The organism is Cryptosporangium sp. NPDC048952 (assembly GCF_043197895.1).
In the GTDB taxonomy this organism is placed as follows: Bacteria; Actinomycetota; Actinomycetes; order Mycobacteriales; family Cryptosporangiaceae; genus Cryptosporangium.
On sequence record NZ_JBICTY010000007.1, the window covers coordinates 332,131 to 386,335 of the forward strand.

Genomic DNA, 54,205 nt, shown 5'->3' on the forward strand with positions numbered 1-54,205 from the left:
CGTGGATGTGGTTGTCATCTCTCGCGCTCCTCCTCTAGGCGCGGAATCGCGCCCTGCGGACGAACCGTAGGCTGTTGTTGCGTCGTTCGGGACGCGCATCGAATGTCGTTCGATGGATTGGGGAAATGACAGTGCTTGATGCGATCGACCGCGCTCTCCTGCGGGAACTGGAGAACGATGCGCGGACCACGAACCGCGACCTCGCCGCCGCGGTAGGGGTGGTGCCGTCCACCTCGCTGCTGCGCGTCCGCGCGCTACGGGAAACCGGCGTCATCTCCGGCTACCGCGCCGAGATCGACCTCGCCGCAGTCGGGCGACCGATCCAGGCACTGATCTCGGTGCGCATCCGGCCACCGTCCCGGCCAGTGATCAGCGCGTTCCGCGAGTGGGCGGCGGCGCTGCCCGAGACGATCGGGCTCTTCGTGACCGCCGGCGGCTGGGACTTCCTGATCCACGTCGCGGTGCCCGACAACGACGGGCTCTACGCGTTCGTCATCGACCGCCTCACCGAACGCCGCGAGGTCGCCGACGTCAACACGAGCGTGATCTTCGAACACGTCCGCTCACCCCACGTGGTGTGAGCTACCAGGGCTGCGTGCCGACCCCAGGCAGTTCGTCGACCGCGGCACGACCCTCGGTCGCCAGCACGGCGAGCATTCGTTCGGCGTCGGCTCGTGAGGCGTGGGCGCCGGTCGTCGTCTGCTCGGCCGCGTTCGGCGACTCCACCCACAGCCGACCCCCGGGCCAGTTCAGCTGGACGATGGCCCGGCTGCGGGCCTGCGCGCAGAACCACGTGTTGCCCAGCGGCATACCGCGCAGCACGTCCAGCGCCTCGGCGAGTCGCATCGGGCGGTCGTGGTGGTAGGTGCCGTCGTCGTAGCGGGTCTCGAGGAGGTCCGGCTCGTCGACGGGTTCGGCCACCGGCTCGCGCCGGAGCAGGCGAAGACCGTCGAAGCGGCCGGCGACCCGTCCGTCGTCGGTCACGAGACGGTCGAACTCGCGGTGGACGAAGATCGGCGTCCGGTCGACGTCGAGCGAGAGCGGCTCGATCCGCAACCGGACCTCGGCCGGCAGCCAGGGCAGTTCGAGCAGCGCGAGTAGCTCGGCGGAGGTTGTGCCCTCGGCTGCAAAATACTGCCCGCCTTCGGCAACTTCCATGTCGACGTCCGGCAGCGGCTCGGGTGCGGCGGCGAACGCGGCCAACCGGCCGTGGCGGCGGATCGCCCAGTCGAGCGGGACGTGGATTCGTTGCCCCGTGGTGCCGTCCCAGTTGACCGGAAGGCCGGCGGCGGTCAGCGCGGTCGTGACCTCGGTGCCGATCTCGGTGGTCGGCGGGGCACCGAACAGCCCATAGGCGAGGTGCACGCCCTCCCCCGCGACTGCGCTGTCGGTGTCCTGCTGGTGGTAGAAGACGTAGCCGCGGGCGGCGGCCGGGTCGGGCACGGTGCCGCCGATCTCGGCGAGCCCGCAGTTCTGGCAGCAGGCGAAGTCCTGCCGGGCGACGATGCCGGCCGCGTCGAGGGCGCGGAACGCCTCGGTGAGGCGGTCGTTGTCGGTGCGCTCGGGCCAGGTCGCCTGGGCGGCCAGGGCGGCCGCGAACTCGTCGCTCGCGATCGACCAGGCCACTGGGCGCAGCTCGCCGGGCTCCGCCTCGTCACCGAGGTACTCGACGGTGTCGTCCACGACCTCGACGAACGTGCGGGAGCCGCGGCCGACCTGGGTGCGGATGTGGTCGATCGCCGACTCGCGCACGTCTTCGTCCATGCCGCGCACCGTATCCGGTGCCCGCAGCCCATCGACCGATGCCGAACATCGCCGGCACGTACGCAGGCCGCCCTGCAGGCGACAGGCGGCGTCAGGAGGAGGTGCGGCGGAGGCGGCGGATCGAGGCGTCGAGCAGGACCATCGGGTGGTAGACGGGGATCGGGGTGTCCAGGTGGGCCGCGATCTGGAGGGCGCAGCCCGGGTTGGCCGCGGCGATCACGTCTGCCTTGGTGGCCGCGAGGTTCGCGGCCTTGCGCACCCCCAGCTCCGTTGCCGCGGCGGGCTGGGTCAGGTTGTAGATGCCCGCCGAACCGCAGCAGATCTCCCACTCCGCCGGCTCGACCAGCGTCAACTCCGGAATGCCGCGGAGGAGCTCGCGCGGCTGCGACCGGACGCCCTGGGCGTGGGCGAGGTGACACGCGTCGTGATACGCCACGCGCATCGACAGCGGGTGCCGTTTCGCCTGCGGCTCCACCGCCGCGAGCACCTCGTGGACGTCCTTCACCTTCGCGGAGAACGCCTCTGCGCGTGACGCCCAGGCCGGGTCGTCGGAGAAGAGGTGGCCGTAGTCCTTCATCGCCGAACCGCAGCCGGCGACGTTGACCGCGATCGTGTCGAAGTCCTCGTACGCGGCGATCACCTTGCGGGCCTCGACCAGCGCGGACTCCTCCTCGCCGCCGTGCAGCTGGAGCGCGCCGCAGCAGCGCGGGGCGCGCGGGGCGTGGACCTCGAAGCCCTCGGCGGCCAGCACCCGGACGGTTGCGGCGTTGACGTCGCCGAAGAGAGCGCGCTGGATGCAGCCCTGCAGGAACGCGACCTTGCCCCGGGGCTCGGTGCCCGGAGCGGGCGGTGTCACGCGGTCCAGCTGCCGGACGGTGGCGCCGAGGGAGACCGGCGGCGCCAGGGACATCAGTGCGCGCAGGCGGGATCCGGCCGGGAGGAGGCGACCCAGGCGGGCGCCGAGCTTGCCCGGCACCGCCAGGGCCGGGATCAGGGCACGGACCCGGCCCGGGTGGGTGAAGACCCCGAAGATCAGGGCCCGGAACGCCCGGTCCGAGCGGGTGCGGGGCACGTTGCGCTCGAGTTGGGGGCGGACCTGTTCGATCAGGCGGTCGTACTGGACGCCGGACGGGCAGGCCGTGACGCAGGCCATGCAGCCGAGGCACCGGTCGAAGTGCGTCTGGAGGGTGGGGCCGATGGCGTCGTCGTGGCCCACTCGCATGAGGACGATGCGGCCGCGCGGGGAGTCGGCCTCGTCCTGGAACACCGAGTAGCTCGGGCAGGTGGGGAGGCAGAAGCCGCAGTGGACGCAGTCCTTGATGAGTTCGGGGTCGGGTGGGCGGTGCGCGTCCCAGCCGGTGGGCATGCCGATCATTTCGGGCTGATCCCCGCCCGAGGGGGTGGTGTTCGAGAGGTCAGCGGTCATCAGAGCCCTCCCACGAACGCGCCGGGGCGGAAGATCCGCGCCGGGTCGAAGCGAGCCTTGACCCGCTGTTGTACAGCGACGACACCCGCGTCCAGGTCCGGCCACGGCGCCGATACCCGGTCCCCACCGTCCAGCACGGTGACCGCCGCGGGCGCCAACGCCGCCCGCACCGCCGCCACCTTCGCCGTGAGCTCGGCGTCGTGCGGTGCGGTGGACGAGGAGGGAGGACCGTCCTCCGGCCCGCTGCCCGCGGACGGCCCGGCTGCCGCCGGCGCCACCGGCTGCCCGGCTGCCGCGGGAAAGGCTAGCCAGGAGAGGCCGAGGGCGGCTCGGGAGACTACCGAGGCGCCGACCGAGTCGGCGGCGCGGAGGACCGCGGCCAGGGCGGTGGGGCGGTGGGAGACTTTCAGGACCGCGCCATCCGGGGAGCGCTGGGCGGTTCGCTGGGCCTCCCAGAGGGGCTCGTCGTCGTCGACGACGGTAACGTCCGGCGCGTCCGCCAGCAACGACGCCACCCGCGACGCCTGGCTCGTCGCCGTCACGCCGCCGAACCGCACCAATAGCCGCCCCGCAGCATCGCGCCACCTGGCGTCGATCGAAAGTGCTTCGAGCGGACGGCGGGAAAGGTCGGACGCGGCCTGAGCCAGCGCGGACGGGTCCGAGTAGGAAGCGACGGCGGTCGCAGTGCCGGCCGGTAGGGGGTGCAGGCGGACGGCGACCTCTGCCACCAGACCCAACGTGCCGTACGAGCCGGTGAACAGCTTGCCCAGGTCGTAGCCTGCGACGTTCTTGATGACCTTGCCGCCGGAGCGGGCGACGGTGCCGTCGGAGAGGACGAGGGTCACGCCGATGACCAGGTCGCGGACGCCGCCGTAGCGGTGGCGCGCGGGGCCGGAGTCGGCGGTGGCGACGAGGCCGCCGATCGTGCCGCCGGGTGACGGGTCCCAGGCGAGCCATTGGCCGGCGGAGGCGAAGACTTTTTGCGCCTCAGCGAGTTGGACGCCGCACTCGAGGATGGCGGTGAAGTCGCCCGGGTTGTGCTCCAGGATCCTGTTCAGGCCCAGGGTGTTGAGCTCGGTACCGGCGGAACCACCGCCCCAGCCCGCGCGGCTTCCGGACCCGACCGGGTGCACGGGGGTGCCGGCGGCGCCGAGTTCCCGCAGCGTCTCGGCGGCCTCGGCCACGGAGGCGGGCCGAAGTGCACCGGGCGCGCCGTTCGCGACGGACGTGGCCATCAGAATCGCTCCGCCAGGCCGGCGGCCTCCATCGGGTGCTGCCGGTAGGGCCCGGGCACCTCGCCGCAGAGTCGGGGTGTCGGCATGACCTTGCCCGGGTTCGCGAGGCCGGCCGGGTCGAACGCGCAGCGCAGCCGCTGGAAAGCGTCCAGGTCGGCCTCGGCGAACATCTTCGACATGTGCTTGCGCTTGTCGACGCCGACCCCGTGCTCACCGGTGATCGAGCCGCCGGCGTCGAGGCACACCTGCAGAATCGCGCCGGCCAGCTCCTCGGCGCGCTCGGCCTCGCCGGTGACACGCCCGTCGTAGCAGACCAGCGGGTGCAGGTTCCCGTCCCCGGCGTGGAACACGTTCGCCACGGTGAGGCCGGCTTCGGTAGCGAGGTTCTCGATCCGCTCCAGCACCTCGGGCAGCTGCGTCCGTGGGATCACGCCGTCCTGGACGAAGTAGTTCGGCGAGATCCGCCCCATGGCGGGGAACGCGGCTTTGCGCGTCTTCCAGAAGAGCGCGCGCTCGGCGTCGTCCCTGCTGACCCGGACGTCGTCCGAGCCGCACCGCTCGCAGATCGCGACGACGTCGGAGAACAGCGCCTCGCACTCGTCTTCGGCCCCGTCGAGCTCCACGAGCAGCGCCGTACCGCGCCCCACCGGATACCCCGCGTGCGCCATGCGCTCGGCGGCGTCGATCGTCACCGCGTCCATCATCTCGATCGCGCCCGGCACCACCCCGGCACGCACGATCTCGGACACCGCCTCACCGGCCGCGTGCGTGGAGTCGAAGAACGCGACGAGCGTCCGGATCGCCTCGGGGGACGGCACGATCCGCAGCCAGATCTTCGTCGCGACGCCGAGGGTTCCCTCCGAGCCGACGAACGCTCCGAGGAGGTCGTAGCCGGGGGTGTCCAGGTCTGTTCCGCCCAGCGTGATTTTTTCCCCGTCCGTCAGGACAACTTCCAGCCCGGTGACGTAATTCGTCGTGAAGCCGTACTTGAAGCAATGCGCCCCACCGGAGTTCTCCGCCACGTTGCCGCCGATGGAGCACACGATCTGGCTGGACGGGTCCGGCGGGTAGAAGAAGCCGGGCCCGACCGCCGCGGACACCGCCGCGTTCGTCACCCCGGGTTCCACGCAGACCCGCGCGTTGTCCAGGTCCACGTCGAGAATGCGGTTGAGCCTCGTCAAAACGATGAGGACGCCGTCCGCGACGGGAAGTGCGCCGCCGGAGAGGCCCGAACCGGCGCCCCGGGCCACCCACGGGACCTCGGCTTCGGCGCAGAGCCCCACGACTTCCTGGACTTCCTCGGCAGACCCGGGATGCACCGCCACGCGGGGCATCGCGCGGTATTGGAGCAGGCCGTCGGACTCGTACGTGCGGAGCTCGTGCGGGTCGGTGTAGGTCCAGCCGGCACCGACCACCCGTTGCAACGCCGCGACGAGGTCCATCTTCCGACGTTAACCCCTTACGCCGACGGTTTGTGCGGTTCCGAGTGAGTCCAGTCGGCCAGCAGCGTGCGCAGCGCGGTGACGAGGGAGAGCGGCTGGTCGATCATCACGTGGTGCGCGGCCAGCGGAATCTCGACGACCGGCACGACCCGGCCGAGGCGTTCGGCGATGCGCTCGCCCATGTCGAGCGGGACCAGGCCGTGTTCGGCGCGGAACACGGCGACCCGGCACTGCGGGAGCTCGAGGGGCACGGGACGGCCGCGGCCGCGGAAGACGTTCGGGTCGAACTTCCAGGTCCAGCTTCCGTCCACTTCTTTGAGCGACGTCTCGGCGATGTGCGCGTAGACGGCGGCGACGTTCCCGTCCTGCTCCGGGATGAGCTTGAACCGCTTGAGCGCGGACTCGCGGCTGTCGTAGCGGCGCAGCGGGCCGAACGCCTGCTGGGCGCCGGCGGCCTGCTCCTCGGGCTGGTCCTCCCAGAACGGGGTGTCGACGGCGACCGCCCCCGCGAGCTCGGTGCCGCGCAGCCGGGCCGCGGTGATCGCCACCATGCCGCCCATGCTGTGGCCGATGACCAGCGGGTGCGGACCCGCTCCCCCGTGTGCGGCGACGGCCAGGACCTCGTCGGCCCAGCGCGCCATCAGGTACTCGTCGCGTCGGCCGCTGTCGCCGTGCCCGGAGAGGTCGATCGCCACGACCCGGCGGTCGGCGGAGAAGAACGGCGCGATGTGGTCCCACCAGCGGCTGTGCGCGGCGCCGCCGTGGACGAGCACGATGCCGGCCTCGTCGCCGGGCTCGCCCCAGGCGCGGTAGTGGATCGGGACGCCGTCGACGTCGACGGCACCGAGCTCGACGTCCGCTCTCAGCGCGTCGGTGACCCAGTCCTCGGTCATGTGCCCTCCTCGGTGGTGCATGGGTCCACTCAACCATCTGTCTGGGGAAACGTCTTTTCGCGGGGGTAGAACCTGTTACAGTTCCGCGCATGATTCTGGACCGGTTCCGGCTCGACGGGAAGGTCGCGGTGGTCACCGGGGCGGGGCGGGGAATCGGCGCGGCGACCGCGCTCGCCCTCGCCGAGGCCGGTGCCGACGTGCTGATCGCGTCCCGTACCGAGGACGACTTGCGCGCTGTTGCCGACCGCGTCGCCGCTACGGGGCACAAGGCGGCTGTGGTGGCGGGAGACCTGAGCGACACTCGTGCGGCCCCGGGCCTGGTCGAGCGCGCGGTCGACACGTTCGGGCGCCTCGACATCGTTGTCAACAACGTCGGCGGTGAGATGCCGCGGCCGCTGATGAAGACCAGCGTCCGGCGACTCGAGTCATCGTTCCATTTCAACGTCTCGACGGCCCACGCGTTGGTTACTGCCGCCGTCCCCGCGCTGCTGGAAACGGGCGGCGCGATCGTCAACATCTCGTCGGTGATGGGCCGGCTCCCGGCCCGCGGTTACGCCGCGTACGGCACGGCGAAGGCGGCGCTGGCCCACTACACCAAGCTCGCCGCCGCCGACCTGGCTCCCCGGGTGCGGGTCAACGCGATCGCTGTCGGCTCGGTGGCCACGTCCGCCCTAGAACTCGTTCTCGACAACGACGAACTCCGTACGACGATGGAGCAGAACACACCGCTGAAGCGGATCGGTGACCCCGAGGACATCGCCGCCGCGGTCGTGTTCCTCACCTCCCCCGCCGGCGGGTACGTGACCGGCGCGATCCTCGAGGTCGACGGCGGCCTCCGCACCCCGAACCTCGACCTCGGCCTGCCTGACCTGTAGAGGGGACTTCTCGTGGTGTATCGCGTGGTGCAGTGGAGCACCGGCAACGTCGGGCGACACACGATCGCCGGGATCGACGCCCACCCCGACCTGGAGCTGGCCGGTGTCTGGGTCTCCAACCCGGCCAAGGTGGGACGCGACGCCGGTGAGCTGGCCGGCCTCGGACGTTCGCTGGGGGTGGCGGCCACCGACGACGCCGACGCCCTGCTCGCGTCACGGCCGGACTGCGTCGTCTACACCGCGATGGCCGACGACCGGCTGCCCGACGCGATCGCCGACCTCACGCGGTTCCTGCGTGCGGGCGTGAGCGTCGTGTCGTCCGGACCGGTGTTCCTGCAGTACCCCGACGGCGTGGTGCCCGACAGCCTGACCGACCCGATCCGGGCGGCGGCGCTTTCTGGCGGAGCGTCGCTCTGGGTCAACGGCATCGACCCGGGATTCGCCAATGACTGGATGGCGCTGACGCTCACGAGCCTGTGCGAGCGCATCGACGAGGTCCGCTGCCTGGAGATCCTCGACTACTCGACCTACGACAACCCGACGGTGTTGTTCGACATCATGGGGTTCGGGAAGCCGATCGACGATGTTCCGATGCTTCTGCAGCCCGGAGTACTGGGGATCGCGTGGGGGTCGGTGGTGCGCCAGTTGGCGGCAGGGCTCGGTGTCTCGCTGGACGCGGTCGAATCGTCGTTCACGCGGTTGCCGGCGCCGGAGGACTTCGACATCCCCTCTGGGTCGATCGGTAAGGGCACTGCGGCCGCGCTGCGTTTCGAAGTTCGCGGGATGCGGGGTGGCCGCGCCGTGTGCGTGTTGGAGCACGTCACGCGGTTGCGTCCGGATCTGGGGCCGGACTGGCCGCAGCCGACCGGGCAGGGTGGGTACCGGGTGGTGGTCAGCGGCGAGCCGAACTACACGCTCGACATGACGATGCTGGCGTCCGACGGGGATCACAACACCGCAGGGCTCAAAGCCACCGCGATGCGGCTGGTCAACTCCGTGCCCGCGGTGGTTGCCGCAGCGCCTGGCCTGCTCACCGCCCTCGACCTGCCGCTGGTCACCGGCCGCGGCCTGGTGCGGCCCTGAACTCCGCCACGGTCTCGCGCGTGCCGCCGCGGGGGCCGCGCGAGTGTTGCGAATCGAACGTTCGCGGCGTCATCGCGGCGATCGAGGGTCCACATCAGCGGCTGCTACGACTACTCGTACGACGAGTGCAAGCCGCGGCGTCGCCGGCACCACAAGAAGCGCTACAACGACTGCTGGGACTACAACCCCTGCAACTGATCACCCAGCACCACCCGAAGCCCGAAGCCCAGCGCTCCGGGCTTTGTCGCGTCGGTAGCCCCTACGGGTTCTCGGGCCTACGACGAGTTCCAGGGCATAAACCCGCAGTTCGTAGGCCCGAGAACCCGTCGTAGGGCCGAGAACCGGTCGTAGGCCCGAGGACCCGTCGTGGGCCCGACGAGCTTCCGGCTGGGCGGCGCGGGCCCGCGTCGACCGGCGTCGGCGTCACACGGCGCACTCGTGGCTGGCCGCTCTGCCGACGCTGCTCAGCGCGACCGCCATCGTGTTCGCCACCGCCACCGCCACCGTCTTCGTGGCCAACATGTTCGCCGGCAGCACACAGGCCCGCGCCCTGGCGGTGTCCGTGGCCGCCATGGTTCTTCCGGTGCTGATCTCCGACACGATCGCCGGTCGGCTCCGCCCGAAAGAGAAACTGACGATCACCCACCAGGTGATCCTCGCCATGCAGACGCCGACTTTGGCATTCCTCGGCTGGACGCGCGCCGACTGGCTCGCGGGTGTCACGCACGGCTGCTACACATGGCCGACGTCGCCGACTTCGTTCAGCGGGTCAACGACGTCTGCGGGTGCACGCCTGCACGCTCGACGCCGCGGCCAAGCTGACCAGCCAACCCTGCCGCGCCAACGACCTTGGCTCCTTCCTCGTGTCGGCGTGGGACTCGGCGTTCCTTGCCGATGCGCTGCGGCCGCCTGGTGAAGCCGCCGATCCCGGTGCTGCCCTGGCACGTCGACGCGATCAACGATCCGAGCCGCATCGGGGAACGTCCCAGCCCGGCGCTGGCTCTCCCCACCGACCGAAGCTAGTCGGCCACCGGGCAAGGTCGCGGCCTGGTCAGCGCTCGATCGCTGACGACGCCGGCCGAATCGGTCGACATCGGGCCGGATGTGAGCTTCGATCACCTGATGACGGCGGTACAAGAGCTGATCGCGCCGGGAGCCCAGCTCGAGCGGGTGTGGACCGGCGGGAGCTGGGGTGAGGGCCCCGTGTGGCTACCCGAGACCCAGAGCCTGCGGTGGAGCGAAATCCACGGCAACAGGATCTACGAGTTCGACGCCCGGTCCGGGCAGACCCACGTCCACCGGCAGAACGTCGAGTTCACGAACGGACGGACGCTCGACCTGGCCGGACGGGTCCTCCAGTGTTCGCACGGGCGTCGTTGCGTCGAAGTGGAGATCGACGGCGTGCCGACGACGCTCGTCGACCACTGGCGCGAACATCGGCTCAATTCACCGAACGACATCGTCGTGGCCTCCAACGGGGCGATCTGGTTCACCGATCCGCCCTACGGGATCATCAAGCCCGAAGAAGGTCATCCGGGCACGATGGAGTACGGGGGGTGCTGGGTCTTCCGATACGAGCCCGAATCTGCCACCCTCCAGCCGGCGATCACCGACCTGGAGCGCCCGAATGGGCTGGCGTTCTCCCCGGACGAGAGCCTGCTCTACGTGTCCGACACGGTGGACACGTCTCGCGGCTTGATCCGGGTCTACGACATGTCCAACGGCACGGCGAGCAACGGACGCGATTTCGCCACCGTCCTGCCGGGCTGCTCCGACGGCTTCCGCGTCGACGTGGACGGCCGGATCTGGACGTCGAGCCTGGACTCGGTGCAGGTGATCTCGCCCCAGGGCCAACTCGTGGGCCGGATTCCCGTACCGGAGAAGATCTCCAACCTGTGCTTCGGTGGCCCGGACGGCACCGACCTCTACATCACCGCGTCCACCAGCGTCTATCGGATCCGCACGCTGACCACCGGCGCCACCTGGGCCCGGACGGCTATCCCGTAGTCCTGCGGATCCGGATCGGGCCCTTCGCCGTTTCGGGGTCGACCACCTCGCCGCCCTGAGTGATCTCGACCTCCCCGGCCGCCACCAGGCGCCGGGCGGCAGCCCGCACCGGTTCCATCATCGATCGCCACTCCTCGCCACCCAGTTGCCGTGCTACTTCGGAGGGACAGATGGTGGCCCCCGCAGCGCGCTGCGCCAGCAAATTCAGGATCGACGACTCGACGCTCACCTCGCCCGCCCCGTCTCCGGAGGCGGGCCGGGCTGGCAGTGCGGGCACCACCAGGTGCGGCGGCGTTCGGCGTCGCCGCTGACCTCGGCCACCACCTGGATCGGGGTGCCGCAGCGCCGGCACGGACGCCCGGACCGTCCGGCCACCCAGTGACTATTTCCGGGGCGGGGGTCACCGGTGGTGACCTGCGTGGCGCCGGGGGTGCTAACCGAGAACCGCAGCAGCCGGGCGGCCAGGTCGACCAGGACGGGTACGTCGACGTCCCGCATCGGCGTCCAGGGGGAGATCCCGCGCAGGTAACACAGTTCGTTGACCCACAGGTTGCCCAGGCCGGCCATCCGGGTCTGGTCGAGCAACGTGGCACTGACCGCCCGGTCCGCGTCGGCGGTGAGCCGGGTGATGGCCAGGGCGCGGTCCCAGTCCTCGCGCAGCGGATCGGGACCGAGGTGAGCTGTCAGTTGTCCCTCGTCGGCGGTCTTCACCAGTTCGACCACGGGAAGCTTGAGACCGGCCGCGCTGCGACCGTCCTGGAAGTCCAGCAAAACGCGCACGTCGGGGACGATCCGACGGGGCAGCCGTTTGCCGGGGCCGAGCACCGTCCAGGAGCCATCCATCCGCAGGTGGGTGTGCAGGGTGAGGAGGCCGCTGTGCGGGTCGTCGAACCTGGTCAGCAAGTGTTTGCCGTGGGTGTGGGTGGCGAGCAGGGTGGCGCCGGACAAGTCGGCGGTGGCGTGGCGCGGAACCCGGAAGTCCGAGCGGCGCACGACCTGACCTTGCAGCCGGTCGTTCAGCTTACGGGCGAGCAGGAACACGGTGTCTCCCTCGGGCACCGCCCCATCACCCCTCGCGCCACACGGTCACCATCACGTCGAGGTGCTTGCCCTGCTGGGCAGCCCGCAAACGCCGCGTCGGCGTCGCGAATCGGCAGGTGAACCACTGCGCTAGCCACCCCGGCGGTGTCGTGCACATCCTCCGACCTCGACGGGGCGACGCCGAATCTCTGGCAGCTCCCATACGTCGCGCCCGGCTGAGCGACGAGTACGCGCGACTGTTGGGAAGCAAACGTTCCAGCCGTTCCGCCGCCGAACGAAGCCGCCATCGATCCACGCGAAGCTATTGGCACACGGGGAACACACCCCGAACCAATACTTGGAGGCTGGACGACATGAGCGGCTGCTACGACTACTCGAACGACTGCAACGACTACTCGTACGAGGAGTGCAAGCCGCGGCGTCGCCGGCACCACAAGAAGCGCTACAACGACTGCTGGGACTACAACCCCTGCAGCTGACAGCTCAACGAGTGAGGCCCCGAGCACAAGCTCGGGGCCTCACTGCTGTGTCGGGAAGCGCGGCAATAGAGTGGGATGCCGTGACCGAGTACGACGTTCTGCTCGCCGACTGTCCGGCCCGAACCACGCTCGAGTTGATCTCGGGGAGCTGGATGATCGTCGTCCTGGTGGGACTCGCGCACGGCCCGCAGCGGTACTCCGATCTGCAGCGACGGGCTGGTGGGATCACCAAGAAAATGCTCACCCAGACGTTGGCCAAGGCTGTCGGAAGCGGGTTGGTGGTGCGGCCGGACAGACGAGGTGGTGCCTACGCGCTGAGCGCTCTGGGTGACTCGCTGCTCGTGCCGCTGACCGCGCTCACCACGTGGGCCGAAACGCACGCGGATGAGCTCGCCGAGCTCTGAGCGTCGGTTGGGCACTTCGCGGTTCCCTCGAGCTGTCTACCGTTGGATTCCACCGGCGAAAGGCATGCACATGACGGAACGACTGACGGCATGACTCGAGGTCGCGGCATCTTTCTGGTCGCCGGCGCGACCGGCAACGTGGGCGGTGGTGTGACCCGGCACCTGCTCGACGCCGGCTGCCCGGTACGCGCGCTGGTCCGTCCGGGGTCGAAGGGCCCCGTCCCCGCGGGTGCCGCAGTGGTCGAAGCCGACCTCAACGACCGTGCCAGCTTGCGCTCGGCTTACGCGGACGTCGAGGCGGCGTTCCTGCTCGCCGGTTACCCGGACATGCCAGGCATCCTGGCCGACCTGAACGCTGCCGGCGTCGAGCGAGTCGTACTGCTGTCCAGTGGTTGCGTCGTCGGCGGCGACCTCGACAATGCCGTCGTCCGGTTCAACGTCGTGTCCGAAGCTGCGGTGCGCGACAGCGGGCTGCCGTGGACGGTACTGCGGCCCAGCGGTTTCATGTCCAACACCCTGCAATGGGTGGATCAACTGCGCACCGGCGACGTGGTTCGCGAGCCGTTCGCCGACGTGCCGATCGCCGTCATCGACCCGGACGACATCGCGGCGGTGGCGAGCCTGGTACTGCGGACGCCCGGCCACGACGCCCAGAGCTACCGCCTGACCGGGCCCGACGTGTTACTGCCGGCCGAACGGGCGGCCATCCTCGGCGCCGTGCTCCAGCGGCCGATCCAACTCCAGCCCGAGCCGGACGACCAGGCGCGCGTCCGCATGGAGGAGTCGATGCCACCAGAGATGGTGGACGCGTTCTTCCAGTTCTTCCGCCGCGGCGGCTACGACGACGCGCACGTCAACGACGTCGCGCCGACGTTACTCGGGCGTCCTCTCCGGACATTTCGCGCCTGGGCGGACGCGAATCACGGCGCGTTCGGAGGCTTGGCCTTCTGCGGATAGAACGTCTCGTGACGGGCCAGCATGGCCACGAATTCGACGATCTTCCGCTCGCGGGTCTCCACCCTTTTGACTCCGTTGACGCGGTGGATCAGGGCGAACCGGTTGGCCTTCGTCAACACGTCGAACATGGCTTGGGCAGCCGGCACGACGGCGATGGCGGCGAGAAGGTCGGCGGGTACCTCGGCTTCCGACGGCGGGGCGTAGGCCGCCGCCCAACGCCCGTCCGCTTTCGCGGCGTCCACCGCGGCGCGGCCCGAGGGCTGCATTCGCCCTTCGGTCTCCAGCCGGGCCACGTGGGCGACGTTGCGCTGCGACCAGGAGCTGCGGGCCCGCCGAGGGGTGAAACGGATCCACGACGTCTCGTGATCCCGCTTCCGGGCCTGCCCGTCGATCCAGCCGAAGCACAGGCCCTCGTCGACGGCCTGCTGCCAGGTCAGCGTCGTGACCGTGCCGCCCTTCTTGGTCAGGGCCAGCCACACTCCGGGTGACGTGGCGTTGTTGACCGACAACCATGCGCGCAGTTCCTCGGCGTCCGCGACGATCAGTTCATCCAGCTCCGCGCTCGCCATGGTGGCAGGTTAGCCGGGTTGTCGACCCGCTCCTGCCGCGACGATCGCCAGGTCGTCGCCCGAGAAACCGACGCGGCTCAGCACCGCCAGGGACTTGTTCGCCGCCACCGTGCGCAACGCCAGCTCGGCTGCCTCCTGCTCGTCGGCCCCCGCCGCCAGGAACGCCTGCTCCAGCATCGCCCGCAAGCCGTCGATCATGGCGCGGACCAGAGCCTGGCTCTCAGCGTCGAGAGCAGGGAATTGAGCTGCTGACATCGTGAGCAGACAGCCGTCGGGGACCGTCGGATCAGCGATGCGGTTCAGGGTGACCTGCAGGTAGGCGGCCGCAACGTCGCCCGGGCTCGCATGAGGGCCGGACAGCGCCTGCTCGTAGAGCGGGTGGTAGGTCTCCGCGTAGCGCTGAAGGCTTCTCCGGAAAAGCGCGCTCTTGTCACCGAAGGCGCCGTACAGAGAACCGCGGCCCAGGCCCGTGCCCTCGGTGAGGCGGTCGATCGAGGCCTCCGACCAGCCCCAACGCCAGAAGACGTGCATCGCGCGGCGGAGCGCCTCGTCCACGTCGAACTGCTTGCGGCCTGCCATGGTCGTCAGCCTACACATCTTGTACTGATCGTTCCAAGATGAGTATGGTCCCCGACATGGCAACTCTGAGCTCGTTACCGCTGCCCGTCGGATTCACCGACGTCTTCACGAGCCGCTTCGTGGAGGTCGACGGGCTGCGGCTGCACGCGGTCACCGGCGGGGACGGTCCGCCGCTGCTGCTGGTCGGTGGATGGCCGCAGACCTGGTACGCCTGGCGCGAAGTGATGCCGGCGCTCGCCCGCGAGCACACCGTCGTCGCCGTCGACTCGCGCGGAGCCGGGCTCTCCGACAAGCCCGACGACGGCTACGACGCCGGCACGCTGGCCGCCGACCTGGTCGCGCTGATGGTCGCGCTCGGGCACGACCGGTTCGACGTCGTCGGGCACGACATCGGTACGTGGACCAGTTACGCGCTCGCTGCCGATCACCGGGAGCGGGTGGGCCGGCTCGCCGTCGTCGAAGCATTGATTCCCGGTCTGACGCCGTCCCCGCCGGCGTTCAACCCGAGCGCACTCAATCAGAAGCTCTGGCAGTTCGGCTTCAACCGGCTCACCGACCTCAACGAGGAACTGGTCCGGGGGCGGGAGCGAGTCTTCTTCGGCTGGCAGTTCGCCACCAAAGCCGCCACCCCGACCGCGATTCCCGCGCACGCCGTCGACGTCTACGTCGACGCGATCGCTGCGGATCCCCGCGCGCTGCGAGCGAGCTTCGAGTACTACCGGGCGTTGGACGAGACGATCGCGCAGAACGAGCGACGCGGCAGGACCCGGCTGACGATTCCGGTGCTCGCTGTCGGGGGTGCACTCTGGAGCGGTCCGGGTGCCGCCCAGACCATGCAGCTGGCAGCGGACGACGTCACCGCGGTGGTTCTCGACGGCTGTGGCCACTACCCCGCCGAGGAGCAACCGGAGCGGTTCGCCGAGGTTCTGCTCGACTTCCTCTCCTGGCACGATCGTCGTTCGTGGCGGATCAGCTGAAGAAGCGATTCCAGCGGTGAACTGCCCGACGTCGATATCGACGCCTCGCTCCTGCCGCCCGGTCTGGCCGGCTGGCGTGAAGAGCGGGACGCGCAGCGCGGCCGCCCAGGTTTCGGTGCCCTCGCCGGACGCGAGGCCGTGTTTCTGCGGCGCCCGTGGGACGAGGCCGAGCAGACCTACCTCGACGGCACCGCGATCAAGACCGGACCCGCCGACTGGCCGTTCAACCCACCGCCGGATGTCGGTCCAACTCGCTGGTGGGACACCCTGTAGGGCTCCTATGCTGCGCCGATGTCCGTTGCTGGAGTGGTGCGTGAGTGGAATGCCGAAGAGGGCTGGGGTGTGGTGGACTCGACCGAGACGCCCGGTGGGTGTTGGGTGCATTTCAGCCATGTCGAGGGTGATGGCTACAAAGAGTTGCGGGTGGGCGAGGCAGTGGAGCTGACCTGGGAGGTGGGAGCGCAGGACGGGTATTCGTTCCGCGCCGTCGCCGTCACTCCGCGGTGACCTCGCGCCGAGTGTTGTGAACCGAACGTTCGTGGCGTCATCGCGGCGATCGAGCCGCGGCTCCGTCCGCGCGAAGCTATTGGCACAGCAGGGGGAACACACACACTTTCAGGAGGCTGGACGACATGAGCGGCTACTACTACGACTACAACCAGTGCAACGACTGGGACTACAACGAGTGCAAGCCGCGCCGTCGCCGCCACCACAAGAAGCGCTACAACGACTGCTGGGACTACAACCCCTGCAACTGAGCCTCCAGCACCACCCGAAGCCCGGAGCCCAGCGCTCCGGGCTTTGTTGTGGAGGTAACGCCTGCAGGTTCTCGGGCCTACGACGAGTTTCAGGGCCTACGCCCGCTGGTCGTAGGGCCGAGAACCCGTCGTAGGGCCGAGAACTCGTCGTAAGCCCGAGAACTCGTCGAACGGCCGACGACGTGCGGCTGGCCCACCCGTGCGCCGTCCCGGATGTTCACGAATGAACCCGGCCCGCTTGGCGTGAGGCCCGGCGAGTGGCGCTGTCGCGCCCGGGCCGACGACATCGGCGCGCGGTTGACCGAGCCGTCAGGGTTTTCGGTGGTCAGCAGCACGACCGGCGTCCCGAAGGAGAGGCCGGATCCGCAGCGAGATCGTGGCGCGACGGAAGGGGGCGAATCGTTCGGCGAGCGTCGAAGCGTTCGCCGATCAGATTTCGGCGAGACGGTCGTCGCCGTCCGGAGGCCTGATCACGCAGAACTCGTTGCCCTGCGGGTCCGCCAGCACTGCGGTCAGGAAGCCGTCGTCGTCGTGTGCCGGCTCGACGACGCTGGCTCCTGCCGCAACCAGGCGCTCGACTTCCGCTGCGACGTCGAGTACCTGCACATCCAGGTGCATCCGGTTCTTGCCGCTCTTGCTCTCGGGTACCTGCTGCACCAGGAGATCGGGCCACCGCCCACCGGGATCGGTCAGCCGGACGTAGGGCGCCCCGAACGGGCCGCGACGGTAGCCGAGAGCGACCGCCCAGAAGTCGGCCAACGCGTCCGCGTCGACGCAGTCCAGCACCATTACGAGACGCATCGAACTCCGATCCTCGCGTGGGCGATGATCACAGCACACCAGTACGACACCTCGTGAGCGCGGGTTTTGCTCAGAGCTGCAGGTCGGGCGCCGACGAGAGAAGAGGTGCATTCTCCGAGAACAGCGTGGGGGGTCGTCGTGGCGCAGCCGGACACCGTCGAGAGCTCGGCGGGTAAGCGTCGGATCTGGGGCGACTTGAAGGTCGGGGCGAAGATCACGATCGCGGTGCTCGCCGCGCTGGCCATTTCGTCTGCCGCGACCCTGATCACGCTGCTGCAGACCGGCGACGTCCGCTCGATCGGCAAGTCCATCTACACGAACAACGTCGGCCCGTTGATCACCGTCGGGGAGCTCCGGGACTCGTTCCGCCTGCTTCGCGCCGACCAGAACGCCCTCGCGCTGCTCGAAGCGGGGAGCGCAGCGAGCACGCAGAAGGCCGAGCAGATCAGCGACGACGGCGACACGATCACCGCGCTGGCCGCGAAGTACCGCTCCACCGCGGCCGAACCCAAGCTCGTCGACGAGTTCATCGCCGCGTTCACGACGTACGACGACATCGCGACGACGCAGATGATCCCCGCGGCGCTGGCGGGCAACCGTGCGCGCTACGTGAGCGTCAAAGAAGGCGCGGCCAAGGCGTCGTACGCGGCCTCCGAGGAGACGTTGCAGAAGATCACCGCGGCGGAGAACGCACAGGCCAAGGAACGGGCGGACGAGCTCGACAGCCGCTACGCGAGCGCGGTGACGATCTCGGTCGCCGGGCTGCTGATCGCGATCACGATCGGGGTGGTGCTCGCGCTGTGGGTGGCTCGGGGGATCAGCCGGCCGCTGCGTGGTGTCGGTGCAGCGCTGGACCGGATGGCTGACGGGGACCTCACCACGACGGTTCCTGACCCCGGGACCCGGGACGAGGTCGGCATGATGGCACGTGGAGTGAAGCGCACGCTGACGTCGATACGGTCCAGCGTCGCGGAGGTGCTGCAGCAGGCGAGCCGGGTGACGGCGGCGTCGCACGAGCTCAGTGCGGTTGCGTCGCGGATCGAGACCGGGGCGACGACGACCGCCAGCGGGTCGCAGACCGCGTCGGCGGCGGCCAACGAGGTGGCGGCCAGCGTCAGTACGGTGGCCGCGGCGAGTGAGGAGATGAGCGCCGCGATCGCCGAGATCTCGCGCAGTGCGGCCAGCGCGGTGGAGGTGGCGCAGCAGGCGCTGAACACCGCTCAGCAGACCAATGATTCGGTGGCCGCGCTCGGGGCCGCGAGTGTCGAGGTCGGCGACGTCGTGAAGGTGATCAACAGCATCGCGGAGCAGACGAACCTGCTCGCGCTCAATGCGACGATCGAGGCCGCGCGGGCCGGCGAGGCCGGGAAGGGGTTCGCGGTCGTCGCGACCGAGGTGAAGGATCTCGCGCAGGAGACCGCGAAGGCGACCGAGGAGATCACCCGGAAGATCGCCGCGATGCAGGCCAGCAGTGACGAGGCCGCGACGGCGCTCGGGCAGATCAACGCGATCATCGAGCAGATCAACGAGCACCAGACGACGGTGGCGTCGGCGGTGGAGGAGCAGACCGCGACGACGCACGAGATCAACCGCAGCATCGGTCAGGCTGCGACCGGTGTCGATCACATCGCGCAGACGGTCGGGAACGTGTCGCAGACTGCCGACGAGTCGAACGCCAGTGCTGCCCAGGCGGCCGGCGCCGCCCGCGAGCTCGCCCTGACCGCGAGCGCCCTCAACGACTCGGTGAGCGGCTTCCGCGTCTGACTCCGGGCGCCCGGCGCGGGCCGGGGCGGCGCGCCGCGGGCGCAAGCGGTGGTGAGACGCGTGCAAGGGTCGTGCAAGGTTCAACGACCACAATGGTCGACGCCGGGCGGGACGCAGACCTTCATCCCGCCGTACCGGGGCGCACGGCGAGGGAGGGGGCGCCGCGCGTCCCGGTACGGCCCCGGCCGCCGAAAGGCCGACGAGAGGAGGACGCCTCACGACAGCGCTACGAAACCTGGCCTTCCACCGCCCGGGCACGCGCGGACACGTCCGTCATGCCCAACGCGTCGGCTGACGTCAGGACCTTGCGCAGTAGGGCCGCGGCATCGCCGCGATCGCCCGGACCGTCGCGGAGAAGATGTGCCCGCGGGACGTCGAATCCGAACTCGAACAGCGAGAGCAGGTCGAACGCCCGGGTCGCCACGTCGTCGTAGCCGGCCACCGCTCGACGGGCGTCGATGAGCTCTTCGGCGGCGGGACCACCGCTGTCGCGGAGCGTGAGCAGGAAGCGGGCCATCCAGTGCGCGTCGGAGTCGCCGTCGCCCACGACGTCGTAGCGCCCCAGCCGCAGACCGGCCTCGGCCAGGTGCGTCAGGACCTCGGCGTGGCGGCGCTCCAGCGTCGCGGCCAGCCGCAGGCACGGTTCCGGGATTTCGTCGCCGAACAGGCCGAACGGCGCGTCGATCCACTCGTCGACGGCGGCGCGGTAGGCCGCCAACGCGTCGAGGTCACGGCCCTGCGCGGCCAGGCGGTCACCGGCGTCCGCGAAGTGCACGAACCGGGCGGCGTCCACCACGGACGACTCCCCCGCCCCGAGCGGACCGACCAGCTCGTACGTCCGCCGATCCCGCACGTACGCGATGTCGAGGCCGCCTGCCGACAAACGCTTCCGTAACCGGGCGACGACCGGCGACAAACCGTCCCCTCGCGGGGCGTCGTCCGGCCAGACCGCGTCGATCAGCTGATCGCGACGGACCGGACCGCCGACGGCCACCAGCGCCGCCAGCACGGTGGCCTCCTGCCGCGCGATCTGCAGCGGCTGTCCGTCCACGAGCACGTCGGCCCGGCCGAACACCCTGATCCGCAGTCCGGTCACCCCCACCCCCGAGAGTGTTCCACGGGTGGTCGGAGGCTGTCCCCCCATCTCAATCCGACAGCTGGGCCACCTTCACCCGCGGCGCGCCCTCGCGCGCCCCCGTGCCGGGCGCGCTCTCGCGCGCCCCAGTGCCGGGCGCGCTCTCGCGCGCGACGATCGCGGCGAGGATCTCCGCCGACCGCACCGCCGCGTTGGACAGCAGCGACGAGCTGATTCCGTGGCTGTGCTCGGTGCCGCCCTGCAGGTAGATCCCCACGCCCAACGCGTCGTCGGCGGCCACCCGGTAGTCGCGGTCGACCTCGAGACGGCCCGCGGCATCACGTCGACAGAAGCTGTTGAGTTCGCCGAGCAGCGCGGCGGGTTCGACCGGGTCGTACCCGGTGGCGCAGACGAGGATGTCGGCGTCGAGCACGGTCTGCTCACCGGTGGTGAGCGCCTCGACCGTCGCCTGCACGCCGTCCGGCGTGGACACCGCGCCGACCAGCCGCGACACGTTCATCATCCGCAGCCGCTGCCGCCCGAGCACCTGCTCGCGGTACGAGCGCCGGTACAGCTCGGCGATCAGGTCCGAGTCGACCACCGAGTAGTTCGTGTTCGCGTGATAGGTCAGCAACTGATCCTTGACCCAGCCGGGTGCGTCGTAGAAGTCGTCGACGGCGGCCGGGTCGAAGATGCGGTTGGCGAACGAACTGTCGTCGGCGGGGCTGTAGCCGAACCGCGAGTAGACGGCCAGCACCTCGGCGTCGGCGTACCGGTCGTGCAGGAACGCGGTCACCTCGGCGGCGCTCTGACCGGCACCGACCACCACGATCCGCTTCGGCTGCTCCTCGCCGAGCGCGGAAACCCGGTGCAGCAGGTCACGGCTGTGCCAGATGCGCTCGTCGGCGACGACACCCGGCGGCAGCGACGGCTGCAAACCGGTGGCCAGGACGAGATTGCGGGCCCGGTACACGGTCGTGCCGCTGCCGGTGTCGACGAGGAGCTCGACCAGGTCGTCCCCGGCGACCCGGCGGATGCCGATCACCTCGTGGCCGTACCGGACCAGATCGTCCACCTGGCGCGCGGCCCACTCGAGGTAGTCGTGGAACTCCACCCGCAGCGGGAACAGCGTCTTGTGGTTGATGAAGTCGACCAGCCGGCCCCGTTCGTGCAGGTAGGACAGGAAGCTGAAGCGGCTGGTCGGGTTGCGCAGGGTGACCAGGTCCTTGAGGAACGAGACCTGCATGGTCGCGTCGTCGAGCAGCATGCCGCGGTGCCAGCCGAACGTGGCCTGGCGCTCGAAGAACAGCGCCGAGGGCGCGTCGTCGGACTCGCTCAGCGCGACGGCGAGCGCGAGGTTGGACGGTCCGAATCCGACACCGATGACGTCGTACTCTCTGATCGCGTGCACCATTCGAACCATCCTTTGTCGACGCCGGAACACAGCCGACCCGCAGGCGTGCAAGGTCAGGCTTACCTAACAATCAACGGCAGTCAACGGCTTCATCAAGACATTCACGTAACTTAGGCGATGCTAACCTAACCAGCATGAGACGTTGGTTACGCCTGGTCACAGGGCTTGTTGTCGTCGTTCTGGCCGCATCGTGTTCGTCGTCGTCCGACGACACCGCCACCCCCGCCTCTTCCGGAGGCGCGGTGTTCCCGGTCACCATCGCGCACAAGTTCGGATCGACGACGGTCCCGGCCGAGCCGAAGCGGGTGCTCACCGTCGGGTGGAACGACCAGGACTTCGTGCTGTCGCTGGGTGTCGTGCCGATCGCGACCCGGGAGTGGTTCGAGGAGTACTCGACCTACCCGTGGGTCACGGCGAAGACCGGCGGCAAGGCCGTGCCGACGTTCTCCGCGGAGATCAACTACGAGGCGATCATCAAGCAGAAGCCGGATCTGATCCTGGCGATCTACGAGACGATCTCGCGCGAGGTCTACGACAAGCTTTCGGCGATCGCGCCGACGGTGGTGCAAGCTTCGGACTACCAGGACGAAGAGACGCCCTGGGACGTGCAGCTGGCGACGATCGGTAAGGCTCTCGGCCGCTCGTCGGAGGCTTCGGCGCTGACAAAGAAGGTCGACGACGCGGTCGCGGCGGCGAAGAGCGCGCACCCGGAGTTCGCCGGGAAGACGCTCGTGGAGGACTACGGACCGGAAAACGGGTCGCACTGGCTGATCGGGGCGAACGATCCGCGTCGTTCGCTGTTCGACGCGCTGGGGTTCAGGACGCAGCCGGAGTCCGGTGACCTGAGTGAGGAACGCCTCGACGTGCTCGACAGGGACGTGCTGTTCCTGAACGGGGCCACCGAGCAGGACATGCTGAAGCGACCGGTTTTCGCGAAGCTCCCGGTGGTCACCGAGGGTCGCACGATCTACACCGGGTTCGACACCCCGCTCGCCGGCGCCCTCTCGTACAGCGGCCCCGACGCACTCCTCTTCGCGTTGAACGAGCTCGTCCCCCAGCTCGCAGCGGCAACCGCCCAGCCGTAGCCGCCCGAAGCGGTCCCGCTCGTGCGCGCTTGAGGGCGCCGACATGGGGCCGCTCGAAGCGGTCCCGTTGCGGCGCGCTCCGGCGCCCCGTAGCGGGGCCGCTCGAAGCGGGCTCGTTGCAGCGCGCCCCCGGGCGCCGCAACGGGACCGCTTCAGCGCGTCGCCGGGGCCTGGGTCGGTGTCCGGCCCTCCCAGGCGGACCAGAGTTGGGCGTAGCGGCCGCCTGCGGCCACGAGCGACGCGTGCGCGCCCTGCTCGACGATCCGGCCGCGTTCGAGCACGACGATGCGGTCGGCCGACGCCGCCTGCGTGAGCCGGTGCGCCACCACGAGCGTGGTCCGGCCCGCGGTGGCGGCCGCCGCCGACTCCTCCAGGTCACGTGCCCCGGCGCTCCCCGCCTCCGCTGTCGCCTCGTCGAGGATCGCGATCGCCGGGTCGAGCAGCACCAGCCGCGCCAACGCCAACTGCTGGGCCTGGGCGGGCGTCAGCTCGTGCCCACCCTCGCCGACCGCGGTGTCCAGGCCGGACTCCAGCGCCGCCACCCAGCCCAGCGCCCCGACCCTCTCCAGCGCGGACGAGGCGTCCTCCCGGGAGGCCCCGGCACGCGCCAGCTGCAGATCCTCCAGCAACGTGCCGGAGAACACGTGCGTCTCCTGGCTGACGACCGCCACGTGCTCGCGCAGGTTCGCCACCGAGCCGACCGGCACCCCACCGACCGACGCCACCCCGTGCGTGGGCTGCAACGAACCCGCGGCGATCAGCGCGAGCGTCGACTTCCCGGCCCCCGTGGACCCGACGAGCGCGACCCGCTCCCCCGGCTCGATCCGCAGCCCGACCCCGAACAGCACCTGCGCGGCACCGTCGTAACTGAAGTCCACGTCGGAGAGCACAAGCGACGCGTCCGCCGGTGCGGCGCCCTCCGCGGGCACGACACCGGGCTCCATGTCGACGACGCCCACCAACCGCGCGAGGCTCGCGCCACCGGCCTGGATGTCGTCGAAGCTGAACAGCAGCATGCCGATCGGGTTGAACAGCCGGTGGAACAGCACTGCGGCCGCCGACGTCTCACCGACCGTCACCGCACCGGCGTCCACCAGGAAGAACCCGGCGATCAGGATCGCCGACAGCCCGACGAACTCGGCCCGGTTCACCCGGCCGACGAGCCGCGTGAACAGGTCGAACAGGTTGATCAGCACGTCCCGGGCGTTGCCCGATGCGCGGTCGATGTCGGCCAGGTGCTTCTGCTCGAGCCGGTATGCGTGCACGGTGCGCAACCCCTGCGCGCTGTCGACGAGCAACTGCCCACGCTCGGCCACCGACTCCCGCTCGGCCCGGTACCCCGGAGCGGAGCGCGGCAGGTACCAGCGCAGCGCGACCGTGTAGGCGGGAACGGCCAGCGCCCCCGCCAGGCCCAGACGCCAATCGATGCCCACCATGGCCACCAGCGACAGCGTGCCGAGCAACACGGACCACACCATGTTCGGCACGGTCTGCGTGACCGCGCTGCCGATCGCGGAGACGTCGGCCCCGACGCGGGACAGCAGGTCACCCCTGCCGGCGCGTTCCAGCACCGGCGTCGGCAGCGTGAGCGCCCGGTCGACGACCTGTTCGCGCAGGTCGGCGAGGATGCGTCCGCAGAGGCGGGCGATCAGGATCAGCGACAGGCCCATCGCGCAGCCGGAAATCACCGCGGCGACGAGCACGACGACCGACACCCCGACGATCACGTCGGTGGAGCCCCCGGCCCGCACCTGGTCGACGAGGTAGCCCAGCGTGTAGACCGGCACGATCGACGACGCCGCGGCGACCAGGCCGACGACGAGCGCGACCAGCCCTTCGCCCTTGCGGACGCGCAGCTCGGCCCAGAGCCAGGCGCCGGTCCGGCGGGCGGTGGCAACGGGGAGGATCATCGCAGTACTGCTTTCCGGTACCCGTCGTGGGAACCCAGCGAGGTGTGGGTACCGGTGGCGACGATCCGGCCGCCCTCCAGCATCACCACGCGGTCGGTGATCGCCATCAGGGCCGGGCTGCTCGCCACCAGCACCGTCGTCCACGAAGCTCCGCCGCGGAGAGAGCGCACCCCCTGGGCGATGACGTGCTCGGTGACCGAGTCCATCGCCGTGGTCGGGTCGTGCAGCACGAGCACCTGGGAACGCATCAACAGTGCCCGAGCGAGCGCGACCCGTTGCCGCTGGCCACCGGACAGGTTCGCGCCGCGCTCCACGATGACGTGGTCGAGTCCCTCCGGGTGGGCGTCGATCACCTCGTCGGCGGCCGAGCTGCGCAGCACGTCGTCCCAGTGCTCACGTTCGGTCGTACCGGCGGCGATGTTCGCCTCGATCGTGCCGCCGAACAGGTCGGACTTGTGCGGCTGCACCAGCAGGGCACCGCGAGCGGCATCCGAATCCAGATCGTGCAAGGGGTGACCACCGAGCAAGGCTCGTCCGGAGAACTCCGACGGCGGGACGCGACCGGAGAGCAGCTTCACCAGCGCCTCGCCCTCGGCGGGTTGAGCGGCGACGATGCCGACCACTTCCCCTGGCGAGATCCGGAGATCGAGTTCCCGCAACGGCCCGTAGGTGAGCCCCGACAACTCCACCGAACAGGGCCCCGACGGCAACGGGGTAACGGCCGCAGGCAGCAGCGGTGCGGCGTCGACGACCGTCGCCACCCGCCGCGCGGACGCCCGCGCCGACGCCACCCAGCTCGGGATCAACGCGAGCAGCCCGAACGGTTCGATCAGGAACTGCGCCAGACCGATGACCGTGATCAGCTCCCCGACGGTGATCCGGCCGGTGAGCGCGAACCAGCCGGCCAGGATCGCCACACCGCAGGCCTGCAACGTCGAGAGCGTCGACGACGCCGCCAGGTACGCACCCTGGGTGCGGGCCGCGCGGAGCGTCGCGCCGAGCGAACGCCGGCTGACCTCGTGGTAGCGGGACGACGCCGCCTGTTCCGCCCCGATGCCTCGCAGCGGACGCACGCCGCTGACCAGGTCGGTGGCGACCGACGTCGCCTGGCCGGCCAGTTCCTGCTGGCTGGCCACCCGTTCGGTGATGCGCGGTGACACCAGCTGCAGTGCGCCGAGCACGATCGGCGTGCAGACCAGCACCAGCAACCCGAGCGGCACCGAGATGAACAGCAGCGCCGCCGCGGACACGACGGTGGCGACGACAGCACCGGCGATTCGCGGGATGTGATCCAGCAGCTCGGAGGTGTTGTCCGCGTCCGACGTCGAGACCGTGAGCAGTTCGCCGGCCGGGAGATCGGTCTCGATGCCGCGCGGGTCGAGGATCTTCGCGGACACCTCCATCCGCAGCTGGTGCGCCTCCTCCGCGATCGCGCGCAGGAGGTGCCGCGCGCCGAACCGGTAGGCCAGCGTCAGCGCCGTGAACAGCCCGGCCAGCGCGCCGATCCAGCCGACGAGGTTGCCCCGGTCGCCGGTGGACACCGCGGAGTCGACGATGACGCCGATCAGGATCGGCACCGTCGTCTCGCAGATCTGGTGCGCGCTGATCAGCACCGCGCCGATCGTCAACCGGCGGCGGTTACGGGAGACAGCCCGTCGGAGAATGCGGTTCCCCGGATCGGCCATGAACGTCCTTTCAGGTGGTTCTGGCCGCTCGAGCCAGCATCCAGACGAAATACGCGCCGCCGAGCGTCACGGTGACGACACCCACCGGCAGCTGGGTGGGGGCGAACGCGCGTTGCGCCACCCAGTCGCTGACGATCAGCAGGAGCGCGCCCATCGCGGCCGAGGGGACCAGCGCGATGCCGGCCGAGCCGGTCAGCCGCTGGGCCAGTTGCGGGGCGGCGAGCGCGACGAACGCGATCGGGCCGGCGGCCGCGGTCGCCACCGCGATCAGGGCGACGCCGAGCGCGAGGTAGGTGAGGCGCGCTCGTTCCACCCGGACGCCGAGCGCTCCGGCGACGTCGTCGCCCATCTCGAGCAGTAGCAGCCGCGGGCCGCAGGCCGCGAGTGCGGCCGCGAGCAGCACGACCAGCGCCGCTACCGCCGGGGCCTGCTTCCAGTCGAGGCCGTTGAGCGTGCCCTGGCCCCAGATCGTGGCCGCGTACGCGGCCTGCAGGTCGACCTTGATGATGAACCACTCGTTGATCGACGTCAGGACCGCGCTCACCGCGATGCCGACGATGATCAGGCGGAAGCCCTGGACGCCGCGCCGGTAGGCGAGCAGGTAGACGGCGAGGGCGGTGGCCAGGCCACCGACCAGGGCGCCCGTTGCCACGAGGAAGTACCCGTTGCCGAAGACGACGGTGACGACGAGGACACCGGTGAACGCACCGGTGCTGAAGCCGATGACGTCCGGGCTGCCGAGGGGGTTGCGGGTCAGCGCCTGGAAGATCGCGCCGGAGAGGCCCAGCGCGGCTCCGATCAGGAGCGCGAGGAGGACGCGCGGGAGGCGCAGGTCGAGGACGACGAGGTCGGCGATCGGCGATCCCCGCCCGACGAGCGACGCGATCACCTCCCCGGGCGAGAGCGGCACCTCCCCGGACCCGAGCGCCACCACAGCCACCGACAACGCCGCACCGACCAGCACCACGACCACGAGCGCAGTGCGCAGCCGGAACCGCAGCGACAGAGCGTCCGCAGAGCGGAGCACGGCAAACCCAGTCGCGGGCCCGCGCCCGCCGGCTTCCGGCTCGGTCGGCGGGCGGGCCGAACTCGTGCTCATGGGCCGCCGATCGTTCGGCGGGTGCGGATCCACCAGATCAGCACGGGGGCGCCGACGAACGCGGTGACGATGCCGACCCGTAGCTCACCGGGGCGGAGGACGAGGCGGCCGACGATGTCGGCCACCAGCAGCAGGATCGGCGCGCCCACCACCGTGAACGCCAGGATCCACCGCTGGTCGGTGCCCACGACCCACCGCGCGAGGTGCGGAATCATCAGCCCGACGAACCCGATCGGCCCGGCCGCCGCCGTCCCCGCCCCGGCCAGCAGGACCACCGAGATCAGCGCCAGGATCCGCGTCCGGTTCAGGCTGACGCCGAGCCCGGTGGCCATGTCGTCACCGAGCGCCACCGCGTTGAGCGACCGTGCCGTGATCACGGCCAGCAACAGACCGAGAGCGATGAACGGCGCCACCGCGCCCGCGACCTCCCCGCCCCGCCCGGCCAGCGACCCGACGTCCCAGAACCGCAGGTAGTCGAAGGCCCGCGGACGGACCAGCTGGATCGCACGGGAAGCACCGTCGAGCACCGCGCCGATCGCGACCCCGGCCAACGTCAACCGGATCGGTGTCGCCGCGGCCCGCCCGAGCGCGTAGACCAGCGCCAACGCGAACCCGACGCCGAGAAACGCGAACCAGACGTAGGACCACAGGCTGCGGTAGCCGAGGATCCCGATCGCGAACACGACGAACAGCGTGGCACCGGAGTTGAGCCCGAGGATCTGCGTGTCGGCGAGCGGATTGCGGGTGACCGCCTGGATGACCGCGCCACACACCCCGAACGCCACGCCGGCGAGCAGCCCGAGCACGGTCCGCGGCACCCGCAGCTCCCGCACCACCGACTGGTCGTCGGTGCCGCTGTAGTGGAACAACGCGTCCCATACGGTGACCGGACCCACGGTCCGCGTGCCGAGCAGCAGGGACAGCACGCACACGACGAGCAGCAGCCCGAACGCACCCAGCACCAGGGTGCCGCGCCGGACCGTGACCTGCGGGGACTGCTCGACCAGCGTCGTCACGCCCGCGCCTCCCCCGACCATCCGCGGTCCTTCTTAGGGGAGCCTAACCTAGTGCCCCCAGCACCACGCGCTCGGACATCTGCAGGTAGTCGTGCAGGAGGTCGGCCGCCCGGCCGGCCTCCCCCGCCTCATAGGTCGCGACGATCTCGGCGTTGCGCGAGACGAACGGGCGGTGCAGGGTTTCGGCGTCCGCGGTGACGAACGCCAGGCGCAGTTCGGCGGTGAGCTGCTTCATCCACTGGTTCAGCCGCGGGCTACCGGCCAGCGCGATGATCTGCTCGTGGAAGTGCATGTTGGCGGTCCCGACGGCTTGCCACTCGTCCTTCCGGGCGTGTTGCTCGGCGTCGACGACCGCCGCGCGCATACCCTCGGCGAGCGGCGGGTCGACGGGGGCCTGCCGCAGTGCGGTGCATTCCAGCAGGGTGCGCACCCGGTAGATGTCGGCGATCTGCGCGGCGGTCAGCGTCGCGACGAACACTCCGCGGTGCGGGATGCGGACCAGTAGCCCTTCCTCGATCAGCGTGCTGAACGCTTCGCGCAGGGTGTTGCGGGAGACGCCCAGTGGCCCGGTCAGCGAGGTCTCGGACAGCTGGGTGCCCGGGGTCAGGTGCCCGGCGGTCACCCGCTCGCGGAGTTCGGCCACCGCGCGCGCCGCGGACCCGGCGCGCAGAACCATCGTCATGGGCTCCAGTGAACCACTCAGGGATACTCGAGGAAGTCGGTGGCCAGCGCGAACCGCACGGTCTGCCCGGGTCTGGCCTGTCCGAGCCGGTCGGTGTCCGCGGGGTGCACGACCGCGATCACCGGGTAGCCACCGGTCAGCGGATGGTCGGCGGCGAAGACGATCGGCTGCCCGTCCGGCGGGATCTGCACCCCTCCGCGGACGACGCCCTCACTGGGCAGTTCCCCGGTGCGCGAACGCGGCAACGCCGGACCTGACAGCCGGACGCCGACCGAGTCGCTCGCGGGGGCGACCGTGTACTCGGCGGTCAGGAACGTGGCGACGGTCTCCGGCGCGAACCAGTCGTCGCGGGGTCCGAGGTCGACGGTGGCCACGATCGGCCCGTCGCCCGGTTTCCCCAGCGGCACCGGATGCCCGTCACCGGCCGCCGTGCCGATCGGTAGGACGTCGCCCTCCTGCGGCACCGGCGGACCGACGCCGCCGAGCGCGTCGGTGGACCGCGAGCCGAGCACGGGCGCGACAGCGAAACCACCGGCGACCGCGAAGTAGCTCCGCAATCCGTGCCGCGGGATCGTCACCTCGACGAGGGCACCCGCCGGAACGGTGACCGCGCTCCCGGCGGCCACCTGGGTACCGTCGATCTGAAGCTGTGCGTCGGTGCCGGTCAGAGCCACCACAGCGGGACCGTCGAAACGGACGACCAGCCCGCCGAGCAGGCACTCCAGCACCGCCGCACCAGCCGCGTTGCCGACGAGACGGTTCGCGGCGGCGTACGCGGCACGGTCGACCGGCCCCGATTCCGCGACGCCGTACTCGGCGTGACCGGGCCGCCCGGCGTCCTTGAGCACCGTCCGCGGGCCGGTCTTCACGACAGTCATCGTCATCCGGTCACCTCGCGGAACCGCACCCGGACGCCGGGGACGAGCAGCGCGGGTGGGTCCCGGTCGACGTCCCACAGGCGGGTGGTCGTCCGTCCGATCAGCTGCCAGCCGCCCGGACTGTCGGTCGGGTAGATCCCGGAGAACGTGCCTGCCAGCGCGACGGCACCGGCGGGGATCCGCGTGCGTGGCGTCCCGCGGCGAGGGACGTCCAACCGCGGATCACCGCCGGTGAGGTACGCGAAGCCCGGCGCGAAGCCGGAGAACGCGGCGGTCCAGGTCGATCCGGTGTGCAGGCTGACGACGTCCTCGGGGGTGACGTCCAAATGGGCGGCGACCTCCGCCAGGTCCTCGCCGTCGTAGTGCACGTCGATCTCCACCGTGCCGTTGTCGGCCAGTCCGCCCTCGCCGACGCTGAGCCCGGCGATCCGTTCACGCACCACCGCCGGTGACGTGACGCCCGGATCGAGCCGCACGAGCACGGTGCGCGCCGCCGGCACCAGGTCGACGACGCCCGGCAGGCTCGCCGCCCGCACCGCGTCGTACAGCGCGAGCGCCGCGTCCAGATCGGCGACCTCGACGAGGACGGCCTCCCGTCCGCACCGGCGGAACCGCATCATGCTTGATACTCGAGATCCGGTACGTCGGTGACGAACATGTGACCCGGGGCGTGCGTGACCGCGTAGGGCACGGCCGAGGCCATCACGGCCGCCTGCGGCGTGACACCGCAGGCCCAGAACACCGGGAGCTCTCCCGGGAGAACCTCGACCGGGTCACCGAAGTCCGGTCGGTTCAGGTCCTCGATGCCGAGCGCAGCCGGGTCGCCGACGTGGACGGGTGCGCCGTGCACCGCCGGGAAACGGCCGCTGATGCGGACGGCGTCGGCCACCCGGTCGGCGGGGATCGGCCGCATCGACACCACCAGCTCGCCACGCAGACGCCCGGCCGGCCGGCACTCGCGGTCGGTGCGGTACATCGGGACGTTGCAGTCGGCGGAGATGTGCCGGACGTCGATGCCGGCGGCCAGGAGCGGCGTCTCGAACGTGAAGCTGCAGCCGATCAGGAACGCGACGAGGTCGTCGCGCCAGACGTCGGTCGCGTCGGCGACCTCGCGGACGAGTTCGCCGTCGCGCCAGACGCGGTAGAGCGGGAGGTCGGTGCGCAGGTCGGCGTCCTTCGCCAGGATCGTTCGCGGGTCCCCCGGGTCGCTGACGTCGAGCACCGGGCAGGGGCGCGGGTTGCGCTGGGCGTAGAGCAGCATGTCCCAGGCCCAGTCGCGGGGTACCGCGATCAGGTTGGCCTGCGCCATCCCGGGGGCCAGCCCGGCGGTCGGCCGGGTGAGCCCGTCCCGGAACCGCTGCCGCCACATCGCCGAAGCCCCGCCAGCGGCCGCCGCCGCCGCCGACGCGGCCTTCATCGGCCGGCCCCGCCGTCAGCGCCGCCGTCTCCGACGAACGGTGAGATGGTGACGCCGACGTCGGCGAGGGCGCGGCGGACCGACCCCGCCATGTCGACGGCGCCCGGCGAATCGCCGTGGACGCAGAGCGAGTCGGCGCGAACGTTCACCACACTCCCGTCCACCGCGACGATCTCCCCACGCGTGACCAGCCGCACCATCCGTTCGGCGACCTCGTCCGGATCATGCAGTACCGCGCCGGGTTCCCGGCGGGACACCAGCGTCCCGGCCGGCGTGTAGGCGCGGTCGACGAACGCCTCCGCGACCGTCCGGAGACCAGCCTCCTCCGCGGCCTGTAGGAACACCGACCCGGGCAGCCCCAGCACCGGCAGCCCGGGATCGAACCGGACGACCGCCTCGATCACGGCGGCGGCCTGCTCCTCGTGGTGCACGATCGTGTTGTACAGCGCCCCGTGCGGTTTCACGTACCGCACCCTGCCACCGGATACTCGGGCCAACCCCTCCAGCGCCCCGAGCTGGTACAGCAGGTCCGCGACGAGGTCCGCCGATTCGTAGTCGATGAACCGGCGACCGAAGCCGGGCAGGTCCCGGTACCCGACCTGCGCTCCGATCACGACCCCGGCCGCCACCGCGCGCTCGCACGTGGACAGCAACGTCCGCGGATCGCCCGCGTGGAACCCGCACGCGACGTTCGCGCTGGTCACCAGCTTCAACACCGCGGCGTCGTCCCCGAGGCGCCAGGTGCCGAAGCTCTCGCCGAGGTCGCTGTTCAGGTCGATGTCCATGTTCATGCCACCAGGTAGTCGAAGATGGTCCGCACCGAGACCACGCCCATGTACCACGTCACGACGGTCACCACCGCCCCCAGCACCAGCAGCCAGGTCGGATAGCGGTCGACGCCGAGCACGTCCCGACGCCGCCAGGCCGCATAGAGCAGGATCGTGAAGCCGATCGGCAGGATCAGGCCGTTGAACCCACCGGCGAAGACGAGCAGCGCGGCCGGCGCCGTCCCGATCACCAGGTAGATCGCGGTGGTCACGGCGATGAACGCGACGGTCGCCCAGGCCCGCGGTCGCGGCGGGTTCAGCCGCGCGGAGAACGCGTCGAAGAACGACACCGACGTGTAGGCCGCGCCGACCACCGAGCTGATCGCGGCCGCCCAGAGCACGAGCCCGAACGCACGCCGGCCGAACTCACCGGCGGCGGACTGGAACGCGTCGGCCGTCGCGTTGCCTGCCGTGTCGAGGACGACGCCGCTGGCGACGACACCGAGGATCGCGAGGAAAAGCAGGAACCGCATGACGCCGGTGACCGCGATGCTGGCCAGCGCACCCCGCGTGACCTCGCCGATGTGCTCCGGTCCGGTCGTGCCGCTGTCCAGCAGCCGGTGCGCACCGGAGTACGTGATGTACCCGCCGACCGTTCCGCCGATGATCGTCGTGATCGCGGCGAAGTCGATCGTGTCCGGCCAGACCGCCTGCTTCAGCGCGTCGCCGACGGGTGGCCCGGACGCGATCGCGACGTAGAGCGTCAGCCCGATCATCAGCAGACCGAGGACGATCAGCACGCGGTCCATCGCCGCACCGGCGCGCTTCACCGCGAACAGGAGGATCGCGAGCGCGGCCGACAGCAGACCGCCGATCTTCGGGTCGAGCCCGAGCGCTGCGTTGAGACCGAGCCCCGAGCCGGCCACGTTGCCGATGTTGAACACCAGCCCGCCGAGGATGATCAGCGTCGCCAGGAGGTAACCGGCGCCGGGCACCACCGCGTTGGCGATCTGGTGGGCGCGCTTCCCGCTGAGCGTGATGATCCGCCAGACGTTCATCTGGACGACGAAGTCGATCAGGATCGACACCAGGATGCCGAACGCGAACGCGGCGGCGAGCGAGACGGTGAACGTCGTGGTCTGCGTGATGAAGCCCGGGCCGATGGCGCTCGTGGCCATCAGGAAGATCGCGCCGAGCAGCGCGGACCGGCGGGTTTTCTGAGTTGTATCGGTTGCCACGGTGCGCTCCTCGAGTCGAGGGCGGATAGTGCGCGGATGCCGAGTACCGTACGAGATTGTTGAACAATCCCGCAAGCATTGTTCAACAATTTTTACGCGCCCGAAACCGTGTTCATGTAGTACCGTCATACAATGATCGACGCGCTGCCCACCGGGTTCGACCAACTGCTCCGCGGCGCGATCGACCTCCACGTCCACGGGTACCCCGACCTGTCCGCGGGGACGCCCAACCGCGGCGACGACCACGACGTCGCGCGTCTGGCGTCCGCGTACGGCATGTCGGGATGGGTGCTGAAATCGCACCTGTGGGCCACGATGGACCGGGCCCGAGCGCTGACCGTGCCCGACTTCGACGTCCACGGCAGCATCACGCTCAACCCTCCGGTCGGTGGGCTGGAGCCCAGCGTGGTCGAACTCGCCGCCGCCCACGGCGCACGCGTGGTCTTCCTGCCGACGTGGGGCGCCGCCGCCGACGTCGAGCGCGGCGGTTACATCGCGACGCTGCTCGGGCGGGTCTCGCCGTCGTTCGGTGAGTACGCCGCCCGGAACGCCATCGCGCTCTGCGACGCGAACGGCGCACTCACCGGCAGAGCGCGAGCGGTCATCGACGCCTGTCATGCACTGGGCCTCGCGCTGGCGACGGGCCACGCCTCCGCGGCGGAGAGCCGCGCTGTCGCCGCGTACTGCGCCGGGATCGGTCAGCGCCTCCTGATCACCCATCCGCTGCACTACACGACCGACCTGCGCGACTACGTCGACATGGGTGCGTTCGTGGAGTTCTGCAACGCACCGCTGGTGCACCCGGACGCACACCTCACCGTGCGCGACGTCCACGCGGCGCTGGAAAGCATCGGCCCCGACCGGGCCGTGCTCACCACTGACGTGTTCTCGCGCTGGGTACCGCCCGAGCCGGAGTGCCTCCGCATGTTCGTCGAACAACTCGCCTACCTCGGCTGGACCGCCGAGCAGATCCACACGATGGTCGCCACCAATCCCCGCGCGTTCCTGGGAGAACAGACATGAGAGTCGACGCCGTCGACCCCGCGGACCTGTCCGCAGCACAGCAGCCCCTGTACGACCTCTACACCACCGGGCGCCGGGTGGCTCCGGGCAGTCCGTTCACCCTGGTCGACGCGGACGGCAGGCTGCAGGGCCCGGCGGCGATCTGGATCACCCACCCGACGTTCGGCACGGCGTTGCAGCAGCTCGGCAGCACTGTCCGCTGGGAGTCGGCGCTGCCGGTGCGCGCCCGCGAGATCGCGATCCTGCTCGTCGGCCACCACCACGAGAGCGCGTTCGAGCTGTACGCGCACCGCCTCGCCGGTGCGGCCGCCGGTCTGACCCCGGACGACCTGACGGCGCTGTCGGAGGGCACGGAACCGGCCGAGGCGACCGAGGTGGAGTCCTGCGTCTTCCGCACGACGGCGTCGATGCTCCGGAACCGAACGTTGACCGACGACGAGTTCCGCGACGCGACCACCGTGCTCGGCGCACCAGGTCTGCTCGAACTGACCACGATCGTCGGCTACTACAACCTGGTCGCGCTGCAGCTCGCGGTCTTCGACGTCCAGCCGCCGGCATGAGCCACTCGGCCTGGATCCTCGAGTACGGCTACGTCGACCGGTTCCCGGCGAGCAACCTGTTCGCCGCGCAGCCCACTGCCGGATACCGGCGGATGCCGTACTGCTTCGGCCTGGTCCGGAGCGACGACCGCTGCATCCTCGTCGACACCGGGTTCGCCGACCCCGCGATCTACGAGCGGCTGACCGCCAAGTACGGCGAAACCCGCTGGGCCCACCCGGTGGACGTCCTCGCCCGGGTGGGAGTAGCAGCCGCCGAGGTGGACACGATCCTGCTCACCCACAACCACTTCGACCACGCCGGCTGCGTCGACGCGTTCCCGAACGCCCACGTCTGGATCCAGCGGCGCGAGATCGAGAACTACGTGGCTGCGACGCGGCGGCCGGCGCGGTTCGAGTTCCTGACCCGGTCGTGTCAGGCGGACCTGCCGCAGCAGCTGGCCGACCGCCCGGCCACCCTCGTCGACGGGGTGGCGAGCCCGGCGCCCGGAATCGAGCTGCGGCCCGCGTTCGACACCCACACCGCCGGCTCCCAGGTGGTCGTGGTCGACGACACGTGGGTGTTCGCCGGTGACAACGTCTACAGCTACGAGAACCTCGAGGGGCTCGCCGGGGACGGTGTGCTCGCCCCGATCGCGATGACGACCGGCAGCGCCGCCACCTGGCTCGACTTCGCCGACGAGATGCTGACCAGCGTCGGCGGCGACGTCCGACGGGTGCTGCCGTTCCACGAGGCGGCCGTCTGGAACCGCTTCCCCTCCGCCACGTGGGACGACGGTCTGCACGTGGCGGAGGTGTCACTGGCCGCTGGGCACGTCAGCGTAGTCCCCAGCGGTCGAGGAAGCGGGTCGTGAGCGCGTAGGCCAGGTGGCCACCCGGCCATTGCGTCACGTTGTGGCCGGCCGGGTCGTGGTAGTAGTTGTGGCACCCGGCGTCCATCGCCGACGCGTTGGACGCCATTCGCCGGTCGATCCACGCGGTGAAGCGGCGGGCCGCCTCCGGTGACGTGTCGACGCTGGCCCTGCGGGTGCGCTCCAGCCGGCGAACGGCCCGCACGACGACCTCCGCCTGTCGCTCGAGCTGGGCGATGACCGACACGCCGCCGTTGGTGTTCGGTCCGTAGAGGATGAAGAAGTTCGGAAAGCCCGGCACGGTGATGCCGAGGAACGCGGCCGCCCGCTCCCGCCAGACGTCGTGGATGCTGCGCCCGTCGCGCCCCTTCACGTCCACGCCGGCCAGAAAGCGGGTCGGCTGGAATCCGGTGCTGAGGATCAGCACGTCGACGTCCCGGGTGACGCCGGTCGCGTCGATCACGCCCGTCGGGGTCACGCGGCGCACCGCGTGCGGCACGAGTTCGACGTTCTCGCGGTTGAGCGACGGGTAGAACGTCGACGAGAGGACCGGCCGCTTGCAGCCCCAGGGGTAGTCCGGGGTCACGGCCTTCTGGATCTCCGGCGCCTCGATGGCGTTCGTGATGAAGGTTGTGCACGCCGACCGCATCCGTTGCTGGCGCCGCGACCCTGTGTCGTACCCCTTGAACCGCCGGTTGCCCTTGTGGAAGATCCAGGCCCGGTTCAGCTTCTGCGCGAGCGGGACGTGCCGGTAGACCCATCGCTCGCGCGCACTGAAGTCGCGCTCGTTCTTCGGCTCGATCCAGCCGGGCTGGCGCTGGAAGACGTGCACTTTCGCGGCGGTCGGCGCGATCGCCGGAACGATCTGCACCGCTGTCGACCCGGTGCCGACGACAGCGACCGACTTACCCGCGAGGTCGTGGTCCTCCCAGCGCGAGGTGTGGAAACACGGTCCGGCAAACGTGTCGAGCCCCGGCCAGTCCGGATACTGCGGGACGCTGAGCAGGCCCAGCGCCGAGATGACGACGTCGAACTCCTCGGTGTCGCCGTGCTCGGTCGACAGCGTGTACGTGCTGGTCGACTCCTCCCACACCAGGTCGGTGACCCGCGTGTTCAGGCGCAGGAGTGGCCGCAGCCCGAACCGGTCGACGACGTACTCGGCGTATTCGAGCAGCTCCGGCTGGGTCGCGTGGGTGCGCGGCCAGTCGTACTTCAGGAACGAGAACGAGTAGGCGTGCGAGTGCACGTCGACCTCGCAGCCCGGATAGCGGTTGTCGAACCACGTGCCGCCGACCCCGGAGGACTTCTCGAAGATCGTCACCGTGGCTCGTGTGCTTTTCAGCTTCACCGCGGCCGCGATGCCGCCGAGACCCGCCCCGATGATCGCGACCCTCATCGGGGCGCCGGGTAGTCGTCCGCGTTGAACACCCAGCCTTCCTTCGCGGAGAAGTCGAAGCGCGGCGGCGAGAAGATGTCGACGAGGTGGTTCGTCCCGGCGCCGACCGCCTCACTGGTGTGCACCGAGGGCGGCGGGATCACGGTGACGGCCGGAGCGTTCACGGTGCGGTGCTCGTCCTCCCGCCAGTTCGCCTTGTTCGTCGTCCACGGCCAGCGGATGTGGTGCACGTACTCCCCCGCCAGCACGAGCGAGCACTGCTCGAAGTCGTCGTGCTTGTGCGGCGAGAGCTTCGCCGGGTCGCGCGGACCCTCTTTCGGGTCGATGAAGTTGACCATGAACGTCGTGCACCGGTAGAGCCGGAACTTCGGATTGTCCAGGGCGGGCACGGTCAGGTCGTAACTGCGGATGCGGTAGCCGCCCACCGGCTCCGGCCAGGGCTGGAACGGCGGGATGTTCTCGTGCGGCTCGACGTAGGACTCCGCGTTGGCGGCGAGCGCGGCCACGTCGGCGGAGCGGGTCGTCAGCAGGCGGACGACCCGACCGCGGCCGGTGACGGTCACCGTGCTGTCGCCGGGGGGCACGACGAGCATCGTCTTGCCGCTCGCCGAGACCTCCTCGTCGCCGGCCCGGACGGTCGCTTCCAGCGCGTCGTCGGTCAGCAGGACCACGTACTCGTCCGGCTGGTTCTTCCGTTCGATGAGAGTGCTGCCGTCCACCTCGGAGTACCCGATCACGAAGTTCTGGCCGCGGGCGTACGAGACCCCGTCGACCGGGGCCACGTTGCGGAACTCGATGTGCTCGGAGTCGGAGACGAGATCCGGCGTCGCCGCGGCGCTCGTCGGCAGGGTGGAACGCAGGTCGGTGGGGTCATACGCCATGAGTTGCTCCTTCATCGGAGAGTTGCCCGACGATCGACGTCGCTGCGGTACGCAGCAGGCTCGTGTCGTTGCTGACCATCACGAACCGGAAGCCGCGGTCGGCGGCCGCTCGGGCCTGGGCCGCGGTCTGCACGGCGGTGCCGGCCGGCACTCCGCGCTCGCGGGCGGCAGTGAGTAATCGGTCGGCGAGTTTCTGGATCTCGGGATCCGACTGGGGCAGACCGGACGAGAGCTGGAGGTCTCCCATGCCGAGGAAGACGCCATTGAGCCCGTCGACGTCGAGGATCTTCTCGACCGACTCGATCGCGCCGCGTTCCTCCAGCTGCACCGCGCGCAGCACCTCCTCGTCGCCGAAGCGCAGGTACTCCTCGCGGGGAAGACCGCCCCACCGTCCGGCGCGGGACGTGATGCCGATGCCCCGCTCGCCGGTCGGCGAGAACAGCATCTGCCGCACCGCCGCGTTCGCCTGCTCCACCGTCGTCACCCGCGGCACCAGAATTCCATCGACGCCGACGTCGAGCAGCCGCTGCAGGTGGCTGCCGCTGCGATCGGGCACGCGCACGAGCACGGACATGCCTGCACCCTGCGCCGCGACAGTCGCCGCGTAGGCGAACTCGAACGTCAGGGGCGCGTGCTCCTGGTCGATCACGATGAAGTCGAACCCGGCGTCGGCCAGGATCTCCACCGGTTCCAGCGCCGGGGTCTTGACCCAGGTTCCGTAGAGGCAGCGCTCGGCGCTCAGCAATCGACGAGCAAAACCCGTTCGCAACATAGTGCTCCTCACCAGGGTTTTGAGGTCGCAAAAATGTAGCATCGTCATACGATCTGAAACAACGGTACGATGACGTGCACGCGGAAATGGGGAGGGAGACAGCGGTGACACGAGCCGACGCGTTCCACATCGAGCGGAACCCGGCCCTCATCCGCTCGCAGGTCCTGGACAACCTCCGGCAGGCGATCCTCGATCGGCGGCTCGTCCCCGGTCAGCGTCTGATCGAGCGGGAACTGGTCGAGCTCACCGGGGTCTCGCGCACCAGCGTGCGGGAGGCGTTGCGCGAACTGGCCGCGGAGGGCCTCGTCACCGCGATTCCCAACCGGGGCATGGTCGTCACCAGCGTCAGCGCCGAGGAAGCGCGCCAGCTCTATCAGGTGCGGTCGGCGCTGGAGGCGCTCGCCGGGCGGCTGTTCGTCGAGAACGCCGGCCCGGCCCACCGCAAGGCGCTCGTGCGCGCGCTGGAGAAGATCGATCGGTTGGCCGCGAAGGGCGCACCACTCCTGGCCGCGAAGGACGCGTTCTACGACGTGCTGTTCGAGGGCGGCGGCAACGACGCGCTGCGCGCGGTCGTCAACGGGCTGCACGCCCGGGTGAGCGTCCTGCGGTCGCTGTCGATGTCGGTCCCCGGCCGCCTGTCGCACAGCGTCGACGAACTTCACGCCATTGTCGACGCCGCACTGGCCGGCGACGCGGACGCGACCGCTGCGGCCTGCGCGAAGCACGTCGAAGAGGCTGGTCGCGCCGGCCTCATCGCGCTAGCGGAGCAAAACGAAGCCTAGCGACGCGCCCGTAGTGCGCGGTACGACCGGTTCGCCACACAGTGGATGGGTATCAGCAGATCGGAAACTCCCCGCAGCGAAGGGGCCTTCGATGGCTGCTCCCGACATCCGCTCGCTTCTTCGATCCGGCCCGGGCCGCACCGCGGCGATCGTGGTCGTGCTGATCGTGGTGGCACTGCTGTTCCGCGGGGCTGGCGACGACGACGCCCCGTCTGCCGGATCGGCGTCCGCTACCGCGCAACCGTTGGCGCCGGCCGAGGTGGCCGGTCCCGGACAGCTGACGATCGGCTCCACCGTCGTCGTGCCCCGTCCGGCCAACGACGATCACGTCGGCACCTTGCGTTCTTCTGTCGGGCGGACCGCCGAGGCCCAGCAGGTGCTGGTGCTCTCGGTCCCGGCAGACGAGGGCTTCTGGGTGGGCAGCGGCCCGCTCGACCGGATCTGGGTGCAGATCACCGGTTCCGGCGAGTCCCCTGTGGTCGTCCGTGCCAGCCAGCGTGCCAGCTTCACCGGCACCGTCGTTGCGCACGACAGCGGATTTGCTGCCCGGATCGGCGTCAACGTGCTGGAGGGCGCCTCCCGGTTGACCTCCGAAGGTGCCCACCTCCAGGTTGCGCGCTCGAGCCTGACCCTCGCCGGGTAGGGACTTGGTCCGTCCCGGATTGCATCCCTGCTCGACCGTCAGATTGTATGATCATCGTACGTCGTTGATCCGAGACGGGAGCACTCCATGAACGAAAACGAGAGCCGGCTGGCGCGCGGCGAGACGGTCCGGCGCGAGGTTCTCGGCGATGCGCACGTCGACCGGTCGATGGCCAAGGCCACGGATTTCTCCCGGGCGGTGCAGGAGTACGTGACGTCGACCTGCTGGGGTGACGTCTGGTCGCGCCCCGGGCTCGACCGGCGCACCCGCAGCCTGCTCAACCTCGCGATGCTGACCGCGTTGAACCGCTCGCACGAGCTCGCCGTGCACGTCCGCGGCGCGCTGCGCAACGAGTGCACCGTGACCGAGATCCAAGAGACCCTCTTACAGACGGCCCCGTACTGCGGCGTCCCCGCTGCCCTCGAGTCCTTCCGCGTAGCCGAGCGCACCATCGAAGAGGTCCGCGCCGAATCCGCCACGGCCGACGGGGCGCCGCCGGACGCCTCCACCGACGGGGCGCGGCCGGAGGCCGTGGTCGACGGGGTGGCGCGGTGAGGGGTACGGGGGCACGGGTTGTTGCGGACATGCTGGCCGGATACGGGGTGACGCATGTCTTCAGCGTTCCGGCGATCCTGCGTCGCACGCACGCCGAGCTCGAACTGCACCATCCGCACATCGAACCGGTCGTCACCCACGGCGAGGCGTCGGCCGCGTACATGGCCGACGGGTACGCCCGCGTCTCGGGGCGCCCCGGCATCGCGATGGCGCAGGTCGTCGGCGCGCTGAACCTCGCCGCGGGCCTCCGCGAACCGTTCCTGGCCGGTTCGCCGGTGATCGCACTGACCGGCGGCCGGACCCCGGCCACCAAGTTCCGGCAGGTCTACCAGGAGATCGACGATCTACCGGCGTTCGACCCGGTCACCAAGTACAACGCCACGATCGACGACGTGGACCGCTTCCCCGACATGCTGCGGCACGCGTTCCGGGTGGCCACCACGGGGCCCCCGGGGCCGGTGCACCTGCAGGTGCAGGGCAACGAGGGCCAGCTCGACACCGCGGAGACCGACGCCGAGCCGCTGGTCGATCCGGCGCACGTGCGCGTTCCGGCCGTGCGTCTGATCCCCGACGACGAAAGTCTGATCGAAGCGCTCCGGTTGCTGGCCGAGGCGCAACGGCCGGTGATCGTCGCCGGGGGTGGTGTGCGCGCGTCCCGCGCCGGTGCGGAACTCGTCGCGCTCGCCGAGAAGCTCGGCATCCCCGTGGCCACGTCCGCGAACGGGAAGGACACGATCCCGGGCACCCACCCGCTGTCGGTGGGCGTCGTCGGTACGTACTCGCGCGAGTCCGCGAACCAGGTGGTCGCCCGCGCGGACCTGGTCTGCTTCGTCGGCACCCGCACCGGCGGCATGACGACCCACGTCTGGACCGTCCCCCCGATCGGCACCCCGGCGATCCAGATCGACATCGAACCCTCCCACCTGGGCCGTAACTACCCGCTACGAGCCTCCGTAGTAGCCGACGCCAAACTCGCCCTAGCGCGAATGCTCGCGCTGCTCTCTGCCGCGCCGTCTCCCCGCGCAGCGGCCTCCGACGGCGGGCGCGCCGACCGCGCCGGCTGGTTGACCGAGGTGAACGCGGTGAAGACCGCCTGGCAGGACCGGTATCGCGACGTGTTGACCAGTGATGCGGTGCCGATCCGGCCGGAGCGCATCGCCGCGGAGCTCACCGCGGGGCTCCCCGACGACGCGATCCTGGTCGTCGACACCGGGCACGCCGGCATGTGGATGGCCCAGTTCCACGACGTCACCGCGCCGGAGCAGGACTACCTGCGCAGCGCCGGCCACCTGGGCTGGGCCTTCTCGGCGGGGATCGGCGCCAAGTGCGCCGCACCCGACCGGCCGGTCGTCGCGTTCAGCGGCGACAAGGGGCTGTACTACCACCTCGGCGAGATCGAGACGGCCGCCCGCCGCGGCATCAACCTGATCACTGTCGTCAACAACAACCACGGTGGCAACCAGAGCAAACGCGGCTTCGACCGCGCCTACGGCGGCCACCCCACCGCACGCTCCCGCGAACTCTGGACCTACGAGGACGTGGACTTCGCCCGCATCGGCACCGAGATGGGCGCCCTGGGCATCCGCGTCGACCGGCCGGGCGAGCTACCGAAAGCCCTCGCCCAGGCCCTGGACGCCGACCGCCCGGTGATCCTCGACGTCCACACCGACATCGAGGTGATCGCCCCTCAGCCCTTCGCACCGTAGAGCGCACTGTCGTACGCGGCGAAGTCCCACGCCCCGGCCCCACCCGAGGGCCGGACCGTACTCACGGCGCTCGCGCCACCGTCGACAGAGACCAACTCCCCCGTGAGATAGGCAGCGTCGTCGCTGAGCAGGAAGGCGACGACCGACGCGATCTCGTCGCCGGTACCGGCCCGGCGCAGCGGCGTACTGGACGCCCGCCGCGTCATGTCGTCCTGCCCCTGTGCCCCGAACAGCTCCGTGGGCACGATGCCCGGCGCAACCGCGTTCACGCGCACCCCGAGCGGACCCCCGTACACCGCCGCGCCACGCAGAATCCCGACCACGGCGTGTTTCGACGTCTGGTAGGCGAGCAGGTCGGCACTGCCCCGCACACTGCCGATCGACCCGGTGATGACGATGCTCCCCGCGCTCCCCTGCGCGGAGAACTGCCGGAACGCGGCCTGCACCCCCAGAAAGACGCCGCGGACGTTCACCGCCATCACCCGGTCGAACTCGGCCGCCGGCACGTCGGGCAACGGTGTGAGGGACCCGGCGATCCCGGCGTTGAGGTGGTGCAGGTCGATCCGCCCGAACCGCTCCACCGCGGCGTCGACGTAGCCGGCCACACCCTCTTCGGTGGACACGTCGGCCTGCACCCAGAACCCCTCCGCCGAGGCCGGCACCTCGAGGTCCACGGCGACGACCTGAGCGCCCTCGTCCGTGAGCCGCCGAACCGTGGCCGCGCCGATACCCCCGGCCGCGCCCGTCACGACAGCGACCTTGCCGGCCAGTCCACGCATGGTCTCTCCTTCTTCAAGATTGTCCGACAACCATACAATAATTCGACCAGTTCGACGTGAACCCTTGACACGCCTCCAGCACGATCCCCTACATTCCCCGTACCGGATAGCTGGACAGCCACCCCGCATTGCGGGACAGCAACGGCAAGGGAGGCTTTGGATGGAGATCGCCAGCGGGGACCTCCAGGTGGTCGCCCGGGTCGTCCAGCTGCTGCGCCTGCTCGCGGCCAACGAGACGATCGACCTGGTCTCGGCGGCCGAGCACCTGGGTGTCGGCAAGTCCACCGCACACCGCTACCTGGCGTCGATGGAGAACCACGGTCTCCTGCAGCGCCGCGACCGCAACCACTACGAATTCGGCGTACTCCTCGCCGAGCTGGGCACCATGGCTCTGTCCCGGCTCGGAGTGCTCGATCTCGCCGGGCCGGTGATGGAGGAGATCAGTGTGGCCGTGCGCCACACCGTCGTCCTCAGCGTCTGGAACGGACACGCCCCCGTGGTGGCGCAGGTCCGGGAAGACCGGAGCCGGACCGCGCACGTGTCGATCCCGGTCGGCAGCCTGCTCGGGCCGGACGCGGCGCAGACGCTCGTCTTCTGGGCGTTCCGCGACCAGTCGTTCTACCGGTTCCGCGCGGGCGCACCCGCAGTGAACGCGACCGACGCGGAACTGGCGGACGCCGTCCGCACCGGAGTCGCGGTCCGGATGAGCCGCGAGAACGGCGTCGGCGCCGTGGCGACCCCCGTCCGCGACCCCGCCGGCCAGATCGTCGCGACTCTGGCCGTCGTCGGCATCGCCCAGTTCCTCCCCGAAGAACTCGACAGCCCCGTGGCACGCGCCCTCCTCGCGGGCGCCGAAACCATCGCCCGGCGCATGGCCAATCCGCTCGACGCCAGCTGACACCGAAGTCTCTGCAAAGGCGAAACCCCATGAAGAGAACACTCCGCTTCTTCAGCCTGTTAACCGTCGGTGCGCTGGTGCTCTCAGCCTGTGGTGTGGGCGGCGACTCCGGCGGCGACTCGTCGGACAAGAAGCTCACCTGGGCGAGCACCGGCGGGCAGTTCCAGGAGGACGAGAAGAAGGCCCTCCAGGAACCCTTCACCGCCAAGACCGGTACGACGTTCACCAACATCAGCCCGGCCGAGCAGGCGCAAGTACGCACGATGGTGAAGGCCAAGAAGACGATCTGGGATCTGGCCAACATGAGCTGGATCTACGCGGGCGCCTACTGCGGCGAGCTGTTCGAGAAGCTCGACGACCCTGCGCTCGACCGGAGCAAGTTCCCCGCGGGCACCACCGGCGACTGCTTCGTGCCCACCTACCGGTACGCGAACATCTTCAGTTACAACGCCGACTTCTACCCGGGTGCGAAGCCGACCTCGATCAAGGACTTCTTCGACGTCAAGAAGTTCCCGGGCAAGCGGGTCGTCTACGACTACCCGAAGGCCGGCCTGTTCGAGGCGGCCCTCGTCGCCGACGGCGTGGCACCCGACCAGGTGTACCCGCTCGACCTCGACCGCGCGTTCAAGAAGATCGACACGATCAAGAGCTCGCTGGTCTTCGCCCCCAGCTACGGCGCGATCCAGCAGATGGTCGTCGACAAGCAGGCCAGCATGGTCCTGACCGTGACCGCCCGGACGATCGTCTCCAAGCAGAGCGGCGCCAATCTCGTTCCGGTCTGGGACTTCAACACCACCGACATCGGCGTGCAGGTCATCCCGAAGGGCAGCCCGCACAAGAAACTCGCCCAGGAGATGCTCGCGTTCATCACCGAGCCCGCGCAGGCCAAGGCGTACGCCAAGCTGACCGGCACGGCCCCGGCCCGGGCCGACGTCGACCTGAACTCGATCGGCTACACCGACGAGCAGAAGGAGTTCAACGCCTTCCTGCCCGATCGCGGCAAGACCATCGAGCAGGACAAGCAGTGGTGGATCGAGAACACCGACGCGCTGATGAAGCGCTGGACGAGTTGGAAGGTCGGCTGATCCATGGCCGCGCCGACCATTCCGGCTCCGGCTCCGCCCGCGCCGGCCAGGGTTGCCCGCGCGCGGGCGTCCGGGTGGCTCCTTCTCGCGCCGGCGCTCGTCGCCCTGGGGATCCTGTTCGTCTTCCCGCTCCTCAGCATCGTCGTGGACAGTTTCACCGAGCCGGACACGGGCCTGGGCAACTACGCGTCGCTGTTCACGGACGGCTACACGCTGCGCGTGCTGGGCAGGACGTTGCTCGTCGCGGCGACGGTCTCGGTGATCGGCGCGGTGCTGGCCTACCCGTACGCCTACGCGATGACGCTGGTCGGCCCGGCGATGCGCGCGGTGCTGGTCACGATCGTGCTCATCCCGTTCTGGACGAGCATGCTGGCTCGCAACTTCGCCTGGCTGGTGCTGATGCAGGACGGCGGCGTCATCCAGAAGTTCCTGGGCTGGTTCGGGTTCGGTGACGTCACGCTGCTCGGCAGCACCGCCGCCGTCACGATCTCGATGACGCAGGTGCTCCTGCCGTTCCTCGTGCTCCCGATGTACAGCGCGATGGAACAGATCGACGGGCGGCTGGTGGCGGCGGGCCAGAGCCTCGGGGCGTCCCGGGCGCGGGCGTTCCGCAAGATCTACCTGCCGCTGTCCATGCCGGGCGTCGTCGCGGGCATGTCGTTGGTGTTCGTGCTCGCGCTGGGCTTCTACGTCACGCCCGCGCTGCTCGGCTCCACGCGCAACGCGATGATCGCCCAGGTCATCAACGTCCGGACGAAGGACCTGCTGGACTTCGGCGGTGCCGGGGCGATGGGCATCTTCCTGCTCGCGGTCACGCTGGTGGTCCTCGGCCTCAGCCGGCGGCTGGCCGGAACGACTGCCGTGGTCGCCGGCGCCCCCGCCCGCTCCCGGGGCGGTGGTGAGCAGTCGTCGGAGATGCGGCCCTGGCTGAAGGTGCACACGACGATCGTCGCGATCCTTCTGGCCGCACCGACGCTCGTGGTGATCCCGATGAGCTTCTCGGCGTCGCAGACGTTCCGGTTCCCGCCGGAGGACTGGTCGCTGCGCTGGTACCAGGAGCTGTTCACGTCACCGGACTGGATCGCGGCGATCCTCAACTCGCTCCAGGCGGGCCTGGTCACCGCGCTCTTCGCGACGGTGCTGGGCACCGCGGCCGCGTTCGGGCTGGCGCGACTGCACCCACGCTGGCGAGGCCCGCTGAACGGGTTCCTGCTCTCGCCGATGATCGTGCCGCACATTCTCGTCGGACTGGTGGTTTTTGCGGCATTTCTTCGGGTGAGCCTCAACGGCACGCTGATCGGCATCATCCTGGCCCACACGGCCGTGGCGCTGCCGTTCGTCATCATCGCTGTCACCGCGCGGCTGCAGGGCATGGACGGCCGGCTGCCGGGAGTGGCGGCCAGCCTCGGCGCCGGCCCGGTCTCGACGTTCCGCAAGGTGACGTTGCCGCTGGTGCTCCCCGGAGTCCTGTCCGGCGCGGTGCTGGCGTTCGTGACGTCGCTGGACGAGGTCGTGATCGCCCTGTTCCTGCAGGCCCCCGGCGCGATCACGCTGCCGGTGCAGATGTTCAACAGCGTCACCGTCGAGATCGACCCGACGATCTCCGCCGCGTCGAGCCTGATGGTCGTCCTGGTCAGCGTCCCGATCGGAATCGCACAGGTCGTTCGAAGGAGGGGTACGCGGTGAAGCTCCAAACGGCGGTTCCGGAGGCGCCGACGATCAGCGCCCGCGGCGGCCGCGTCGAGCTGGTGCAGCTCAGCAAACGGTACGGCGGCAACGCCGCGGTGGACTCGATCGACCTGGAGATCGAACCCGGCGAGTTCATCACGCTGCTCGGCCCGAGCGGCTCCGGGAAGACGACGACGCTCAACATGATCGTCGGCTTCACCGAGCCGACGTCGGGCAGCGTCAAGCTCAACGGGCGCGACATCTCCCGGGTGCCGCCGAACAAGCGCGACTTCGGCATGGTGTTCCAGAACTACGCACTGTTCCCGCACATGACCGTGGCGCAGAACGTCGCGTTCCCGCTCCGCGAGCGGAAGGTCCCGGCCGGCGAGATCACCCGGCGCGTCGGTGAGGCGCTGGACCTCGTCGACCTGACGGGCATGGACGACCGCCGGCCCCACGAGCTGTCCGGCGGTCAGCAACAGCGGGTCGCGCTCGCCAGGGCCGTCGTCTTCTCCCCCAGCGTCCTGCTGCTCGACGAGCCGCTCAGCGCGCTCGACCGCAAGCTCCGGCAGTCGCTGCAGCGGGAGATCAAACGCCTCCACGACGAACTCGGGCTGACGTTCGTCTTCGTCACGCACGACCAGGACGAGGCGATGACGCTCTCGGACCGGATCGCGATCTTCAACGAGGGCCGGATCGTCGCCCTCGGTACGCCCGCGGACCTCTATCACCGGCCGCCGACCACGTTCGTGGCGCGGTTCCTGGGCGAATCCAACGTGTTCGACAACGTCGTCGTACGGCCCGAGCGCATGGCGTTCGTCGTCGACGAAGCCTCGGTGCCGCCGGGCGCGAAGACCGCGCCGGCGACGGTCACCGACGTCTCGTTCTACGGCACGTACTCCCGGATCGAGCTGCTGTTCTCCGACGACTCGGTGGGCTGCGCGGTGCTGCCCGTCGGCACCCCGTCGACGGCCGAGCCGGGCACCCGGGTGACCGCCCACTGGCGGCCCGAGGACGAGGTTCCGGTCACCTCCTAGGTAAGGACGCTCCAATGAACTACCCGTTCAACCCTTCCGCCGACGAGGACCGCGCGACGCCCGACGAGGAGGCCGACGCGCTTCTCGTCGGCGCGGTGGACCTCCACCAGCACCCCGGCCCCAGCCCGTTCCCGCGGCGGATGAGCATCCTCGACGCAGCCCGGGACGCGTCGGCGGCAGGCTTCCGCGCGATCGTGGCGAAGTCCCACCACCACAGCATGGTCACCGACATCCTGGCGCTGCAGACGGCCGGGCTGGCGGAGCTCTCCACCGAGGTCTACGGCGGGATCGCGCTGAACCGCACCGTCGGTGGCCTTAACCCGTACGCGGTGGAGCTCGCGCTGCGCATGGGAGGCCGGATGGTGTGGTTCCCGACGCTGTCCTCAGCCGCGCACGTCGACCACCACGAGCACCACGACACCGGCTTCCCCACGCCCGAAGTGTCGCTGCGGGACAACGAGGTCATCTCGATCCTCGACGACGGCGGGGCGGTGCTCCCGGAGGTGCGCGACATCCTCTCGGTGATCGCGGCCGAGGACGCCGTGATGACGTGCGGCCACCTCGGGGTCGGAGAGTCGCAGAAGCTGATCGACGCCGCCATCGAGGCCGGTGTCCGACGCATCCTGATCAACCACCCGGTGTTCGTCGTGGGCGCCTCGGTGGAGCAGGCCGCCGCCTGGGCCCGGCAGGGCGTCTACATCGAGCACTGCGTGATCATGTACTGGGGCAAACCCGAGCGCCGCCGCAGCCTCGACGAGCTGCTGTCGTTCATCAAGGCGGTCGGCGTCGACCAGACGGTCCTGTCGTCGGACTCCGGTCAAAAGACCAATCCCCTGCCGGTGACGCTGTACCGCCGGGCAGTGCGCGGTCTGCTGGACGCCGGTCTCGCGGAGGACGACATCCGCAAGCTGGTGGGCGTCAACGGCGGCGAGCTCCTCCTTCGATGACCGAGTCCTACCAGGTGACGATCGTGCGGTACGGCACCCGGGAGACCGTGCGCAGCGACGTCTATCTCAACCACCACCTGTACGCCGAACCCGACGGCCCGATCGGCATGGACTACTTCTTCTGGGTGCTGCGCAACTCCTCGCGCACGATCGTCGTCGATACGGGCTTCTCGGCTGTGGGTGGCGCACGACGCCGGCGGACGACGCTGATCGAGCCGGTGGACGCGTTCGACGCACTCGGGATCGACCGGAGCGCCGGGCCGCCGGTCGTGATCACGCACGCCCACTACGACCACATCGGGAACGTGGGTCTGTTCCCGTCGTCGCCGCTGACGATCGCTGCCGCGGAGTACGAGTTCTGGACCGGCCCGTATGCGGACCGGACGCTCGTGCACCACTCGGTGGAGGATGCGGAGATTCTGGGCCTGCGGCAGGCGCATTCGGACGGCCGGTTACGTATGTTCGCTGACTCCGCAGAGGTGGCCCCCGGTGTCCGGGTCACGCGGGTCGGCGGTCACACGCCGGGGCAGAGCGTGGTCACCGTGAACACGACCGACGGTGTCGTCCTGCTGGCCTCGGACTCGGTGCACTACTACGAGGAGCTCGAGCGCAGCATGCCGTTCACGCAGGTGGCCGACGTGATCGCGATGTATGCCGCGTTCGAGCGGATCCGCGGGCAGCTGGACAGCGGCGAGGTGCGTCACCTGGTCACCGGCCACGACCCGGACACGCTGAGCCGATTCACGCCGGTCACCGACGGTGCGCTGGCCGGTCTCGCGGCCACGATCGGAGAGGAGAGCTGATGAGGATCGGCTTCGTAGGGCTCGGCAACATGGGCGGGCGCATGTCCGCCCGGATCACCGGGGCGGGCTCACCCGTGCTCGGGTTCGACGTCCTTCCCGACAACGTGACCGCCGCCGGAGCCACACCGGCGGCGTCAATCGAGGAGGTCACCGACGGCAGTGACATCGTGCTGCTGTCGCTGCCCGACAGCCGGGCCGTCGAAGACGTGGTGCTGACCGGTGTCCTCCCGCGCGCACGTTCCGGCCAGATCGTCGTGGATCTGTCCACCGCCTCACCGGAGTCGACCACTCGACTCCACGAACTGCTCGGCGCACGCGGAGCGGCGTACCTCGACGCCGGTGTCTCCGGCGGCGCGGCGGCCGCCGAGAAAGGCGCGCTCACGCTGATGGTCGGCGGCTCGGCCGAGGTTCTGGAGCAGGCGCGTCCGGTGCTGGAGCTGTTCTCCGGGTCGATCTTCCACTGCGGACCGAGCGGCTCGGGGCACGTCGTCAAGCTGCTGAACAACTTCCTCAACGCGATCGCGCTGTCGGCCACCGCCGAGGTGATGGTCGCCGGGAAGAAGGCCGGGCTCGACCTGGACGTGCTGCTCGCCGTGCTCAACGCCGGGTCGGGCGTCAACTTCGCGACGTTGAACCGCTTTCCGAAGATCGTCCACGGTGACTACCTGCGCGGGGGCCTGACGAACACGCTGATGCTCAAGGACGTCAACCTGTACGTCGAGCTGGTGGCGCGGTTGGGGGTGGTGAGCCCCAACTCGTCCGGACCGCTGGCGAGTTTCGGTCTCGCCCGGGCGCTCGGGTACGCGGACGAGATCAGCAACACGGTCGTCGACGCGCTCGGTGACCTCTCCGGTGGGGTTCGGTTGCACTCGGGGGGCGCATCATCATGAGGATCATTCGTGGAGAGGGTCCCTCCGAACAGCGTCCGGCGAACGTGACCGGCTCGGCCTGGTTCGATCCGGTGTTGCCTGCGACCGACGGCACCGTGATCACCACGGTGTTCTTCGCGCCGGGCGCGCGGACGTTCTGGCACACGCATGAGCACGGGCAGATCCTGCAGGTGCTCTCCGGACGGGGGCTGATCTGCTCCGACGGCGGGACACCGCAGGTTCTCGCGGTCGGGGACACGGTGTGGGTGCCCGCCGGCGAGCGGCACTGGCACGGTGCCGCGCCCGACTCGTTCCTGTCGCACACCGCGATCTCGCTCGGCACCACCAGCTGGGCCGAAGAGGTCTCCGAGACGGACTACGCGTCATGAACGTCCGGTCGCCCGGAGCGGTTGGGTTCATCGGGCTGGGGAACATGGGCGCGCCGATGGCAGCGCGCCTCGTCGGCGCAGAGTACGAGGTGCGGGGATTCGATCTTTCCGTGCCCGCGCGCAAGGTGTTCGCCGAGGCTGCGCTCGCCGCGGCCGAAGCCAGGGCTGGCGCCGCCGCGACTGAGACCGGGGCCGGGGCCACGACGGAGGTCGGGGCCGGGGCTGCAAGCTTGGCGGACGCCGTTCGGGGCGCGGCTGTCGTGGTACTGATGCTGCCCGACTCGAACGCCGTCGCGGCGACTCTCCACGACGAGGGCTTCGATGTCGCGCCGGGGACGATCGTCGTCGACATGAGCTCGTCGGAGCCGCTGCGCACCCGAGCGCTCGCCGCCGAGCTCGCCTCGCGGAACGTGACGCTGATCGACGCCCCGGTGTCGGGCGGGGTCGCACGCGCGAAGACCGGGAAGCTGACGATCATGGCCGGCGGAGAGCCATCCGACCTGGACCGCGTCGCACCGATCCTGGCGGAGCTGGGCACCGTCACCCGGGCCGGCGACGTCGGCAGCGGGCACGCCGTCAAAGCGCTGAACAACCTGCTCAGCGCCACCCACCTGCTGGTGACCAGCGAAGCGATCCTCGCCGGCGAGCGCTTCGGCCTCGATCCGGAAACGATGGTGTCGATCTTCAACGGCTCCAGCGGCCGCAGCGGATCCACCGAGAACAAATGGCCCAACTTCATCCTGCCCGGCACGTTCGACTCCGGGTTCGGGCTCCGCCTGATGCTCAAGGACATGCGCATCGCCACCGGCCTGGCCGACGAGGTGGGGGCGCCCGATCCGCTCGGGCACGCGGCAGTCGAACTGTGGACCCGCGCCGCCGAACAGCTCGAGGACACCGCCGACCACACCGAGATCGTGAACTGGCTGCGCAGCGCTGAATCGACTGCTGGAGAGGGGTCGTCATGAACGCGGAAGAGATCAAGCAGGAGTTCATTCGCGTTCGCGGCGCGTGGAGCGACACCTGGGAGAGCGTGCTACGACTCGATCCCGAGTTCCTGTTGGCCTATTTGAACCTCTCGGCCGTGCCGTGGCGCAAGAACCACCTCGACGACAAAGTCAAGGAATTCATCTACATCGCGATCGACGCCAACGCCACGCACATGTATCTGCCCGGAGTGCGTCAGCACATCAAGGCAGCGCTGGCGTTGGGCGCCACTCCCGCCGAGATCATGGAGGTGCTCGAACTCACCGCCACGCTGGGCATCCACGCGATGAACATCGGCGTGCCGATTCTCGTCGAAGTGCTCGAAGAGAAGGGTCTGCGAACCGGACCCGCACCGCTGACCGAATACCAGGAACAGATCAAGGCGGATTTCGCGAAGACGCGTGGGTACTGGCATTCGTTCTGGGACGAGATGCTGGAACTGGACCCCGAGATGTTCGCGGCCTATACCGAGTTCTCATCGGTGCCGTGGCGGTCGGGCACCCTCGAACCCAAGGTGAAAGAGCTCGTCTACATCGCGTTCGACACGGCGGCGACGCATCTGTACGTCAAGGGGCTGAAGCTGCACATCGAGAACGCGATCGGCTACGGCGCGACGCCGCAGGAGATCCTCGAGGTCATGGAGATCGCATCCGTGCTGGGGATCCACGCGGTCACCGCGGCCGCGCCGATCCTGCAGGAGGAAATCGACGCGGCCGGTGATCAGCGGGCGATGTAGCCGCCGTCGACGCTGAGGATCGTACCGGTGATGCCGGCTGACTCCGGGGCGGCGAGGAAGACGATCGCGCGGGCGACCTCGTCGGGGGTCGAGACGCGGCCGATCGGATGGTTGCTCAGGGTGACGGCGAGGCTCGCCGCGGGGTCCGGGTCCGCGGCGCGCGCCTCGTCCATGAAGCCGGTGTCCACGGCGCCGGGCGCAACGGCGTTGACCCGGACCCCGCGCCCGGCGTACTCGATCGCGAGCTGCCGGGTGAGCTGGACGATCGCGCCCTTTGTCATCGCGTACGCGCTTTGATTGGCGACGCCGATGAGCCCGGAGATCGACGCCGTGTTGACGATGCAGCCGCGGCTCGCCTCCAGGTGCGGCAGGGCCGCGCGGGCGAACCGGAACGCCGGCCGGACGTTCGTCGCAATCAGTGCGTCGAAGTCGTCGTCGGTCGTGTCGAGGATCGGCCGCCGGAGGAAGCGGGCGGCGTTGTTCACGAGCAGGTCGAGGCGCCCGAACTCGGCCAGCGCCCGGCCGATCGTGTCGGCGGGCGTCGCGTCGGCGGTCACGTCCGCGACGACCGGCACCACCCACCCGTCCTCGGCCTGCTCCGCGATCGCAGTGTCGACGTCCACCGCGACGACCCGATACCCCGCCGCCCGCAATCGGACGACCACATCCCGTCCGATCCCCCGCGCCGCCCCGGTGACCACAGCTGTCAGCTCCATGGCCAGATTGTATGACGATCATACGTCCTTCGTCACTCCCGTCCCCCAAGTCGCACCACCGTTCCGCTGGACGGTACGGGTGGATACATTTGCGATGCTGGTGACCTTCACTAGGGGCTGCAAGCGGGTATAGGGTCCTCGCATGGCGTTTCTTGGAGCGGAACGATGACTACCCGCCCGGAGAACGGACCGCTCCAAGGACTCAGAGTCCTGGACGTCTCGACGATCCTGGCCGGGCCCCTCGCCTGCCAGGTCCTCGGCGACTACGGCGCCGACGTGATCAAGATCGAGCACCCGCGCACCGGCGACAGCATGCGTGGGCACGGCGGCCAGAAGGACGGCGTCCCGATCTGGTGGAAAGAGATCAGCCGCAACAAGCGGACGGTCGCGCTGAACCTGTCCGATCCGGACGGCGCGGCGGCCCTTCGGCGGCTGGTACGCGACACCGATGTGCTCGTCGAGAACTTCCGTCCGGGCACGCTGGAGCGCTGGGGCTTGTCCCCCGAGACCCTGCACGAGATCAACCCGGGCCTCGTTCTCGTTCGGCTCACCGGGTTCGGGCAGACCGGGCCCTACTCCTCCCGCGCCGGGTTCGGCACGCTCGCGGAGGCGATGAGCGGCTTCGCGGCGCTGACCGGCGCCGCCGACGGGCCGCCCACGCTCCCGAGCTTCGGCCTCGCCGACAGCATCTGCGGCCTCGCCGCGTCCTCGGCCGCGCTGATGGCGTTACGCCACCGCGACGCGACCGGAAAAGGCCAGGTCATCGACCTGAGCATCCTCGCGCCGATCATGACAGCGGTCGGGCCGG

Annotated in this window: 59 protein-coding genes and 1 pseudogene (1 of these 60 cut by a window edge); 31 read left to right on the forward strand and 29 right to left on the reverse strand. The window is 70.0% G+C overall.

Annotated elements, in window-relative coordinates; genetic code table 11:
• Window positions 1-125: 125 nt before the first annotated feature.
• Complete coding sequence (locus ACGFY5_RS35190; RefSeq protein WP_392727111.1) at window positions 126-581, forward strand: Lrp/AsnC family transcriptional regulator; 456 nt, start codon at window positions 126-128, stop codon at window positions 579-581.
• A gap of 1 nt (window position 582) precedes the next feature.
• Here the strand turns inward: ACGFY5_RS35190 and ACGFY5_RS35195 are convergent, their stop codons facing one another.
• The 5 genes from ACGFY5_RS35195 to ACGFY5_RS35215 form a co-directional block, all read right to left on the reverse strand.
• Window positions 583-1,764, reverse strand: coding sequence for a DUF6891 domain-containing protein (locus tag ACGFY5_RS35195; protein WP_392727113.1), 1,182 nt, complete (start codon window positions 1,762-1,764; stop codon window positions 583-585).
• A 91-nt stretch (window positions 1,765-1,855) separates the two neighbouring features.
• On the reverse strand, window positions 1,856-3,190 hold the full coding sequence (locus ACGFY5_RS35200) for a (Fe-S)-binding protein (RefSeq protein WP_392727115.1): 1,335 nt from the start codon (window positions 3,188-3,190) through the stop codon (window positions 1,856-1,858).
• Window positions 3,190-4,425: an FAD-binding oxidoreductase gene (locus ACGFY5_RS35205; protein ID WP_392727117.1), complete on the reverse strand. Its 1,236-nt coding sequence runs from the start codon at window positions 4,423-4,425 to the stop codon at window positions 3,190-3,192. The genes ACGFY5_RS35200 and ACGFY5_RS35205 overlap by 1 nt, the downstream gene beginning before the upstream one ends.
• Entirely contained in the window at window positions 4,425-5,867 is a 1,443-nt protein-coding gene (locus tag ACGFY5_RS35210) for an FAD-linked oxidase C-terminal domain-containing protein (RefSeq protein ID WP_392727119.1), read from the reverse strand. The genes ACGFY5_RS35205 and ACGFY5_RS35210 overlap by 1 nt, the downstream gene beginning before the upstream one ends.
• A gap of 17 nt (window positions 5,868-5,884) precedes the next feature.
• A complete protein-coding gene (locus tag ACGFY5_RS35215) occupies window positions 5,885-6,760 on the reverse strand; it encodes an alpha/beta fold hydrolase (protein WP_392727122.1) in 876 nt (291 codons plus the stop codon).
• Between the two features lie 89 nt (window positions 6,761-6,849).
• Here ACGFY5_RS35215 and ACGFY5_RS35220 point away from each other — a divergent pair, with 89 nt between their 5' ends.
• A complete protein-coding gene (locus ACGFY5_RS35220; RefSeq protein ID WP_392727123.1) occupies window positions 6,850-7,635 on the forward strand; it encodes an SDR family oxidoreductase in 786 nt (261 codons plus the stop codon).
• Between the two features lie 12 nt (window positions 7,636-7,647).
• A complete protein-coding gene (locus ACGFY5_RS35225; RefSeq protein ID WP_392727125.1) occupies window positions 7,648-8,718 on the forward strand; it encodes a diacylglycerol kinase in 1,071 nt (356 codons plus the stop codon).
• A gap of 423 nt (window positions 8,719-9,141) precedes the next feature.
• On the opposite strand, the gene ACGFY5_RS35230 is transcribed toward ACGFY5_RS35225, so the two are convergent.
• Window positions 9,142-9,381, reverse strand: coding sequence for a hypothetical protein (locus tag ACGFY5_RS35230; protein ID WP_392727126.1), 240 nt, complete (start codon window positions 9,379-9,381; stop codon window positions 9,142-9,144).
• Between the two features lie 459 nt (window positions 9,382-9,840).
• Here ACGFY5_RS35230 and ACGFY5_RS35235 point away from each other — a divergent pair, with 459 nt between their 5' ends.
• Window positions 9,841-10,725, forward strand: coding sequence for an SMP-30/gluconolactonase/LRE family protein (locus tag ACGFY5_RS35235; protein ID WP_392727129.1), 885 nt, complete (start codon window positions 9,841-9,843; stop codon window positions 10,723-10,725).
• Here the strand turns inward: ACGFY5_RS35235 and ACGFY5_RS35240 are convergent.
• Together ACGFY5_RS35240 and ACGFY5_RS35245 are read right to left on the reverse strand one after the other, a co-directional pair.
• Window positions 10,715-10,954 (reverse strand): DUF3253 domain-containing protein, encoded by a 240-nt coding sequence (locus tag ACGFY5_RS35240; protein ID WP_392727131.1) that lies wholly within the window; start codon window positions 10,952-10,954, stop codon window positions 10,715-10,717. The genes ACGFY5_RS35235 and ACGFY5_RS35240 overlap by 11 nt on opposite strands.
• Window positions 10,951-11,784, reverse strand: coding sequence for a DNA-formamidopyrimidine glycosylase family protein (locus tag ACGFY5_RS35245; RefSeq protein ID WP_392727133.1), 834 nt, complete (start codon window positions 11,782-11,784; stop codon window positions 10,951-10,953). Before ACGFY5_RS35245 ends, ACGFY5_RS35240 begins: the two co-directional genes overlap by 4 nt.
• 335 nt (window positions 11,785-12,119) lie before the next feature.
• Between ACGFY5_RS35245 and ACGFY5_RS35250 the strand changes: the two genes are divergently transcribed.
• The 3 genes from ACGFY5_RS35250 (at window position 12,120) to ACGFY5_RS35260 (ending at window position 13,606) form a co-directional block, all read left to right on the forward strand.
• Window positions 12,120-12,245, forward strand: a complete 126-nt coding sequence (locus tag ACGFY5_RS35250; RefSeq protein WP_392727135.1) for a hypothetical protein — start codon at window positions 12,120-12,122, stop codon at window positions 12,243-12,245.
• Window positions 12,246-12,325: 80 nt separating this feature from the next.
• Window positions 12,326-12,649: a winged helix-turn-helix transcriptional regulator gene (locus ACGFY5_RS35255; protein WP_392727138.1), complete on the forward strand. Its 324-nt coding sequence runs from the start codon at window positions 12,326-12,328 to the stop codon at window positions 12,647-12,649.
• 90 nt (window positions 12,650-12,739) lie between these two features.
• Window positions 12,740-13,606, forward strand: coding sequence for an NAD(P)H-binding protein (locus tag ACGFY5_RS35260; protein ID WP_392727141.1), 867 nt, complete (start codon window positions 12,740-12,742; stop codon window positions 13,604-13,606).
• On the opposite strand, the gene ACGFY5_RS35265 is transcribed toward ACGFY5_RS35260, so the two are convergent.
• Both ACGFY5_RS35265 and ACGFY5_RS35270 read right to left on the reverse strand, forming a co-directional pair.
• A complete protein-coding gene (locus ACGFY5_RS35265) occupies window positions 13,570-14,175 on the reverse strand; it encodes a YdeI family protein (protein ID WP_392727143.1) in 606 nt (201 codons plus the stop codon). The genes ACGFY5_RS35260 and ACGFY5_RS35265 overlap by 37 nt on opposite strands.
• Before the next feature lie 9 nt (window positions 14,176-14,184).
• Window positions 14,185-14,754 carry a TetR/AcrR family transcriptional regulator gene (locus ACGFY5_RS35270; protein ID WP_392727145.1) on the reverse strand — a complete coding sequence of 190 codons (570 nt, stop codon included), beginning with the start codon at window positions 14,752-14,754 and terminating at the stop codon, window positions 14,185-14,187.
• A 56-nt stretch (window positions 14,755-14,810) separates the two neighbouring features.
• On the opposite strand from ACGFY5_RS35270, the gene ACGFY5_RS35275 reads away from it, so the two are divergent.
• The 4 genes from ACGFY5_RS35275 to ACGFY5_RS35290 all read left to right on the forward strand — a co-directional run bounded on the left by ACGFY5_RS35275 (window position 14,811) and on the right by ACGFY5_RS35290 (window position 16,489).
• Window positions 14,811-15,731 carry an alpha/beta fold hydrolase gene (locus ACGFY5_RS35275; protein WP_392727148.1) on the forward strand — a complete coding sequence of 307 codons (921 nt, stop codon included), beginning with the start codon at window positions 14,811-14,813 and terminating at the stop codon, window positions 15,729-15,731.
• A gap of 138 nt (window positions 15,732-15,869) precedes the next feature.
• A complete protein-coding gene (locus ACGFY5_RS35280; RefSeq protein WP_392727149.1) occupies window positions 15,870-16,004 on the forward strand; it encodes a hypothetical protein in 135 nt (44 codons plus the stop codon).
• A gap of 18 nt (window positions 16,005-16,022) precedes the next feature.
• Window positions 16,023-16,238, forward strand: coding sequence for a cold shock domain-containing protein (locus tag ACGFY5_RS35285; protein WP_392727152.1), 216 nt, complete (start codon window positions 16,023-16,025; stop codon window positions 16,236-16,238).
• 125 nt (window positions 16,239-16,363) lie between these two features.
• A complete protein-coding gene (locus ACGFY5_RS35290) occupies window positions 16,364-16,489 on the forward strand; it encodes a hypothetical protein (RefSeq protein ID WP_392727155.1) in 126 nt (41 codons plus the stop codon).
• Window positions 16,490-16,749: 260 nt separating this feature from the next.
• Here ACGFY5_RS35290 and ACGFY5_RS35295 read toward each other — a convergent pair.
• Window positions 16,750-16,824: pseudogene (locus tag ACGFY5_RS35295) on the reverse strand (flavin reductase family protein); the annotation flags it as partial.
• Window positions 16,825-16,918: 94 nt separating this feature from the next.
• Window positions 16,919-17,290 carry a VOC family protein gene (locus ACGFY5_RS35300; protein ID WP_392727157.1) on the reverse strand — a complete coding sequence of 124 codons (372 nt, stop codon included), beginning with the start codon at window positions 17,288-17,290 and terminating at the stop codon, window positions 16,919-16,921.
• 138 nt (window positions 17,291-17,428) lie between these two features.
• Here ACGFY5_RS35300 and ACGFY5_RS35305 point away from each other — a divergent pair, with 138 nt between their 5' ends.
• The gene (locus ACGFY5_RS35305) at window positions 17,429-19,054 is read left to right on the forward strand and encodes a methyl-accepting chemotaxis protein (protein WP_392727159.1); all 1,626 of its coding nucleotides are present in this window, start codon (window positions 17,429-17,431) and stop codon (window positions 19,052-19,054) included.
• A gap of 226 nt (window positions 19,055-19,280) precedes the next feature.
• On the opposite strand, the gene ACGFY5_RS35310 is transcribed toward ACGFY5_RS35305, so the two are convergent.
• The gene (locus tag ACGFY5_RS35310) at window positions 19,281-20,156 is read right to left on the reverse strand and encodes a BTAD domain-containing putative transcriptional regulator (RefSeq protein WP_392727161.1); all 876 of its coding nucleotides are present in this window, start codon (window positions 20,154-20,156) and stop codon (window positions 19,281-19,283) included.
• A gap of 43 nt (window positions 20,157-20,199) precedes the next feature.
• Window positions 20,200-21,543 carry a lysine N(6)-hydroxylase/L-ornithine N(5)-oxygenase family protein gene (locus ACGFY5_RS35315; protein WP_392727163.1) on the reverse strand — a complete coding sequence of 448 codons (1,344 nt, stop codon included), beginning with the start codon at window positions 21,541-21,543 and terminating at the stop codon, window positions 20,200-20,202.
• Window positions 21,544-21,677: 134 nt separating this feature from the next.
• Here ACGFY5_RS35315 and ACGFY5_RS35320 point away from each other — a divergent pair, with 134 nt between their 5' ends.
• The gene (locus ACGFY5_RS35320; protein ID WP_392727166.1) at window positions 21,678-22,628 is read left to right on the forward strand and encodes an ABC transporter substrate-binding protein; all 951 of its coding nucleotides are present in this window, start codon (window positions 21,678-21,680) and stop codon (window positions 22,626-22,628) included.
• A 152-nt stretch (window positions 22,629-22,780) separates the two neighbouring features.
• Here ACGFY5_RS35320 and ACGFY5_RS35325 read toward each other — a convergent pair whose 3' ends face one another.
• Genes ACGFY5_RS35325 through ACGFY5_RS35370 form a run of 10 tightly spaced genes read right to left on the reverse strand, consistent with a single transcriptional unit; the run spans window position 22,781 to window position 33,320 of the window.
• Entirely contained in the window at window positions 22,781-24,538 is a 1,758-nt protein-coding gene (locus ACGFY5_RS35325; RefSeq protein ID WP_392727168.1) for an ABC transporter ATP-binding protein, read from the reverse strand.
• Window positions 24,535-26,223 carry an ABC transporter ATP-binding protein gene (locus ACGFY5_RS35330; RefSeq protein WP_392727170.1) on the reverse strand — a complete coding sequence of 563 codons (1,689 nt, stop codon included), beginning with the start codon at window positions 26,221-26,223 and terminating at the stop codon, window positions 24,535-24,537. The genes ACGFY5_RS35325 and ACGFY5_RS35330 overlap by 4 nt, the downstream gene beginning before the upstream one ends.
• 10 nt (window positions 26,224-26,233) lie before the next feature.
• Window positions 26,234-27,322, reverse strand: coding sequence for a FecCD family ABC transporter permease (locus ACGFY5_RS35335; RefSeq protein WP_392727172.1), 1,089 nt, complete (start codon window positions 27,320-27,322; stop codon window positions 26,234-26,236).
• On the reverse strand, window positions 27,319-28,338 hold the full coding sequence (locus ACGFY5_RS35340) for a FecCD family ABC transporter permease (RefSeq protein ID WP_392727175.1): 1,020 nt from the start codon (window positions 28,336-28,338) through the stop codon (window positions 27,319-27,321). Before ACGFY5_RS35340 ends, ACGFY5_RS35335 begins: the two co-directional genes overlap by 4 nt.
• 43 nt (window positions 28,339-28,381) lie before the next feature.
• Window positions 28,382-29,020: a GntR family transcriptional regulator gene (locus ACGFY5_RS35345; protein ID WP_392727177.1), complete on the reverse strand. Its 639-nt coding sequence runs from the start codon at window positions 29,018-29,020 to the stop codon at window positions 28,382-28,384.
• Between the two features lie 17 nt (window positions 29,021-29,037).
• Window positions 29,038-29,904: a biotin-dependent carboxyltransferase family protein gene (locus ACGFY5_RS35350; RefSeq protein WP_392727179.1), complete on the reverse strand. Its 867-nt coding sequence runs from the start codon at window positions 29,902-29,904 to the stop codon at window positions 29,038-29,040.
• Entirely contained in the window at window positions 29,901-30,518 is a 618-nt protein-coding gene (locus tag ACGFY5_RS35355) for an allophanate hydrolase subunit 1 (protein ID WP_392727180.1), read from the reverse strand. Before ACGFY5_RS35355 ends, ACGFY5_RS35350 begins: the two co-directional genes overlap by 4 nt.
• Window positions 30,515-31,267, reverse strand: a complete 753-nt coding sequence (locus ACGFY5_RS35360; RefSeq protein ID WP_392727844.1) for a putative hydro-lyase — start codon at window positions 31,265-31,267, stop codon at window positions 30,515-30,517. The genes ACGFY5_RS35355 and ACGFY5_RS35360 overlap by 4 nt, the downstream gene beginning before the upstream one ends.
• A gap of 44 nt (window positions 31,268-31,311) precedes the next feature.
• Window positions 31,312-32,106, reverse strand: coding sequence for a LamB/YcsF family protein (locus ACGFY5_RS35365; RefSeq protein WP_392727182.1), 795 nt, complete (start codon window positions 32,104-32,106; stop codon window positions 31,312-31,314).
• Window positions 32,103-33,320 (reverse strand): NRAMP family divalent metal transporter, encoded by a 1,218-nt coding sequence (locus tag ACGFY5_RS35370; RefSeq protein ID WP_392727183.1) that lies wholly within the window; start codon window positions 33,318-33,320, stop codon window positions 32,103-32,105. The genes ACGFY5_RS35365 and ACGFY5_RS35370 overlap by 4 nt, the downstream gene beginning before the upstream one ends.
• Window positions 33,321-33,452: 132 nt before the next feature.
• Between ACGFY5_RS35370 and ACGFY5_RS35375 the strand changes: the two genes are divergently transcribed.
• The 3 genes from ACGFY5_RS35375 to ACGFY5_RS35385 are packed head-to-tail and all read left to right on the forward strand — an operon-like array spanning window position 33,453 to window position 35,754.
• Entirely contained in the window at window positions 33,453-34,343 is an 891-nt protein-coding gene (locus tag ACGFY5_RS35375; protein ID WP_392727186.1) for a DUF6282 family protein, read from the forward strand.
• Window positions 34,340-34,903 (forward strand): carboxymuconolactone decarboxylase family protein, encoded by a 564-nt coding sequence (locus ACGFY5_RS35380; protein WP_392727188.1) that lies wholly within the window; start codon window positions 34,340-34,342, stop codon window positions 34,901-34,903. Before ACGFY5_RS35375 ends, ACGFY5_RS35380 begins: the two co-directional genes overlap by 4 nt.
• Window positions 34,900-35,754: an N-acyl homoserine lactonase family protein gene (locus tag ACGFY5_RS35385; RefSeq protein ID WP_392727191.1), complete on the forward strand. Its 855-nt coding sequence runs from the start codon at window positions 34,900-34,902 to the stop codon at window positions 35,752-35,754. Before ACGFY5_RS35380 ends, ACGFY5_RS35385 begins: the two co-directional genes overlap by 4 nt.
• Here ACGFY5_RS35385 and ACGFY5_RS35390 read toward each other — a convergent pair.
• From ACGFY5_RS35390 to ACGFY5_RS35400, 3 genes are read right to left on the reverse strand one after another with little or no spacing between them, the layout of a single operon-like run.
• Complete coding sequence (locus ACGFY5_RS35390) at window positions 35,717-37,147, reverse strand: flavin-containing monooxygenase (RefSeq protein ID WP_392727193.1); 1,431 nt, start codon at window positions 37,145-37,147, stop codon at window positions 35,717-35,719. The two genes, ACGFY5_RS35385 and ACGFY5_RS35390, sit on opposite strands and share 38 nt — an antisense overlap.
• Window positions 37,144-38,028 (reverse strand): hypothetical protein, encoded by an 885-nt coding sequence (locus ACGFY5_RS35395; RefSeq protein ID WP_392727195.1) that lies wholly within the window; start codon window positions 38,026-38,028, stop codon window positions 37,144-37,146. Before ACGFY5_RS35395 ends, ACGFY5_RS35390 begins: the two co-directional genes overlap by 4 nt.
• Window positions 38,018-38,800 (reverse strand): HpcH/HpaI aldolase/citrate lyase family protein, encoded by a 783-nt coding sequence (locus ACGFY5_RS35400; protein WP_392727197.1) that lies wholly within the window; start codon window positions 38,798-38,800, stop codon window positions 38,018-38,020. Before ACGFY5_RS35400 ends, ACGFY5_RS35395 begins: the two co-directional genes overlap by 11 nt.
• A 104-nt stretch (window positions 38,801-38,904) precedes the next feature.
• Here ACGFY5_RS35400 and ACGFY5_RS35405 point away from each other — a divergent pair, with 104 nt between their 5' ends.
• The 4 genes from ACGFY5_RS35405 (at window position 38,905) to ACGFY5_RS35420 (ending at window position 42,486) form a co-directional block, all read left to right on the forward strand.
• Window positions 38,905-39,582 carry a GntR family transcriptional regulator gene (locus ACGFY5_RS35405; RefSeq protein WP_392727199.1) on the forward strand — a complete coding sequence of 226 codons (678 nt, stop codon included), beginning with the start codon at window positions 38,905-38,907 and terminating at the stop codon, window positions 39,580-39,582.
• Between the two features lie 91 nt (window positions 39,583-39,673).
• Window positions 39,674-40,225, forward strand: coding sequence for a hypothetical protein (locus ACGFY5_RS35410; protein WP_392727201.1), 552 nt, complete (start codon window positions 39,674-39,676; stop codon window positions 40,223-40,225).
• A gap of 87 nt (window positions 40,226-40,312) precedes the next feature.
• Window positions 40,313-40,780 (forward strand): carboxymuconolactone decarboxylase family protein, encoded by a 468-nt coding sequence (locus ACGFY5_RS35415; RefSeq protein WP_392727204.1) that lies wholly within the window; start codon window positions 40,313-40,315, stop codon window positions 40,778-40,780.
• A complete protein-coding gene (locus tag ACGFY5_RS35420; protein ID WP_392727207.1) occupies window positions 40,777-42,486 on the forward strand; it encodes a thiamine pyrophosphate-binding protein in 1,710 nt (569 codons plus the stop codon). Before ACGFY5_RS35415 ends, ACGFY5_RS35420 begins: the two co-directional genes overlap by 4 nt.
• Here the strand turns inward: ACGFY5_RS35420 and ACGFY5_RS35425 are convergent.
• Window positions 42,468-43,265: an SDR family NAD(P)-dependent oxidoreductase gene (locus ACGFY5_RS35425; RefSeq protein WP_392727209.1), complete on the reverse strand. Its 798-nt coding sequence runs from the start codon at window positions 43,263-43,265 to the stop codon at window positions 42,468-42,470. The genes ACGFY5_RS35420 and ACGFY5_RS35425 overlap by 19 nt on opposite strands.
• Before the next feature lie 160 nt (window positions 43,266-43,425).
• On the opposite strand from ACGFY5_RS35425, the gene ACGFY5_RS35430 reads away from it, so the two are divergent.
• Genes ACGFY5_RS35430 through ACGFY5_RS35475 form a run of 10 tightly spaced genes read left to right on the forward strand, consistent with a single transcriptional unit; the run spans window position 43,426 to window position 52,681 of the window.
• Window positions 43,426-44,163 (forward strand): IclR family transcriptional regulator, encoded by a 738-nt coding sequence (locus ACGFY5_RS35430; RefSeq protein WP_392727211.1) that lies wholly within the window; start codon window positions 43,426-43,428, stop codon window positions 44,161-44,163.
• Window positions 44,164-44,192: 29 nt separating this feature from the next.
• The gene (locus ACGFY5_RS35435; RefSeq protein WP_392727212.1) at window positions 44,193-45,248 is read left to right on the forward strand and encodes an extracellular solute-binding protein; all 1,056 of its coding nucleotides are present in this window, start codon (window positions 44,193-44,195) and stop codon (window positions 45,246-45,248) included.
• 3 nt (window positions 45,249-45,251) lie between these two features.
• A complete protein-coding gene (locus ACGFY5_RS35440) occupies window positions 45,252-46,934 on the forward strand; it encodes an ABC transporter permease subunit (RefSeq protein WP_392727214.1) in 1,683 nt (560 codons plus the stop codon).
• The gene (locus tag ACGFY5_RS35445) at window positions 46,931-47,953 is read left to right on the forward strand and encodes an ABC transporter ATP-binding protein (RefSeq protein WP_392727217.1); all 1,023 of its coding nucleotides are present in this window, start codon (window positions 46,931-46,933) and stop codon (window positions 47,951-47,953) included. The genes ACGFY5_RS35440 and ACGFY5_RS35445 overlap by 4 nt, the downstream gene beginning before the upstream one ends.
• Before the next feature lie 14 nt (window positions 47,954-47,967).
• Window positions 47,968-48,900 (forward strand): DUF6282 family protein, encoded by a 933-nt coding sequence (locus ACGFY5_RS35450; RefSeq protein WP_392727219.1) that lies wholly within the window; start codon window positions 47,968-47,970, stop codon window positions 48,898-48,900.
• The gene (locus ACGFY5_RS35455) at window positions 48,897-49,703 is read left to right on the forward strand and encodes an N-acyl homoserine lactonase family protein (protein ID WP_392727222.1); all 807 of its coding nucleotides are present in this window, start codon (window positions 48,897-48,899) and stop codon (window positions 49,701-49,703) included. The genes ACGFY5_RS35450 and ACGFY5_RS35455 overlap by 4 nt, the downstream gene beginning before the upstream one ends.
• The gene (locus ACGFY5_RS35460) at window positions 49,703-50,593 is read left to right on the forward strand and encodes an NAD(P)-dependent oxidoreductase (RefSeq protein ID WP_392727223.1); all 891 of its coding nucleotides are present in this window, start codon (window positions 49,703-49,705) and stop codon (window positions 50,591-50,593) included. Before ACGFY5_RS35455 ends, ACGFY5_RS35460 begins: the two co-directional genes overlap by 1 nt.
• Complete coding sequence (locus ACGFY5_RS35465; protein WP_392727226.1) at window positions 50,590-50,961, forward strand: cupin domain-containing protein; 372 nt, start codon at window positions 50,590-50,592, stop codon at window positions 50,959-50,961. Before ACGFY5_RS35460 ends, ACGFY5_RS35465 begins: the two co-directional genes overlap by 4 nt.
• A complete protein-coding gene (locus ACGFY5_RS35470; RefSeq protein ID WP_392727227.1) occupies window positions 50,958-51,926 on the forward strand; it encodes an NAD(P)-dependent oxidoreductase in 969 nt (322 codons plus the stop codon). Before ACGFY5_RS35465 ends, ACGFY5_RS35470 begins: the two co-directional genes overlap by 4 nt.
• The gene (locus ACGFY5_RS35475) at window positions 51,923-52,681 is read left to right on the forward strand and encodes a carboxymuconolactone decarboxylase family protein (protein WP_392727230.1); all 759 of its coding nucleotides are present in this window, start codon (window positions 51,923-51,925) and stop codon (window positions 52,679-52,681) included. The genes ACGFY5_RS35470 and ACGFY5_RS35475 overlap by 4 nt, the downstream gene beginning before the upstream one ends.
• Here the strand turns inward: ACGFY5_RS35475 and ACGFY5_RS35480 are convergent.
• Window positions 52,666-53,397: an SDR family NAD(P)-dependent oxidoreductase gene (locus ACGFY5_RS35480; protein WP_392727232.1), complete on the reverse strand. Its 732-nt coding sequence runs from the start codon at window positions 53,395-53,397 to the stop codon at window positions 52,666-52,668. The genes ACGFY5_RS35475 and ACGFY5_RS35480 overlap by 16 nt on opposite strands.
• 165 nt (window positions 53,398-53,562) lie before the next feature.
• Between ACGFY5_RS35480 and ACGFY5_RS35485 the strand changes: the two genes are divergently transcribed.
• On the forward strand, window positions 53,563-54,205 hold the 5' portion of the coding sequence (locus tag ACGFY5_RS35485) for a CaiB/BaiF CoA transferase family protein (RefSeq protein ID WP_392727235.1). The gene runs 563 nt beyond the window's last position; the window shows 643 of its 1,206 coding nt (coding positions 1-643); its start codon is at window positions 53,563-53,565; its stop codon lies beyond the right edge, outside the window.

Coding starts and splice junctions, on each gene's coding strand:
- ACGFY5_RS35190 (WP_392727111.1), top strand. CDS start 126: ATGACAGTGCTTGATGCGATCGACCGCGCTCTCCTGCGGGAACTGGAG.
- ACGFY5_RS35195 (WP_392727113.1), bottom strand. CDS start 1,764: ATGGACGAAGACGTGCGCGAGTCGGCGATCGACCACATCCGCACCCAG.
- ACGFY5_RS35200 (WP_392727115.1), bottom strand. CDS start 3,190: ATGACCGCTGACCTCTCGAACACCACCCCCTCGGGCGGGGATCAGCCC.
- ACGFY5_RS35205 (WP_392727117.1), bottom strand. CDS start 4,425: ATGGCCACGTCCGTCGCGAACGGCGCGCCCGGTGCACTTCGGCCCGCC.
- ACGFY5_RS35210 (WP_392727119.1), bottom strand. CDS start 5,867: ATGGACCTCGTCGCGGCGTTGCAACGGGTGGTCGGTGCCGGCTGGACC.
- ACGFY5_RS35215 (WP_392727122.1), bottom strand. CDS start 6,760: ATGACCGAGGACTGGGTCACCGACGCGCTGAGAGCGGACGTCGAGCTC.
- ACGFY5_RS35220 (WP_392727123.1), top strand. CDS start 6,850: ATGATTCTGGACCGGTTCCGGCTCGACGGGAAGGTCGCGGTGGTCACC.
- ACGFY5_RS35230 (WP_392727126.1), bottom strand. CDS start 9,381: ATGGCGAGGATCACCTGGTGGGTGATCGTCAGTTTCTCTTTCGGGCGG.
- ACGFY5_RS35235 (WP_392727129.1), top strand. CDS start 9,841: ATGACGGCGGTACAAGAGCTGATCGCGCCGGGAGCCCAGCTCGAGCGG.
- ACGFY5_RS35250 (WP_392727135.1), top strand. CDS start 12,120: ATGAGCGGCTGCTACGACTACTCGAACGACTGCAACGACTACTCGTAC.
- ACGFY5_RS35260 (WP_392727141.1), top strand. CDS start 12,740: ATGACTCGAGGTCGCGGCATCTTTCTGGTCGCCGGCGCGACCGGCAAC.
- ACGFY5_RS35265 (WP_392727143.1), bottom strand. CDS start 14,175: ATGGCGAGCGCGGAGCTGGATGAACTGATCGTCGCGGACGCCGAGGAA.
- ACGFY5_RS35270 (WP_392727145.1), bottom strand. CDS start 14,754: ATGGCAGGCCGCAAGCAGTTCGACGTGGACGAGGCGCTCCGCCGCGCG.
- ACGFY5_RS35275 (WP_392727148.1), top strand. CDS start 14,811: ATGGCAACTCTGAGCTCGTTACCGCTGCCCGTCGGATTCACCGACGTC.
- ACGFY5_RS35285 (WP_392727152.1), top strand. CDS start 16,023: ATGTCCGTTGCTGGAGTGGTGCGTGAGTGGAATGCCGAAGAGGGCTGG.
- ACGFY5_RS35290 (WP_392727155.1), top strand. CDS start 16,364: ATGAGCGGCTACTACTACGACTACAACCAGTGCAACGACTGGGACTAC.
- ACGFY5_RS35300 (WP_392727157.1), bottom strand. CDS start 17,290: ATGCGTCTCGTAATGGTGCTGGACTGCGTCGACGCGGACGCGTTGGCC.
- ACGFY5_RS35315 (WP_392727163.1), bottom strand. CDS start 21,543: ATGGTGCACGCGATCAGAGAGTACGACGTCATCGGTGTCGGATTCGGA.
- ACGFY5_RS35320 (WP_392727166.1), top strand. CDS start 21,678: ATGAGACGTTGGTTACGCCTGGTCACAGGGCTTGTTGTCGTCGTTCTG.
- ACGFY5_RS35325 (WP_392727168.1), bottom strand. CDS start 24,538: ATGATCCTCCCCGTTGCCACCGCCCGCCGGACCGGCGCCTGGCTCTGG.
- ACGFY5_RS35330 (WP_392727170.1), bottom strand. CDS start 26,223: ATGGCCGATCCGGGGAACCGCATTCTCCGACGGGCTGTCTCCCGTAAC.
- ACGFY5_RS35335 (WP_392727172.1), bottom strand. CDS start 27,322: ATGAGCACGAGTTCGGCCCGCCCGCCGACCGAGCCGGAAGCCGGCGGG.
- ACGFY5_RS35345 (WP_392727177.1), bottom strand. CDS start 29,020: ATGACGATGGTTCTGCGCGCCGGGTCCGCGGCGCGCGCGGTGGCCGAA.
- ACGFY5_RS35350 (WP_392727179.1), bottom strand. CDS start 29,904: ATGACGATGACTGTCGTGAAGACCGGCCCGCGGACGGTGCTCAAGGAC.
- ACGFY5_RS35355 (WP_392727180.1), bottom strand. CDS start 30,518: ATGATGCGGTTCCGCCGGTGCGGACGGGAGGCCGTCCTCGTCGAGGTC.
- ACGFY5_RS35360 (WP_392727844.1), bottom strand. CDS start 31,267: ATGTGGCGGCAGCGGTTCCGGGACGGGCTCACCCGGCCGACCGCCGGG.
- ACGFY5_RS35365 (WP_392727182.1), bottom strand. CDS start 32,106: ATGAACATGGACATCGACCTGAACAGCGACCTCGGCGAGAGCTTCGGC.
- ACGFY5_RS35375 (WP_392727186.1), top strand. CDS start 33,453: ATGATCGACGCGCTGCCCACCGGGTTCGACCAACTGCTCCGCGGCGCG.
- ACGFY5_RS35380 (WP_392727188.1), top strand. CDS start 34,340: ATGAGAGTCGACGCCGTCGACCCCGCGGACCTGTCCGCAGCACAGCAG.
- ACGFY5_RS35385 (WP_392727191.1), top strand. CDS start 34,900: ATGAGCCACTCGGCCTGGATCCTCGAGTACGGCTACGTCGACCGGTTC.
- ACGFY5_RS35390 (WP_392727193.1), bottom strand. CDS start 37,147: ATGAGGGTCGCGATCATCGGGGCGGGTCTCGGCGGCATCGCGGCCGCG.
- ACGFY5_RS35395 (WP_392727195.1), bottom strand. CDS start 38,028: ATGGCGTATGACCCCACCGACCTGCGTTCCACCCTGCCGACGAGCGCC.
- ACGFY5_RS35400 (WP_392727197.1), bottom strand. CDS start 38,800: ATGTTGCGAACGGGTTTTGCTCGTCGATTGCTGAGCGCCGAGCGCTGC.
- ACGFY5_RS35410 (WP_392727201.1), top strand. CDS start 39,674: ATGGCTGCTCCCGACATCCGCTCGCTTCTTCGATCCGGCCCGGGCCGC.
- ACGFY5_RS35415 (WP_392727204.1), top strand. CDS start 40,313: ATGAACGAAAACGAGAGCCGGCTGGCGCGCGGCGAGACGGTCCGGCGC.
- ACGFY5_RS35425 (WP_392727209.1), bottom strand. CDS start 43,265: ATGCGTGGACTGGCCGGCAAGGTCGCTGTCGTGACGGGCGCGGCCGGG.
- ACGFY5_RS35430 (WP_392727211.1), top strand. CDS start 43,426: ATGGAGATCGCCAGCGGGGACCTCCAGGTGGTCGCCCGGGTCGTCCAG.
- ACGFY5_RS35435 (WP_392727212.1), top strand. CDS start 44,193: ATGAAGAGAACACTCCGCTTCTTCAGCCTGTTAACCGTCGGTGCGCTG.
- ACGFY5_RS35440 (WP_392727214.1), top strand. CDS start 45,252: ATGGCCGCGCCGACCATTCCGGCTCCGGCTCCGCCCGCGCCGGCCAGG.
- ACGFY5_RS35450 (WP_392727219.1), top strand. CDS start 47,968: ATGAACTACCCGTTCAACCCTTCCGCCGACGAGGACCGCGCGACGCCC.
- ACGFY5_RS35455 (WP_392727222.1), top strand. CDS start 48,897: ATGACCGAGTCCTACCAGGTGACGATCGTGCGGTACGGCACCCGGGAG.
- ACGFY5_RS35460 (WP_392727223.1), top strand. CDS start 49,703: ATGAGGATCGGCTTCGTAGGGCTCGGCAACATGGGCGGGCGCATGTCC.
- ACGFY5_RS35465 (WP_392727226.1), top strand. CDS start 50,590: ATGAGGATCATTCGTGGAGAGGGTCCCTCCGAACAGCGTCCGGCGAAC.
- ACGFY5_RS35470 (WP_392727227.1), top strand. CDS start 50,958: ATGAACGTCCGGTCGCCCGGAGCGGTTGGGTTCATCGGGCTGGGGAAC.
- ACGFY5_RS35475 (WP_392727230.1), top strand. CDS start 51,923: ATGAACGCGGAAGAGATCAAGCAGGAGTTCATTCGCGTTCGCGGCGCG.
- ACGFY5_RS35480 (WP_392727232.1), bottom strand. CDS start 53,397: ATGGAGCTGACAGCTGTGGTCACCGGGGCGGCGCGGGGGATCGGACGG.